Origin of the sequence: Lentzea jiangxiensis (assembly GCF_900104175.1) — a bacterium.
GTDB classification, from domain to species: domain Bacteria; phylum Actinomycetota; class Actinomycetes; order Mycobacteriales; family Pseudonocardiaceae; genus Lentzea; species Lentzea jiangxiensis.
Map to the genome: position 1 here is coordinate 1 of NZ_FNIX01000005.1, position 54,650 is coordinate 54,650.

The 54,650-nt window shown below is 70.3% G+C and carries 59 protein-coding genes (1 of these 59 running past the window's edge); 33 read left to right on the forward strand and 26 right to left on the reverse strand.

The annotated features are described in order from the left end of the window. Positions 1-288, forward strand: a 288-nt coding sequence (locus BLQ91_RS16695; RefSeq protein ID WP_176959789.1) for a transposase, incomplete at its 5' end; no start/stop codon positions are given. Between the two features lie 7 nt (positions 289-295). On the opposite strand, the gene BLQ91_RS16700 is transcribed toward BLQ91_RS16695, so the two are convergent. Then, positions 296-892, reverse strand: a complete 597-nt coding sequence (locus BLQ91_RS16700; protein WP_090097799.1) for a phosphoribosylanthranilate isomerase — start codon at positions 890-892, stop codon at positions 296-298. 108 nt (positions 893-1,000) lie between these two features. On the opposite strand from BLQ91_RS16700, the gene BLQ91_RS16705 reads away from it, so the two are divergent. Further along, the gene (locus BLQ91_RS16705) at positions 1,001-2,731 is read left to right on the forward strand and encodes an L-aspartate oxidase (protein ID WP_090097800.1); all 1,731 of its coding nucleotides are present in this window, start codon (positions 1,001-1,003) and stop codon (positions 2,729-2,731) included. 203 nt (positions 2,732-2,934) lie between these two features. Here BLQ91_RS16705 and BLQ91_RS16710 read toward each other — a convergent pair whose 3' ends face one another. Both BLQ91_RS16710 and BLQ91_RS16715 read right to left on the reverse strand, forming a co-directional pair. Further along, a complete protein-coding gene (locus BLQ91_RS16710; RefSeq protein ID WP_090097801.1) occupies positions 2,935-3,141 on the reverse strand; it encodes a hypothetical protein in 207 nt (68 codons plus the stop codon). A gap of 138 nt (positions 3,142-3,279) precedes the next feature. Beyond that, positions 3,280-4,104, reverse strand: coding sequence for a class II glutamine amidotransferase (locus tag BLQ91_RS16715; RefSeq protein WP_090097802.1), 825 nt, complete (start codon positions 4,102-4,104; stop codon positions 3,280-3,282). Between the two features lie 97 nt (positions 4,105-4,201). Between BLQ91_RS16715 and BLQ91_RS40325 the strand changes: the two genes are divergently transcribed. The 4 genes from BLQ91_RS40325 to BLQ91_RS16735 all read left to right on the forward strand — a co-directional run bounded on the left by BLQ91_RS40325 (position 4,202) and on the right by BLQ91_RS16735 (position 7,004). Then, the gene (locus tag BLQ91_RS40325; RefSeq protein WP_143022677.1) at positions 4,202-4,603 is read left to right on the forward strand and encodes a hypothetical protein; all 402 of its coding nucleotides are present in this window, start codon (positions 4,202-4,204) and stop codon (positions 4,601-4,603) included. Positions 4,604-4,999: 396 nt separating this feature from the next. Further along, on the forward strand, positions 5,000-5,203 hold the full coding sequence (locus tag BLQ91_RS16725; protein ID WP_090097804.1) for a hypothetical protein: 204 nt from the start codon (positions 5,000-5,002) through the stop codon (positions 5,201-5,203). Further along, a complete protein-coding gene (locus tag BLQ91_RS16730) occupies positions 5,203-6,015 on the forward strand; it encodes a hypothetical protein (RefSeq protein ID WP_090097805.1) in 813 nt (270 codons plus the stop codon). The genes BLQ91_RS16725 and BLQ91_RS16730 overlap by 1 nt, the downstream gene beginning before the upstream one ends. A gap of 500 nt (positions 6,016-6,515) precedes the next feature. Then, entirely contained in the window at positions 6,516-7,004 is a 489-nt protein-coding gene (locus BLQ91_RS16735; protein WP_143022678.1) for a helix-turn-helix domain-containing protein, read from the forward strand. A gap of 44 nt (positions 7,005-7,048) precedes the next feature. On the opposite strand, the gene BLQ91_RS42680 is transcribed toward BLQ91_RS16735, so the two are convergent. The 3 genes from BLQ91_RS42680 to BLQ91_RS16750 form a co-directional block, all read right to left on the reverse strand. Further along, on the reverse strand, positions 7,049-7,201 hold the full coding sequence (locus BLQ91_RS42680; RefSeq protein WP_245733532.1) for a hypothetical protein: 153 nt from the start codon (positions 7,199-7,201) through the stop codon (positions 7,049-7,051). Between the two features lie 155 nt (positions 7,202-7,356). After that, the gene (locus BLQ91_RS16745; protein WP_090098193.1) at positions 7,357-9,600 is read right to left on the reverse strand and encodes an ATP-binding protein; all 2,244 of its coding nucleotides are present in this window, start codon (positions 9,598-9,600) and stop codon (positions 7,357-7,359) included. 341 nt (positions 9,601-9,941) lie between these two features. Next, positions 9,942-10,505: an ester cyclase gene (locus BLQ91_RS16750; protein ID WP_090097807.1), complete on the reverse strand. Its 564-nt coding sequence runs from the start codon at positions 10,503-10,505 to the stop codon at positions 9,942-9,944. A gap of 138 nt (positions 10,506-10,643) precedes the next feature. On the opposite strand from BLQ91_RS16750, the gene BLQ91_RS16755 reads away from it, so the two are divergent. From BLQ91_RS16755 to BLQ91_RS16775, 5 genes are all read left to right on the forward strand, one after another. Next, positions 10,644-11,297 carry a TetR/AcrR family transcriptional regulator gene (locus BLQ91_RS16755; protein WP_090097808.1) on the forward strand — a complete coding sequence of 218 codons (654 nt, stop codon included), beginning with the start codon at positions 10,644-10,646 and terminating at the stop codon, positions 11,295-11,297. A 45-nt stretch (positions 11,298-11,342) separates the two neighbouring features. Beyond that, on the forward strand, positions 11,343-12,173 hold the full coding sequence (locus BLQ91_RS16760; RefSeq protein WP_245733534.1) for a phosphatase PAP2 family protein: 831 nt from the start codon (positions 11,343-11,345) through the stop codon (positions 12,171-12,173). Next, positions 12,152-13,120 (forward strand): class A beta-lactamase, encoded by a 969-nt coding sequence (gene bla / locus BLQ91_RS16765; protein ID WP_245733536.1) that lies wholly within the window; start codon positions 12,152-12,154, stop codon positions 13,118-13,120. Before BLQ91_RS16760 ends, bla begins: the two co-directional genes overlap by 22 nt. Before the next feature lie 126 nt (positions 13,121-13,246). Next, the gene (locus BLQ91_RS16770; RefSeq protein ID WP_090097810.1) at positions 13,247-14,941 is read left to right on the forward strand and encodes a cellulase family glycosylhydrolase; all 1,695 of its coding nucleotides are present in this window, start codon (positions 13,247-13,249) and stop codon (positions 14,939-14,941) included. A 27-nt stretch (positions 14,942-14,968) separates the two neighbouring features. Further along, on the forward strand, positions 14,969-15,847 hold the full coding sequence (locus BLQ91_RS16775; RefSeq protein ID WP_090097811.1) for an NAD-dependent protein deacetylase: 879 nt from the start codon (positions 14,969-14,971) through the stop codon (positions 15,845-15,847). Between the two features lie 97 nt (positions 15,848-15,944). Here BLQ91_RS16775 and BLQ91_RS16780 read toward each other — a convergent pair whose 3' ends face one another. Both BLQ91_RS16780 and BLQ91_RS16785 read right to left on the reverse strand, forming a co-directional pair. Beyond that, the gene (locus tag BLQ91_RS16780) at positions 15,945-16,304 is read right to left on the reverse strand and encodes an RNA-binding S4 domain-containing protein (protein WP_245733538.1); all 360 of its coding nucleotides are present in this window, start codon (positions 16,302-16,304) and stop codon (positions 15,945-15,947) included. Positions 16,305-16,311: 7 nt separating this feature from the next. Next, entirely contained in the window at positions 16,312-16,683 is a 372-nt protein-coding gene (locus BLQ91_RS16785; protein ID WP_176959790.1) for an STAS domain-containing protein, read from the reverse strand. A 234-nt stretch (positions 16,684-16,917) separates the two neighbouring features. Between BLQ91_RS16785 and BLQ91_RS16790 the strand changes: the two genes are divergently transcribed. The 4 genes from BLQ91_RS16790 (at position 16,918) to BLQ91_RS16805 (ending at position 21,918) form a co-directional block, all read left to right on the forward strand. Then, positions 16,918-18,585: a peroxidase family protein gene (locus BLQ91_RS16790; protein WP_245733541.1), complete on the forward strand. Its 1,668-nt coding sequence runs from the start codon at positions 16,918-16,920 to the stop codon at positions 18,583-18,585. Positions 18,586-18,644: 59 nt separating this feature from the next. Beyond that, positions 18,645-19,106 carry a DoxX family protein gene (locus tag BLQ91_RS16795; RefSeq protein ID WP_143022679.1) on the forward strand — a complete coding sequence of 154 codons (462 nt, stop codon included), beginning with the start codon at positions 18,645-18,647 and terminating at the stop codon, positions 19,104-19,106. A 57-nt stretch (positions 19,107-19,163) separates the two neighbouring features. Then, on the forward strand, positions 19,164-20,432 hold the full coding sequence (locus tag BLQ91_RS16800) for an MFS transporter (RefSeq protein WP_090097815.1): 1,269 nt from the start codon (positions 19,164-19,166) through the stop codon (positions 20,430-20,432). A gap of 73 nt (positions 20,433-20,505) precedes the next feature. Beyond that, a complete protein-coding gene (locus tag BLQ91_RS16805; protein WP_090097816.1) occupies positions 20,506-21,918 on the forward strand; it encodes a serine hydrolase in 1,413 nt (470 codons plus the stop codon). Positions 21,919-21,967: 49 nt separating this feature from the next. On the opposite strand, the gene BLQ91_RS16810 is transcribed toward BLQ91_RS16805, so the two are convergent. From BLQ91_RS16810 to BLQ91_RS16825, 4 genes are read right to left on the reverse strand one after another with little or no spacing between them, the layout of a single operon-like run. Then, positions 21,968-22,558, reverse strand: coding sequence for a nitrile hydratase subunit alpha (locus BLQ91_RS16810; protein ID WP_090097817.1), 591 nt, complete (start codon positions 22,556-22,558; stop codon positions 21,968-21,970). Beyond that, on the reverse strand, positions 22,551-22,817 hold the full coding sequence (locus tag BLQ91_RS43620) for an SH3-like domain-containing protein (RefSeq protein ID WP_090097818.1): 267 nt from the start codon (positions 22,815-22,817) through the stop codon (positions 22,551-22,553). The genes BLQ91_RS16810 and BLQ91_RS43620 overlap by 8 nt, the downstream gene beginning before the upstream one ends. Then, positions 22,810-23,061, reverse strand: coding sequence for an SH3-like domain-containing protein (locus BLQ91_RS43625; RefSeq protein WP_090097819.1), 252 nt, complete (start codon positions 23,059-23,061; stop codon positions 22,810-22,812). Before BLQ91_RS43625 ends, BLQ91_RS43620 begins: the two co-directional genes overlap by 8 nt. A 1-nt stretch (position 23,062) precedes the next feature. Further along, complete coding sequence (locus BLQ91_RS16825) at positions 23,063-23,983, reverse strand: epimerase (RefSeq protein WP_090097820.1); 921 nt, start codon at positions 23,981-23,983, stop codon at positions 23,063-23,065. A gap of 105 nt (positions 23,984-24,088) precedes the next feature. Here BLQ91_RS16825 and BLQ91_RS16830 point away from each other — a divergent pair, with 105 nt between their 5' ends. Then, entirely contained in the window at positions 24,089-24,571 is a 483-nt protein-coding gene (locus BLQ91_RS16830) for a hypothetical protein (RefSeq protein WP_090097821.1), read from the forward strand. Here the strand turns inward: BLQ91_RS16830 and BLQ91_RS16835 are convergent, their stop codons facing one another. The 3 genes from BLQ91_RS16835 to BLQ91_RS16845 all read right to left on the reverse strand — a co-directional run bounded on the left by BLQ91_RS16835 (position 24,572) and on the right by BLQ91_RS16845 (position 26,718). Beyond that, the gene (locus BLQ91_RS16835) at positions 24,572-24,964 is read right to left on the reverse strand and encodes a class I SAM-dependent methyltransferase (protein WP_218130293.1); all 393 of its coding nucleotides are present in this window, start codon (positions 24,962-24,964) and stop codon (positions 24,572-24,574) included. A gap of 132 nt (positions 24,965-25,096) precedes the next feature. Then, positions 25,097-25,504 carry a VOC family protein gene (locus BLQ91_RS16840; RefSeq protein WP_090097823.1) on the reverse strand — a complete coding sequence of 136 codons (408 nt, stop codon included), beginning with the start codon at positions 25,502-25,504 and terminating at the stop codon, positions 25,097-25,099. Between the two features lie 68 nt (positions 25,505-25,572). Beyond that, positions 25,573-26,718, reverse strand: a complete 1,146-nt coding sequence (locus BLQ91_RS16845; RefSeq protein WP_090097824.1) for an acyl-CoA dehydrogenase family protein — start codon at positions 26,716-26,718, stop codon at positions 25,573-25,575. 94 nt (positions 26,719-26,812) lie between these two features. On the opposite strand from BLQ91_RS16845, the gene BLQ91_RS16850 reads away from it, so the two are divergent. Then, positions 26,813-27,478 carry a winged helix-turn-helix transcriptional regulator gene (locus BLQ91_RS16850; RefSeq protein WP_218130294.1) on the forward strand — a complete coding sequence of 222 codons (666 nt, stop codon included), beginning with the start codon at positions 26,813-26,815 and terminating at the stop codon, positions 27,476-27,478. A 116-nt stretch (positions 27,479-27,594) separates the two neighbouring features. After that, complete coding sequence (locus tag BLQ91_RS16855) at positions 27,595-28,035, forward strand: hypothetical protein (protein WP_090098197.1); 441 nt, start codon at positions 27,595-27,597, stop codon at positions 28,033-28,035. A 309-nt stretch (positions 28,036-28,344) separates the two neighbouring features. Here BLQ91_RS16855 and BLQ91_RS16860 read toward each other — a convergent pair whose 3' ends face one another. Beyond that, entirely contained in the window at positions 28,345-28,722 is a 378-nt protein-coding gene (locus tag BLQ91_RS16860) for a PH domain-containing protein (RefSeq protein ID WP_090097825.1), read from the reverse strand. A gap of 44 nt (positions 28,723-28,766) precedes the next feature. Continuing rightward, complete coding sequence (locus BLQ91_RS16865; protein ID WP_090097826.1) at positions 28,767-29,276, reverse strand: DUF6886 family protein; 510 nt, start codon at positions 29,274-29,276, stop codon at positions 28,767-28,769. 18 nt (positions 29,277-29,294) lie between these two features. Between BLQ91_RS16865 and BLQ91_RS16870 the strand changes: the two genes are divergently transcribed. From BLQ91_RS16870 to BLQ91_RS16900, 7 genes are all read left to right on the forward strand, one after another. Continuing rightward, positions 29,295-30,326 carry a hypothetical protein gene (locus BLQ91_RS16870; RefSeq protein ID WP_143022680.1) on the forward strand — a complete coding sequence of 344 codons (1,032 nt, stop codon included), beginning with the start codon at positions 29,295-29,297 and terminating at the stop codon, positions 30,324-30,326. 478 nt (positions 30,327-30,804) lie between these two features. Further along, positions 30,805-31,782: an ABC transporter permease gene (locus tag BLQ91_RS16875; RefSeq protein WP_090097828.1), complete on the forward strand. Its 978-nt coding sequence runs from the start codon at positions 30,805-30,807 to the stop codon at positions 31,780-31,782. Between the two features lie 16 nt (positions 31,783-31,798). Beyond that, positions 31,799-32,776, forward strand: a complete 978-nt coding sequence (locus BLQ91_RS16880; RefSeq protein WP_218130295.1) for an ABC transporter permease — start codon at positions 31,799-31,801, stop codon at positions 32,774-32,776. After that, positions 32,776-34,905: an ABC transporter ATP-binding protein gene (locus BLQ91_RS16885; RefSeq protein WP_090097829.1), complete on the forward strand. Its 2,130-nt coding sequence runs from the start codon at positions 32,776-32,778 to the stop codon at positions 34,903-34,905. Before BLQ91_RS16880 ends, BLQ91_RS16885 begins: the two co-directional genes overlap by 1 nt. An 80-nt stretch (positions 34,906-34,985) precedes the next feature. Then, entirely contained in the window at positions 34,986-36,458 is a 1,473-nt protein-coding gene (locus tag BLQ91_RS16890) for an ABC transporter family substrate-binding protein (RefSeq protein ID WP_218130296.1), read from the forward strand. 307 nt (positions 36,459-36,765) lie between these two features. Continuing rightward, positions 36,766-37,653 carry a hypothetical protein gene (locus BLQ91_RS16895; protein ID WP_090097830.1) on the forward strand — a complete coding sequence of 296 codons (888 nt, stop codon included), beginning with the start codon at positions 36,766-36,768 and terminating at the stop codon, positions 37,651-37,653. Between the two features lie 43 nt (positions 37,654-37,696). Continuing rightward, positions 37,697-39,949 carry a caspase family protein gene (locus BLQ91_RS16900; RefSeq protein ID WP_090097831.1) on the forward strand — a complete coding sequence of 751 codons (2,253 nt, stop codon included), beginning with the start codon at positions 37,697-37,699 and terminating at the stop codon, positions 39,947-39,949. A 202-nt stretch (positions 39,950-40,151) separates the two neighbouring features. Here the strand turns inward: BLQ91_RS16900 and BLQ91_RS16905 are convergent, their stop codons facing one another. Beyond that, the gene (locus BLQ91_RS16905; protein WP_090097832.1) at positions 40,152-41,084 is read right to left on the reverse strand and encodes a DNA polymerase domain-containing protein; all 933 of its coding nucleotides are present in this window, start codon (positions 41,082-41,084) and stop codon (positions 40,152-40,154) included. Then, positions 41,074-42,018 carry a non-homologous end-joining DNA ligase gene (gene ligD / locus BLQ91_RS16910; protein WP_090097833.1) on the reverse strand — a complete coding sequence of 315 codons (945 nt, stop codon included), beginning with the start codon at positions 42,016-42,018 and terminating at the stop codon, positions 41,074-41,076. Before ligD ends, BLQ91_RS16905 begins: the two co-directional genes overlap by 11 nt. A 79-nt stretch (positions 42,019-42,097) precedes the next feature. Here ligD and BLQ91_RS16915 point away from each other — a divergent pair, with 79 nt between their 5' ends. Beyond that, positions 42,098-42,742, forward strand: a complete 645-nt coding sequence (locus BLQ91_RS16915; RefSeq protein WP_090097834.1) for a maleylpyruvate isomerase N-terminal domain-containing protein — start codon at positions 42,098-42,100, stop codon at positions 42,740-42,742. Between the two features lie 16 nt (positions 42,743-42,758). Here BLQ91_RS16915 and BLQ91_RS16920 read toward each other — a convergent pair whose 3' ends face one another. Then, positions 42,759-43,139 carry a DUF5997 family protein gene (locus BLQ91_RS16920; protein WP_090097835.1) on the reverse strand — a complete coding sequence of 127 codons (381 nt, stop codon included), beginning with the start codon at positions 43,137-43,139 and terminating at the stop codon, positions 42,759-42,761. A gap of 38 nt (positions 43,140-43,177) precedes the next feature. On the opposite strand from BLQ91_RS16920, the gene BLQ91_RS16925 reads away from it, so the two are divergent. Continuing rightward, entirely contained in the window at positions 43,178-43,903 is a 726-nt protein-coding gene (locus tag BLQ91_RS16925) for a LysR substrate-binding domain-containing protein (RefSeq protein WP_090097836.1), read from the forward strand. A 38-nt stretch (positions 43,904-43,941) separates the two neighbouring features. On the opposite strand, the gene BLQ91_RS16930 is transcribed toward BLQ91_RS16925, so the two are convergent. Further along, a complete protein-coding gene (locus tag BLQ91_RS16930; RefSeq protein ID WP_090098199.1) occupies positions 43,942-44,364 on the reverse strand; it encodes a YciI family protein in 423 nt (140 codons plus the stop codon). Between the two features lie 119 nt (positions 44,365-44,483). Between BLQ91_RS16930 and BLQ91_RS16935 the strand changes: the two genes are divergently transcribed. The 3 genes from BLQ91_RS16935 (at position 44,484) to BLQ91_RS16945 (ending at position 46,394) form a co-directional block, all read left to right on the forward strand. Continuing rightward, positions 44,484-44,876: a CoA-binding protein gene (locus tag BLQ91_RS16935; RefSeq protein ID WP_090097837.1), complete on the forward strand. Its 393-nt coding sequence runs from the start codon at positions 44,484-44,486 to the stop codon at positions 44,874-44,876. A gap of 81 nt (positions 44,877-44,957) precedes the next feature. Beyond that, positions 44,958-45,854, forward strand: coding sequence for a ParB/RepB/Spo0J family partition protein (locus BLQ91_RS16940; RefSeq protein WP_090097838.1), 897 nt, complete (start codon positions 44,958-44,960; stop codon positions 45,852-45,854). A 75-nt stretch (positions 45,855-45,929) separates the two neighbouring features. Continuing rightward, positions 45,930-46,394, forward strand: a complete 465-nt coding sequence (locus BLQ91_RS16945; RefSeq protein ID WP_090097839.1) for a DUF6346 domain-containing protein — start codon at positions 45,930-45,932, stop codon at positions 46,392-46,394. Between the two features lie 21 nt (positions 46,395-46,415). On the opposite strand, the gene BLQ91_RS16950 is transcribed toward BLQ91_RS16945, so the two are convergent. Then, complete coding sequence (locus BLQ91_RS16950) at positions 46,416-47,510, reverse strand: helix-turn-helix transcriptional regulator (protein ID WP_176959791.1); 1,095 nt, start codon at positions 47,508-47,510, stop codon at positions 46,416-46,418. A gap of 129 nt (positions 47,511-47,639) precedes the next feature. Between BLQ91_RS16950 and BLQ91_RS16955 the strand changes: the two genes are divergently transcribed. After that, on the forward strand, positions 47,640-48,221 hold the full coding sequence (locus BLQ91_RS16955; RefSeq protein WP_245733542.1) for an NUDIX domain-containing protein: 582 nt from the start codon (positions 47,640-47,642) through the stop codon (positions 48,219-48,221). 107 nt (positions 48,222-48,328) lie between these two features. Here BLQ91_RS16955 and BLQ91_RS41360 read toward each other — a convergent pair whose 3' ends face one another. Both BLQ91_RS41360 and BLQ91_RS16960 read right to left on the reverse strand, forming a co-directional pair. Continuing rightward, on the reverse strand, positions 48,329-48,487 hold the full coding sequence (locus tag BLQ91_RS41360) for a hypothetical protein (protein ID WP_176959792.1): 159 nt from the start codon (positions 48,485-48,487) through the stop codon (positions 48,329-48,331). Positions 48,488-48,548: 61 nt separating this feature from the next. Beyond that, positions 48,549-49,508, reverse strand: coding sequence for a hypothetical protein (locus tag BLQ91_RS16960; RefSeq protein ID WP_176959793.1), 960 nt, complete (start codon positions 49,506-49,508; stop codon positions 48,549-48,551). A gap of 239 nt (positions 49,509-49,747) precedes the next feature. Here BLQ91_RS16960 and BLQ91_RS16965 point away from each other — a divergent pair, with 239 nt between their 5' ends. Beyond that, positions 49,748-51,571 (forward strand): S8 family serine peptidase, encoded by a 1,824-nt coding sequence (locus BLQ91_RS16965; RefSeq protein ID WP_245733543.1) that lies wholly within the window; start codon positions 49,748-49,750, stop codon positions 51,569-51,571. Positions 51,572-51,635: 64 nt separating this feature from the next. Here BLQ91_RS16965 and BLQ91_RS16970 read toward each other — a convergent pair whose 3' ends face one another. Together BLQ91_RS16970 and BLQ91_RS16975 are read right to left on the reverse strand one after the other, a co-directional pair. Beyond that, positions 51,636-52,256, reverse strand: coding sequence for an L-threonylcarbamoyladenylate synthase (locus tag BLQ91_RS16970; protein ID WP_090097842.1), 621 nt, complete (start codon positions 52,254-52,256; stop codon positions 51,636-51,638). 19 nt (positions 52,257-52,275) lie between these two features. Continuing rightward, complete coding sequence (locus BLQ91_RS16975) at positions 52,276-53,457, reverse strand: zinc-dependent alcohol dehydrogenase (RefSeq protein WP_090097843.1); 1,182 nt, start codon at positions 53,455-53,457, stop codon at positions 52,276-52,278. 77 nt (positions 53,458-53,534) lie between these two features. On the opposite strand from BLQ91_RS16975, the gene BLQ91_RS16980 reads away from it, so the two are divergent. Next, positions 53,535-54,650: the 5' portion of a glutamate--tRNA ligase gene (locus BLQ91_RS16980; protein WP_090097844.1), read on the forward strand. 531 nt of this gene lie beyond the right edge of the window; the window shows 1,116 of its 1,647 coding nt (coding positions 1-1,116); the start codon lies at positions 53,535-53,537; its stop codon lies off the right edge, out of view.

Genomic DNA, 54,650 nt, shown 5'->3' on the forward strand with positions numbered 1-54,650 from the left:
AACTTCTCCCCGCACCGCCACCCCGACATCCGCAAGTGGGCCGCCGGCAACCAGATCGAGCTGGTGTTCCTGCCGACCTACGGATCCTGGCTGAACTGGATCGAGGCCGAGTTCGCCGCACTGCGCTACTTCGCCCTCAACGGCACCGACCATCGCAGCCACACCGAACAGAACACCGCGATCGCCGCCTACATCCGCTGGCGCAACGCCCGCGCCAAGCCCAAGACCGGCTTCGCCACCGACTCACCCATCCGCACCTGGACCCATTACCCGGCCAACGTTGCGTGACGCGCCACTAGCCTCGCGCGGCGGCGACGAACTCGCGCATCCGGCCGTGGTCCTTCACGCCCCGGCTCGACTCGATGCCGCTGGACACGTCGACGCCCCACGGCCGCGCGACGCCGATCGCGCCGGCGACGGTCTCCGGCGACAGCCCGCCCGCGAGCACCCAGTGCCCGGTGGGCGGGTTGTCGGCGAGCCGCGTGACGTCCCACTGCTCACCCGACCCCGCCACCGGCGAGTCGATCAGGAGCAGTTCCTCGCCGAACGCCCCGGTGCGCACGTCGGTGCCCGGACCCAGCGCCGTGGCTCTGACGAGCTGGAGCGGGAGGTCCGCCAGCTCGTCGAAAGCTTCCTTCGGATAGTCGCCGTGCAGCTGCAACGCGCGCACGCCTGTCTTCAGCGCCATCTCACCGGCTTCGGTGGCCGTGATCCCGCGCACGACGGCGACCGTCAGCACCTGCGGCGGCACGCCCGCGACCAGCTCGCGGGCGAGGCCGGCGTCGATCCGGCGGGGGCTGTCGGTGAGCACGAAGCCCACGGCGTCGGCCCCCGTGTCGACTGCCACGGTGACGTCGGACTCGGTGCGCAGACCGCAGAGCTTCACGAACACACCACCGATCCTAGTGAAGTGACGGCCGACGCATGTCGTGCTGCTAACAGTCACACACCTCGGCCCTGTCCGGTCCTCATAGTGGAAGTACGGGCAACGGAGGCCGTTATGACAATCCAAGAAGTCCAGACAGCCACCTCGGTACTGGTGATCGGCAGCGGCGGCGCCGGATTGCGCGCCGCGATCGAGCTCGCCGAACGCGGAGTCGACGTGATCGTCGTCGGCAAGCGGTCCAAGGCCGACGCGCACACCGCCCTCGCCGCCGGTGGGATCAACGCGGCGCTGGCGACGATGGACCCCGCCGACACCTGGCAGCAGCACGCCGCGGACACCGTCAAGGAGAGCTACCACCTCGCCAACCCGGAGATCGTCCGGGTCGTGGCGGAGCAGGCGCCGCGCGGCATCGAGGACCTCGAACGCTGGGGCATGCCGTTCGCGCGGGAGACCGACGGGCGCATCTCGCAGCGGTTCTTCGGCGCGCACACGTTCCGCCGCACGTCGTTCGCGGGCGACTACACCGGGCTGGAGATCCAGCGCACCCTCGTGAACCGCGCCGCGCAGCTCGGCATCCCCATCCACGACACCTGCTACATCACGCGGATCCTGGTGCGGGACAACGTGGTGTTCGGCGCCTACGGGTTCGACCTCGGCAACGGCACGCGGTACGTGTTCCACGCCGACGCCGTGATCCTCGCCGCGGGCGGGCACACCCGCATCTGGCGCCGCACGTCGAGCCGCCGCGACGAGAACACCGGCGACTCGTTCCGGCTGGCGCTGCTCGCGGGCGGCCGCATCCGCGACCCCGAGCTGGTGCAGTTCCACCCGTCCGGCCTGCTCGAACCGGAGAACGCGGCCGGCACGCTCGTCTCGGAGGCGGCGCGCGGTGAGGGCGGCATCCTCACGAACGCCGCGGGCGAGCGGTTCATGGCCCGGTACGACCCGCGGCGCATGGAACTGTCCACACGCGACCGAGTGGCGCTCGCCGCGTACACCGAGATCAAGGAGGGCCGCGGCACCCCGAACGGGGGCGTGTGGCTCGACGTGTCGCACCTGCCGCGCGAGCAGATCATGCGCCGCCTGCCGAGGGTGTACCAGACGCTGCTCGAACTGCAGATGAAGGACATCACCCGGGAGGCCGTGGAGATCGCGCCCACCGCGCACTACTCGATGGGCGGCGTGTGGGTGTCGCCGTCCGACCACTCGACGGGCGTCGACGGCCTGTACGCCATCGGTGAGGCGTCCAGCGGCCTGCACGGCGCGAACCGGCTCGGCGGCAACTCGCTCATCGAACTGCTGGTGTACGGCCGGATCGTCGGTGAGGCCGCGGCCTCGTACTCCGCTTCCCTGGACGCGCAACGACGGTCGCGCGACGCCGTGGACGAGGCGCGGTCCGAGGTCGACGACCTGCTCGCCGCGGACGGGCCGGAGAACGTCCGCGCCCTGCAACGGTCGCTGCGCGACACGATGACCGAGCACGCGGGTGTCGTGCGCGACGAAGCCGGTCTGCGCAAGGGACTCGCGGAGCTCGACGAGCTGGAGGAGCGCATCCGCCACGTCGGCGTGCACCCGGACCTGGCCGGTTTCGGGGACCTCGCGCACGCGTTCGACCTGAAGTCGTCGGCGATCTCCGCCCGCGCGACCCTGGAGTGCGCGCTGGAGCGGCGCGAGACCCGGGGCTGCCACAACCGGTCGGACTTCCCGGACCTCGACCCCGCGCAGCAGGTGAACCTCGTCTGGTCGGGTCCCGGCCGGGTCGAACGCGAGGAGATCCCACCGGTCCCGGCGGAGATCACGGCGTTGATGAGGGACGTCGACACGGCGGGCAAGCTGGTCGAGTGACGCGGTGAGGGGGCGGAGCTCCCGCCCCCTCCCTCCACGGCCGCGCACCTCCAGCACGTCGCGGATCACGCCGATCCGACCGGACAGCGCCCCGCTTCGTGACACCGCGGCTCCCGGACGCGAAGGGGGACGTGGGTGCGCGACGACAGGTGGCCCGAGTCGGTCGCGGGCTGGGAGCTGCACCGGGAGGACCGGCGCGAGCACTACCGCAAGCGCATGTCCAACGGGCTGACCGTGTTCGCCGCGTGGGACGGCGACCGGCGCAGGGGAACGGTCGGGGCGCGTGTCGAGCCGATCGGCATCGGCCGCACGCTCACGGCGGGCCACAGGGAGTTCCGCGACAGGAACGACCTCCTCACCGCCGCCCGGCTCGTCGTCGACGTGGCGGCGAACCTGCCGTCGTCGCGCATGGGCCGGGAGACGACAGCCGACCCGTTGCGCGCGGGGGAGGTGGCCGGGAACCCCGAGGCGGTGCCCGGCTCAGGAGACGTGCCCGAGGTCGAGCTGACGTCTGGGTGGTCCTGCGCCGGGCGTTCGCGAGCTGACCGTCACGGCTTGAACGGCAGCAGTTCCTCTTCCACGCCGGTCCTGACGACGACGCACGTCGACTCCGGCACCTCCTGCCAGGCCCCGACCAGGTCGCCCAGCGGTTCGGACACGACGAGCCGCGAGTCGTCCGCGAGGTCGTGCAGCGCGGGGTTGTCCGGGTACTGGCGGCGCAGCGTCGACACGTCGGTGCTGTGGAACAGCGTGCGCGACCTGCCTCGGCTCGAGTACCGGAACGCCCAGGTCGTCGACCCGTCGGTGACCGCGACCGTCATCTGGACCGGGTGCTCGACACCCGCGCGCCGGCCGACGTCCTCGACGAACTCGACCATGCGCGCCACCCCGGCGGGCGGGTCCTGCTCCAGCCCGAAGCTGAGCGCCAGGTAGAACATGACCTCCGAGTCGGTCGACCCCTCGACCAGCGGGAACAGCGCGGGGTCGACCGCCAGCACGAGCTCGCGCCGCACCAGCGGGAACTCCGAGATCAGGCCGTTGTGCATCCACAGCCAGCTGCCGTGGCGGAACGGGTGGCAGTTCGACCGCTGCACCGCGCCGCCCGTCGAGGCCCGCACGTGCGCGAAGACCCGGTCGGCCGTGATCTGCGCCGCCAGTTCGCGCAGGTTGCGGTCGTTCCACGCGGGCTCCGTGCTCAGGAAGAGCCCCGGCGTGCTCGCGCTGCCGTACCAGCCGATGCCGAACCCGTCGCCGTTCACGGCGGTCGCGCCGAGCCGGGCGTGCTTGGACTGCATGACGAGCGAGTTCTCCGGTGCGTAGAGCAGTTCCTCCAGCAACACCGGCGAACCGGAATACGCGAGCCACCGGCACATGACGGACCTCCTCGAACCCAGCGCTACACGGGAACACGTAGTAAACGCGGAACGAGAGGTTTGCGGCGACGCGCCCTCCTCGGGCAGCATGGCCGGGGTGACGGTCCCTCCCGGTCTACGGCCCCCGCCCTACGAACAGCCCCGGGGGAACTTCGAGACGATCGAGGTCCACGCCCCAGCCGCCCCAGTCGCCCCAAGCGCGCAGGCCGCGCCGCCGGCGGAACCCGCCGCGGAGCCCGAGGAGCGCTCGGACATCGCCGTGATCGGCCCGATCGCCGCTCTCGTGCTCGCCCTCACGATCTGCACGCTGATCCTGGAGCACCCCGCCGCGCGTGTCTCCGCGGCCGGTCTGGCCACGGTCGGGCTGGTCGTGGCCGTCGTGCTGATGCTGATGGGCAAGAAGCCGAAGCCGGGACGCCACGTGGCCCGGCACGCGATCGACCCCGAGGCGACGGAGCGGATCCCGCCGGGGTGGAGCGCCACCGACCGGCGCCGGTGACCGGAGGCTGGCACCTCCGGCCACCGCAGTACCTCCCGGCGCACGTCCGGAGTCACCAGGCCGCGGTTCGAGCAGGCACAGCGCTTTCGCACCGCGGCCAACACTATTCGTCCCGTGAGAACGCGCCAATTGGACGCGGTTGACCTGCGCGTCCGCCGCGTCCATGACAACTGCGTGGACGGCAGTGGACGGCAACGGACGGCAGTGGACGGTCCACGGCTGTCCAGGCGTCGTCCCCGAAAGTGACAACACGCCTGTTCAGGCTGGCAAGTGCCGGTTTTGCCGGTGCAGCATGGGAGAGCACGCTCCGCATTGGACCGATCACCACGAAGCGGCTGGCACCGCGGGTGACGGAGCTGGAGCGAGTTCCGGAGTCACCTGAAGTAGGGAATCCTCATGCAGTTCGAGTTCAACCTGCCCTTGTTGCGCAAGCTGATGGCGATTCCGCACGCTAACCCGCTGCTCGGCAACATCGCCCTGATCTGGGCCATGAGCGAACGCGGGCACAGCGCGAGTCTTGTGCTCGAGACCGTGGTGATCGTCAACGCGATCGTCGTCGGCCTGAGCGTCCTTTCCCAGTTCGGGGGGCACACGCGCTGATGTCCACCGCGACACCCGAGGCCGCCGCCGGTTTGGCGGCGGCTCTGCGGGCAGACGTGATTCGACGCTGGAACCTCGCCGGCAGACCCGGACCTGGCGAGCTCGCCGCGGCCAGCGGGCGTGCCGAGGAGTTGTTCCGGGACTTCCTGGACGGCCGGCAGGGGGTGAACCCGCACCTGCAGTGGCTCGCGATGAACGACGCGCTGTCCGCGCCTGGCGAGCACGACGCGAAGTTCAGAGAAGCGGTGTGGCGGTGGGTGCGGACGGTCAGCGGGCCGCCCACCCAGCCGTCGCTGCGGCCCCTGCGAGCGAAGCCTCCTGCCGAGTCGGAGACCTCGCTGCAAGGGGCGGACCCGCTCGTGCTGGCCAGACGGGTGAACTCGGCGCAGCAGTTCAACCACCAGCTGCGCCGGCTGATGATCCAGACCAGCACGTCGTTCACCGACATCGGCCGACGCAGTGAGAGCCTGCCGCGCAGCACCGCTCATCACCTGGTCAACCACGATCGATTACCGGCGCGGGCGGAGCAGGTCCGCGCGTTCGTCCAAGGTTGCGGGATCGACGAGAACGCACAGGACGAATGGGTGGCGGCATGGCAGGAGGCTCGCGTCCGGCTGTCCGGGGCCGCGCCCGCGCCCGTCCCGCTCCGTCGCCGCCGCCGAGACCGTGTCCTGTTCACCATCACCATCACGACGCCTCGTCGCGGCAGGGCGTGCACCGTCACAACGGCGCGTGCGGGCCGTGCGGCGTTGATGATGATGCTTTGTTTGATCACTGCTTTGTGGCCGCTGGCGGCTGGGGTGTGGGGATAGGCGCTTCGCAATTTGTTGCCGAGCCCACCAAATCATGTTCATCGGGCAGGAGCAGACCCTGTTCCCGCAGGGTCTGCTCCCGATGTCCCGTGCCGCGTCCGGATCCTTTGCAGAAGATGCAGGCCTGGCCGGGAGTTCGTGAAGCCGTGAGCGAATTCGCTCGGTGCGGCCCGGACGTTACACGCTTGCGTGGACGACTCGGGGCGGTTGAGCGGCGGGAGAGCGCTCACACGGCTTCTACCTGCGTTGTCCATCCGCATTCCGTACCGGATCGAGTGATGATCGCTTCGTTCTCGACAGGTGCCGAGCCCATGATCGATGTTCACGTGCGGCCGAGATCCCTCTCGCTTCGGGGGAACGTGGCATGGTGATTTCTTCGGGCGCGGTCGCACGTGTAGTGTCACGATCCACTCTCGTCAGCTGGTGGTATTCCCGTGCCGCTTCCGTGCAGGTGCGAGAGGTCGCGTTCGGATCCTTTGCAGAATGTGGAGCAATTCTTCATGGTTAGGAATTCGAGGGGTGCTGACGCGCACTCCGAGATCTGGCCGGACCCGGCCGGAATGCGCACCACCGCGGCGTTCGTCAACGGCCTGAGGACGGTGCGGACGCGGTCCGGCAAGTCCTTCACCGAACTGGCCGAGCGCAGCAAGGCACTCGGCTACCCGCAGTCGCGGAGCACCTTGCACAAGATGTGCCAGGAGGAGAAGGGGAAGCTGCCGTCCACCTTCGGGCGCGTCGAGCACTTCCTGCTGACCTGCGGGGTGCCCGCTGCGGAGATCGGGGCTTGGCGGAAGGCCTACCAGCGCCTGAGCGAGGCGCCGGACCTCGTCGCGGCGGAACCCATGCCGATCGGTGAGGTCGGTGACTTCGTGCAGGACTTCGCCGACTTCGACCGCTCGACCGGTGTTCGTCCGTCCCTCACCTGGCTCGCGGGTGCGTTCCTGGTGGGAACGGCCGCCGGTGGAGCTGTGGTGGCCTGGCTGGTCTGACGGGTGGTGGCCGTCCGTTCCCTCGCATGGACGGCCACCACGACTCACCTCAGGGTCGCCAGACCCGCCTTCGCGTACTTCTCGTCCAGGTCACCGCTGGGCGCCCCGCCCACGCCGATGCCCGCCACGGACGAGCCCTGGACCGGTGGAGTAGCCGGCGTGGCTGTGCCCTCCCGAGCGCATGGCGAACGGAACACGGCTCGTTCTCGGCTCCGGCCTGGGCACGGCCTGGTGCCACGGCATGAAACGGCTGCGCATCCGCTGGGAGCGCCGCGACGACGTCCACGAAGTCCTCGGCTTCGGCACCTGCATCATCTGCTACCGACACGTCCGACGATCGTGTTGGGGCCAGTCAGTCCCGACCGTCCCGATTGGTCTCGTCCAGTTCGTCGAGTTGCCGTTGGACGCGTTGGGCGTCGGTGTCGCGGCTTTGTTCCCGGTACAGCTCCAGTGCCTCCCGCCAGACCGCGCGGACCTGCTCGTGTCCCAGGGCGGCGTGGGGGTGGCCGAGGTTGTCGAGGGTGTCCGCGATCAGGTAGGTGTTGCCGAGAGCGCGGAACAGGGTGAGGGCCTGCTGGTAATGACCAAGGGCCTGGTGGTGGTCGCCGGTGCGGTGAGCGATGAACCCCAGGCTGTCCAGGACGGACGCCTCGACTTCGAGGTCGTGGTGGTGTCGCAGCAGCGTGAGGGCGGCGCCGCAGTGGTCGCGGGCGGTGTCGAAGTCGCCCAGACGCGCGGCGTACCAACCCACCGCGTTGAGCGCGATGGCTTCCCGCACCGGATGGTCGAGGGTGCGATGGAGGACGAGGGCGTGACGGGCGTGGTCGAGAGCCTGCCGGTCGTCCCCTCGTCGTTCCCAGGCGAGTGCGAGCATCTGGTGGGTGTGTGCCTGTTCGGGGAGATCGCGGTGGCGCACGGCTTGGTCGAGGGCGCGGTTGAGGTGTCCGGATGCCTCCTCGTGCAGTCCCAACAGCGAGCAGACGTTGCCGAGGAACCGGTGAGTGCGACTGCGGATGGTGGGATCGGACAGGTGTTCGGCGGCGTCCAGCGCCATCCGCCATGAGGCGAGCGCATCGCGCAGGTGTCCCCGCCGGCGGAAGAAGGTCTCCAGCGTCCAGGCGAGGTGCCAGACGACGTCGTGGCGTCCGAGGGCGATTGCGGTGCTTTGGGCGGCGAGGAGGGTGGCGTGTTCGGCCTCCAGCCAGGCCGTCGCGGCTGCGGCGTCGGGCAGCGGGTGCGGGTGGACGCCGGACGTGGGTGGGTCGGGCCGTACGGGCTGGCGGTGGGGAGCGAGGAGGCGGTCGGCGGTGCGGGCAGTGTGCAGATGGAAGTCCACCACCCGTACCAGGGCTGTCTCTCGTACGTGGGCGGGCAGGTCGTGGGCAGTGGTGGCGGCGTAGTCACGGACCAGGTCGTGCATCGCGTACCGGCCGTGCGGCTGTCGTTCAGTGAGAGATGCTTCTTCCAGAGCGGAGAGGGCCTTCCGTGCGCGGGCCGGAGACAGGCCGGTGAGGGAGACCACGGCCGGCAGGGTGGTGTCGGTGCCGGGAGCGATGCCCAGCAGCCCGAACACGGCGCGCTGCGTGTCAGTGAGTTGGCGTAGGGACCAGGACAGCACCTTGGGCAGGCTCGCTGCGGGGTCGGTGTCGTGGTCGAGCGTCTCAAGTCCCAGTTGACGCAGTTCGGCGGCGGTCTCAGCAAGGGAGACGGCGGGGCGGGTAGCGGCGTTGCGGGCGGTGATCGACAGGGCCAGCGGATAGCCTCCGCACAGTTCGATCAGGTCCTCGACGGCGTCGGATTCGGCGACGATGCGGTCGCTTCCGACGCGCGTGGCCAGCAGGGCGTGTGCCTCGTCCCGGGTGAGGACGCCCAGGGTGAGGTGGCGGGCGCCGTAACGGTCGACCAGGGAGGCAAGCCGGTGGCGTCCGGTGATCAGCACGGTGCAGGTGGGACTGCCAGGCAGCAGCGGAACGACCTGATCGGCGGTCGCCGCGTTGTCCAGCACGATCAGCATCCGCCTGCCCGCGACCAGGGTCCGGTACAACGCAGCCTGTGTGTCCGGGTCCGGTGGGATGCGTCCGGGATCGACGCCGAGAGCGTCGAGGAACCCGCGCACCGCCGTCGCCGGGGCCACTGGGTCACCAGCCGCGCTGAACCCCCGCAGATCCACGAACAACTGCCCGTCGGGGAAGCGGTGCAGGTTGCGGTGCGCCCAGGCCAACGCCAACCAGGTCTTGCCGATTCCTCCCGCCCCGCCGATCGCCGAGACCATCACCGTCGCAGCTGCGACGGGTGGTTCGGTGCAGATCGGTCCAGGTGGGGTGGTGCCCGCTCCGCTCGGTGCGGCGGTGATCAAAGCATGATCCAGCTCGATTAGGTCTGCTGCCCGCCCAGCGAACAGCCCCGGCGCGGCGGGCAGTTGCCGCGGTATCACCTGCGCCGGCGGAGAAGGTGCCGCGTGCAGGTGCACATCGCCGTGAATTGCGCCGGCTTGCACTACGCCGCCCGCATGACCTGATGTCGTGTTGTGCACTTCAAGTCCGTGTCGAGCGCGGGACGCGTCAGGCTCTTGGGACTGCTGCGGCTCGGGTGCCATCACCTCGAACACCTCCTCGGCCTGGTCGGCAAGTCGCAGCGTCGCACCGCGGTCACCGGATTCCGGCCAGCGCCGGCGAAGTTCACCCGACCGCTCGAACCCGCTCCAACAGTGGTCAACAGGCAAGCGCTCGGCCGTGGGCCGCATCGACTTGCGCTCGCCGTCCAGCAACAGCCCACGCAGATGCAACTCGTCCTTGCCCGCTATCACGCCGAGCGAACCCGTCGAACATCTCCGCGGCGAAGTTTTCGATCGCCAGGCGAAGCAGGGCCATCTCCTCCAGCCCTACCCGCCGAGAAGATCACACCCGCGACACATCCGACATCGCACCTGACAGAGCCCTACCGGTCGAGCTCCGGCGGGGTCGTGGCGGTCAGCCGCGGATCCGGCCGGCCTCCCGACATCGCGAGCACGCCCCGGAACACCCGCAGCAGCTTGCGCAGCCCGCTCGGCCTCCTCCGGTCGATCCCGCTGATCACCTGCTTCAGCACGGACAGCTGGTCGAAGTAGACCCGCTCGGTGACGAGGTTCTCGTTGTCGTCGAAGAGGAAGTACGCGGTCATCCGCGTGCGGTGCTTCCCGCCGGTCGCCGGGATCCCGCCCAGCGGCCCGAGGTGCGTGCCCGTCAGCCAGAACTCGACGATCACGGCGTCGACGCTGTGCCGGAACGAGATCAGCTCGTGGTTCTGGTCGGGGAACGCCACGCGCGTGTCGGTGTAGTACTGCCGAACGGCCTGGTCGCCGTCGTGGACGACCATCTGCGCGATGAGCTCGTAGTGCGGGTGCGGGAACGTCGACAGCGTGGCGTCCCAGTCGTGCGCCACTTCGTCGTGGAAGTGGTCCAGCACGAGTTTCTCGCGGGCGCGCAGGACTTCCTCGGAGGGCAGCACGAAGCGGGATGACATCAACACTCCTCAGTGGACTGTCCGGCCGTGGCCGAACGTGCGCCTGGTGCCGGGTTCGGGAAGGCACCAATACCCACGGTGTGGGTTAATTCGAAGGCTAAACCCACACCGTGGGCATCCGCAAGGCACAATGGCCGCGTGACCGAACCCCGCCGGGGCCGCCCCCGCACGCCCCTGCTGTCCCGCGAGTCGATCGTCACCGCGACGCTGCGGGTCATCGACGCGGACGGCGTGGCCGCGGTCGGCATGCGCTCGGTGGCGAGGGCGCTGGGGGTGGACGCGAAGAGCCTCTACAACCACGTCGACGGCAAGGACGGCCTGCTCGACGCCGTCGCCGAGCAGCTGCTGGGCGGCCTGGTCCTGCCGGAGCCCACCGGCGACCCCCGCCGCGACCTGCGCGCCATCGCCGGGGCCTTCCGGGACCGCGCGCTCGCCCACCCCGGCGCGGCGCCGCTCGTGCTGACCCGTCAGCTGTCGTCGCTGGAGGGCCTCGCCCCGGTCGACGCGGTGCTGGCGGTGCTGCTGGCCGCGGGGGCGTCCCCGGACGAGGCCGTGCACCTGCTGCGGATGCTGCTCGCGACGTTGATCGGCACGCTGCTGCGCGAGGTGTCGGCGGCTCCGGCGTTCGGGGGTGACGACGGGGCGCGGCACGAGGTCCTGCGGGGCTCGGGGCTGCCGGCGGTGGCCGCGACGGCGCCGCACCTCGCCGCGTTCGACCGCGAGGCCGAGTTCGAGTACACCGTCGACCTCGCGATCACGGCGGCGCTGGACCGGCTGGGCCGAGTCCGTTGATCTTCATCCAGCGCGTGGGGCCGAATGGCAGCACACTGGCGCAGCGTGAAGCATCGACGGTGGCCCGTGGTCGCGGCGGCGGGGCTCCTGTTCGCGGCGCTCGTGTACGTCCTCGCGGTGTTGACGAGGGCCGGTCAGACCATCGAGAACGCGGCCCTGCGCGGTGCCGACCAGGACGACGTGTCCGAGACGGACGCCGCCTGGCAGGCGCTCGGCCAGATCACCGTCTACTCGCTCGCCGCCGCGGCGGTGGTGATCACCCTGGTCGGTGTGCTCAGGAAGCGCTGGGACCTCGCGGTCGCGGCCGTCGGTGTGATCGTCGCGGGCCAGGTCGTCGTGCAGGCGCTCAAGCGGTTCGTCCTGCCGCGGCCCGCGCTCGTCGAGGTCACCGGCGACTACGCGCACAACAGCCTCCCCAGTGGACACACGACCATCGCGATGACGGTGCTGTTCGCGGCGGTCATCGTGGTGCCGTGGAAGTGGCGCGGCGTGATGCTGTTCTTCGTGCTGCCGTGGGCCACGGCGATCGGGCAGTACACGCTGACGGCGAAGTGGCACCGCCTCAGCGACACCCTCGCCGCCGACGGCATCGCGCTCGCCGTCGCCGCGCTCGCCGCCTGGTGGTTGCAGCGCAAGGGATCCCTGCGTCCCCACGCCGGGCCGCGCCGGGCCGGGCGGGTCGTGCTCGTGGTGTTCTGGTCCGTCGTCGCCGCCGGCACCTTCGCGCTGGGTGGCGTCCTCTGGGGGCTCTCGCTGGCCAGGGAGGGGTTGAACGCCGACGAGTGGGTGATCTACCTCGGCGCCGGGACGTTCGCGTCGGCGGGGTCTCTGATCGCCGCGCTCACGTACCTGGCGTGCTGGCGCCGGATCGCGTGAACAACCAGTTGATCTCCCGCGCGTCCTCTCCTGTGGAGAGGTTTCCGGAAGAAGGGGGCAGGACGTTGGGTGTCAACCGACGAGCGGTGCTGGCATTGGGTGCCGGAGCGGCGCTGGCCGTGGCCGTGCCGGCTCAGGCGCAGGCCTCGACGGTCACCGGCAGGCTGCGCGAACTCGAGCGGCAGCACAACGCGCGCCTGGGCGTGTTCGCGACGGACACCGGCACCGGCCGCACGGTGCTGCACCGCGCCGACGAGCTCTTCCCGATGTGCTCGACGTTCAAGACCATCGCCGCGGCGGCGATCCTGCGCCGTGACCGCGACGGGTCGTTGCTGCGCAAGGTGATCACCTACACGCAGTCCGATGTGGACAAGTCGGGGCACGCGCCGGTCACCGGGAGGCCGGAGAACCTGGCGAACGGCATGACCGTCGCGGCCCTGTGCGAGGCGACCATCACCCACAGCGACAACTGCGCCGCGAACCTGCTGCTCAGGGAGCTCGGCGGCCCCACGGCGATCACCCGCTTCAGCCGCTCTATCGGCGATCCGGTGACGCGCCTCGACCGCTGGGAGCCGGAGCTCAACTCGGCCGAGCCGGGCCGCGTCACCGACACGACGTCACCGCGCGCCATCGGGCAGAGCTACGCGCGCCTGACGCTGGGCCACGCCCTCAACCCCAACGACTCCGACCAGCTCACGAACTGGCTGCTGGCCAACACGACCGGTGGCAACCGCATCCGCGCGGGCCTGCCGTCGGCGTGGCGCTGGGGCGACAAGACCGGCACCGGCAAGTACGGCACGACCAACGACGCCGGCATCGCGTTCCCGCCCGGCCGCGCGCCGATCGTGATCGCCGTGCTGTCGACGCGCCAGGACGAGCCGACCGGCGGCGCCGACGAACCGCTGCTCGCCGAGACCGCCGAGCTCGTCGCGGCGACGCTCGGCTGATCGGGGCCGGGGAGGGGCCGTGCTCCTCCCCGGCGACCGCATTGCGCGAAGCGGACCTGTCCCGAGCCCGGTCCCATCCGCTACCGTTCAACGCGAATCTCGTTCACGTTCCCAGAGGCGGCGGCGATGCGGCGAGCGGTTCTCCTGGTGGTCCTCTTCCTGTCCTCCCTGCTCGTGACCCCGGCCAGAGCGGAGTTCGACGGCTCTGAGCTGCGGGTGTCCGGCGGGGTCTTCCGCGACGAGCACGGCCGCGAGGTGTTGCTGCGCGGCTTCAACGTCTCCGGCACGGCCAAGCTCGCCGAGTACCGCGGCCTCCCGTTCGCCTCCACGCACGACGCGCGGAAGTCGGCGCAGGCGATGAAGCAGCTGACCGGCGCCAACGCCGTGCGGTTCCTGCTCACGTGGGCCTGGATCGAACCGCAGCGCGGCCGGATCGACCACACCTACCTCGACGGGGTGACCGCGCAGCTCAGGGCGTTCACCGACCTCGGGATCCGCGTCTACCTCGACTTCCACCAGGACCTCTACTCGCGGCACCTGTTCGACCAGGACAGCTGGTACACCGGCGACGGCGCCCCGGCGTGGGCGGCGAGCGGGTACCCCAAGGAGTCGTGCGGCCTCTGCTTCCACTGGGGCCAGAACATGAAGAACAACAACGCCGTCACCGCCGCCACCCACGACTTCTGGCACAACCGCGACGGCGTGCAGGGCTCGTTCGTCAACGCCGCCGGCGAGGCACTCCGGCACGTCAGGGAGGCGATGCCCGCCGACGGGTTCAAGCTCGTCGTCGGCGTCGACCCGCTCAACGAGCCCTACGCCGGCAGGTACGACGCCGGGCAGACGTCGCAGACGTGGGAGCGCGACCTGCTGATGCCGTTCTACCAGCGCTTCCGCGCCAAGATGGACGAGGTGGGCTGGGCGGCCAAGCCCGCGTTCGTGGAGCCGCTGGTGTTCTGGAACCAGAACGTGGACTTCTTCGCCGAACCCGGCGGGCTCGCGCTCGTGCCGTCGCTGGGGGAGCGGTTCGTGTTCAACGCGCACTTCTACGACGGCAAGGCCCAGTCGGGCGTCCTGATGCCGGGCAAGGCGGCGGACGGCCAGTACACGCAGGCGTTCGGCACGATCCGCGACCGCGCGAGGGCACTCGGCACCACCGCGATCGTCTCCGAGTTCGGCCACCCGGTCTCGGGCTTCACCTCCGACAAGACGCCGTCCGTGCTCAAGGCCATCTACCAGGGCCTCGACTCCGCCGCGCCCGGTGCCCGCTGGTGGTCGGCGCCGCGCGGCAGCGTGCTCTCGGGCAGCCAGTGGCACTGGGACACCAACTACGGCCGCCACCGCGAGCTGATGAACGACAACCCGGACAAGGTCAAGACCGACGGCGACGCCATGAACGACGAGCACTTCTCGGTCGTGCGGCTCGACGCGGCCGGCACCCCCGTGCTCAACGTCGACCGCGCGATCGTCGACCGCGTCTACCCGCGGGCCGTCGCGGGCACCACGCTCGCGTTCACCTACGAGGACCGCGCGTACCAGAGCTGGCAGCAGATCCCGCTGGCGAACGTCCGGTCCCTGGTCGGCTCGGCGCCGTTCGCCGTGCTCGTCTGGGACTCGAACGGCGGCACCGCGCCGACGGAGCTGCACCTGCCGGAGTCGCTGCGTTCGCCCTTGGTGATCAGTTCGGCGCCGTCGGAGGTCCAGGGCGGCAGGCTGCTGCTGCGCGGAGGCTCCGGACGGCAGTTCGCGCTGGTCACGGCCCCCTCCGGCGGCAACGTCGCGGCGGCGCGGGCCGAGCTGGGGCAGTGGCTCACCAGCTGGTGACTTGGCGCTGTTCCGTAAGCTGGTGAAGTGCGAACAAGGCCCACTCTGACCTGGTCGAACCCGGGCCCGTCGCTGCCGCGCACCTCCACGCTGACCGAGGTCGTCCCGATCGTCGAGCGGGGCGGGGTGCTGGTGCTCAGCGGTGCGGGCCTCTCCACGGAGTCCGGCATCCCCGACTACCGCGGTGAGGGCGGGTCCCTGCGCAAGCACACCCCGATGACCTACGAGGAGTTCACCACCAGCGAGGCCGGCCGGCAGCGCTACTGGGCGCGCAGCCACGTCGGCTGGCGCACCATCGCCCGCGCGCACCCGAACGCGGGCCACCACGCCGTCGCGAGGCTGTCGAGCAAGCTGCGCGGCGTCATCACCCAGAACGTCGACGGCCTGCACCAGGCCGCGGGCTCCGCGGACGTCGTGGAGCTGCACGGCGGCCTCGACCGCGTGATCTGCCTCGGCTGCGGGCTGCTCTCGCCGCGCATCGACCTCGACCGCCGCCTGCGCGAGGCCAACCCGGACTTCCACGCGACGACGGACGAGATCAACCCCGACGGCGACGTCTTCCTGCCCGAGGAGACCGTCCGCGGCTTCCGGGTCGTCCCCTGCGAGGCGTGCGGCGGGGTGCTGAAGCCGGACGTCGTGTTCTTCGGCGAGAACGTGCCCCGCCCCCGCGTCGAGCAGTGCTATTCGCTGGTGGACGGCGCACGGTCGTTGCTCGTCCTCGGATCTTCGCTCACGGTCATGTCCGGCCTGAGGTTCGTGCGCCGCGCCGCCACCGCCGGAATCCCAGTCGTGATCATCAACCGCGGCGAGACGCGAGGCGATGCGCACGCGTCGCTGAGGGTCGACCTGCCTCTCGGGAAAACGCTCTCGGAACTGGCGGAAATCGTGGTGGGAGAGCAATGGTGACGTTCGCGGTCGACGACGTGACGCCCCTGCTCCAAGCGCTGCTGGACCACGAGGACGTGGCCCGCCTGGAGACGAAGAGGCTCTCGGAGCTCGACGGCTAGGACTGCTGCGAGCGGAACCTCTCGAGTTCACGCCGTTCGCGCTTCGTCGGACGCCCCGCACCCCGGTCGCGGCGGGCGATCGGGATCTCCGGCGGCGGCTTCGGGGTGCGGTCGATGAAGCAGGTGGCCGCGGCCTCCGCGCCGACCCGCTTCCCGATCACGCGGACGACCTCGACGACCTTGGTCCTGTCGCCGACGCGGGCACGCACCTGGTCGCCGGGCACCACGGTGGTGGAGGGCTTCGCGGGCTTGTCGTTGACGCGCACGTGGCCGCCCCGGCACGCCTGGGCGGCGTCCGGACGGGTCTTCGTCAGCCTGACCGCCCACAGCCAGCGGTCGATGCGCGTGGACTCCACCCCGCCATCATGACACTTCCGCGGGCACCGGCCCGGCAGGGGCGGTGCCCGCGGCCTGGGGTTCCACTGCGGACTTGAGGCCGAGCATCCTGGCCAGGCCCGACAGTTCGAGCACCCGCGCCACCTGCTCGGAGGCGGCGGAGATCCTCAGCCCGCCCGCCGTGGCCGAGGCGCGGGCGTGGCCGCGCACGAGGGCGCTGACCCCGCCGGAGTCGCAGAAGGTGACCGCGGACAGGTCCAGCACCACGTAGCGGTGGCCCTGGTCGAGCAGGCGGTCGAGCCGGGAGAGCAGTCGTTGCGCGCCGGAGCCGGCGAGTTCGCCGGACACGGTGAGCAGGGTGGAGGCAGGCGACGACTCGGTCACCGTGACTTCGAGCATTTCGGGGTGATACCCGCTCCTGGCCATCTGCAAACCTCGATCTGCAAGTTGCTATTCGTCGATCCTCAGGAATATTTCAGCGTTCCTCGTATCCGTCAGCTGAGCACATTTTGGTCGTCGGCAAAAGCTTCGACGTGTTTTTCGTCCGTCTGGAGACTGGCGGTGGGCAGGAACTTGTTGGGGAGAACAGGTTGCCGGCACAGGGGAAACACAGGGGGATACATGAAGAGGCACGTGCGCGACAGTTTCTTCGTCGTGGGCGAAGGTGTTCTGGAAATCGACGACAAAGGGGAGGCGATCACGCGTCAGCCCTCCACGGCGGAGGAGCTGCGCAGGTTCCGGTTCTCACGGCTGGGACCGAAGGGCCCGCGAACGGACGAGGAGACGCGGACCGCCCTCGCGACCGCGATGACCGCGAACGTCCCGCAGCCCGACTCGGTGGACCCGGTCGTCCCGGCGGGGTTCACCTACCTCGGCCAGTTCGTCGACCACGACCTGACGATGGACCGCACCGAGTCGCAGCTCGGGCAGGACGTGAACCTCGACGAGCTGACGCAGGGCCGGTCGCCGGCGCTCGACCTCGACTCGGTCTACGGCCGCGGCCCGCGCGACAAGGACGACCAGGTCTTCTACGCCCAGGACGGGGTGAAGCTCAAGGTCGGCACCACCACGCCGGTGCCGTTCCCGGACGAGGGCACGAACATCCCGTTCGAGGGCTTCGACCTGCCGCGCCGCGGCGGGACGGCCGGCACGGCGGCGGACCGGCGGCTGCCGCTGATCCCGGACGCCCGCAACGACGAGAACCTCGTGGTGGCGCAGACGCACCTCGCGTTCATCCGCTTCCACAACCGCGTGGTCGACGAGCTCGCTCTCACCGGTCTGTCCGGCGAACGGCTCTTCCGCGCCGCGAAGGAACTCGTGGTGCGGCACTACCAGTGGATGCTGCGGACCGACCACCTGCCGAGGATCATCGACCCGGCGATCGTGGAGGACGTCTTCACCAACGGCCGCAGGTTCTTCGAGGTGCCCGGAAAGCACTACCGCCGCGACAACTCGCCGACGATGCCGATCGAGTTCTCGGTCGCCTCGTACCGCTTCGGGCACAGCCAGGTCCGCGGCGCGTACGAGTGGAACCGCGTGTTCCGCACCAACGGCCCGCTCCAGCGGCCGGCGACGTTGTTCCAGCTCTTCACCTTCACCGGGGTGAGCGGCAACTTCGACCCGTCGTCGGCGCTGCCCGGCGACCTCGACGACGTGACGCGGGGCGACATCTTCACGTTGCCCAGCAACTGGATCGCGGACTTCCGCAGGCTCTACGACTTCACCGAGGCCGGCCGGGACGACCTGGCGGCGCCGGCGGAGTTCAACGGGGGCAACGTCACCAAGCGGATCGACACGCTGCTGGTCGACCCGCTGACGAAGCTGCCGGCCGGCACGTTCGGCGGCCGCGGCACGCAGTTCCGCGAGATCGAGCGCAACCTCGCGTTCCGCAACCTCACCAGGGCCTCGATGATGGAACTGGCCACGGGGCAGCAGATCGCCGAGCTCTTCGGGGTCGAGCCGCTGACGGCCGAGCAGATCCTCGTCGGCGACGGCGGCGCCGTCGTCGAAGGCCTGTCCGAGCAGCAGAGGGCGCAGCTCGTCGAGGCGACGCCGCTGTGGTTCTACGTCCTGCGGGAGGCCGAGGTCGGGGGCGGGCTCATGGGGCCGGTCGGAGGACGCCTCACCGCGGAGGTCTTCCACCGCGCGATGGAGGGCAGCCGGATCTCGATCGTGCGCTCGCCGTACTGGCGGCCCACGCTCGGACCGGACTCCAGCACGTTCCGCATGGTCGACCTGCTGCTGTTCGCCTTCGAGGGCAAGGCCGACCTGCTGAACCCGCTGGGTGACCCGATCGCCTGATCCCCTCCGCACGTCCCGTCCGGCCGGGTGGTGGCAGCCGGACAGGAGAGGGAGATCAGATGTCACGTTCAGGAACCACGCGCGGAGAAGGCACGCGGGATCGACTGACTCGACTTGCGCGGGAGTCCGGAGTTCCACTGCTGCGCATCGGACTCGGGGTCGTGTACCTCTGGTTCGGCGCGCTGAAGCTCTTCCCCGGTGGCAGTCCCGCCGAAGACCTCGTCGAACGCACGGTGTCCGCGCTGACGTTCGGGATCGTCGGCGGAGACCTCGCCAGGGTGGGCGCCGCGATCAGCGAGATCGGGATCGCGGTGGTGCTGCTGAGCTTCCGCGCGCCGCGGTGGTGCGCGGTGCTGCTGATCGGCCACGTCGTGCTGGTGTCGACACCGCTGGTGTTGTTCCCCGGCGAGATGTGGGCCGGTCCGCTGCGGGCGTCCTTCGAAGCCCAGTACATCCTGAAGAACCTGGTGACCGTCGCCGCCGCGGTGGTCATCGCCTCATCGCACCCGAGGGTGCGGTGACCGGGAGCCGCCGCGCCGCACAGGCGGGGCGGCTCCCGGCCTTGTAGGTTGCGGCACATGGGGGAATCACCGGCGCCCATGGCGCATCCTGCTTTTCGCTGGCTGCTCGCGGCACGGGTCACGACCGTCGCCGGCAACGCGATGGCACCGATCGCACTGGCCTTCGCCGTTCTCGACCTGACGTCGTCGGTCACCTCGCTCGGCGTCGTCGTCGCCGCGCGGTCGCTGACGAACGTCGTGTTCCTGCTGTGGGGCGGGGTGGTCGCGGACCGGCTGCCGCGCCAGTTCGTGCTCGCCGGGTCGTGCGCGGTCAGCTTCGCGAGCCAGGCCACGATCGCGGTGCTCGTGCTGACCGGCACGGCCTCGGTGACGTGGTTCGTGGTGCTCGCGGCGGTGAACGGCATGTCGAGCGCGTTCTCGCTGCCCGCCTCGTCGTCGCTCGTGCCGCAGACGGTGCCGGCCGAGGTCCGGCTGCGGGCGAACGCGCTGCTGCGGCTGGGCGTGCACTCCGCCACCATCGGCGGCGCGTCGCTCGGCGGCCTGCTGATCGCGTTCACCGGACCCGGCTGGGGGCTCGCCGTGGACGCGCTCTCGTTCGCGCTGGCCGGCGTGTTCTTCACGCTCGTGCGCGTGCCGGCCGCCGTCCGGGCCGAGCGCGAGCCGTCGGTGCTGTCCGAGCTGAAGGTCGGCTGGACGGAGTTCGTGTCACGCCAATGGGTGTGGGTCGTCGTCCTGGCCTTCACCTTCGTCAACGCCGCACTGGTCGGCGGGGTGATGGTGCTCGGCCCGGCGCTCGCCGACTCCACGTTCGGGCGCGGGACCTGGGGCCTCGTCCTCGCCGCGCAGACCGCGGGCATGGTGGCGGGCTCCTTCCTGGTCATGCGGATCGAGGTGCGCCGCCGCCTGCTGTTCGGCGTCTCGTGCGTGCCGGTGATGGCGGGCCTGCCGCTGGTCATGGTGCTGCACCCGGAGCCCTGGCTGCTGGTCGTCACCTCCTTCGTCTGCGGACTGGGCATCGAGCAGTTCGGGGTGGCGTGGGAGACGACGCTGCAGCACCACGTGCCGCAGGACCGCCTGGCCCGGGTCTACTCCTACGACATGCTCGGGTCGTTCGTGGCGATCCCGCTGGCCCAGCTCGCGATCGGTCCCGTCTCGCACGCGTTCGGCACCACCGCCGCACTGCTCGGGTGCGTGGCGGTCCACCTGGTCGCGTGCGCGGGGATGCTCGCGTCCCGGTCCGTGCGGACGGTGGTGAACGAGCCCGCTGCCCAGGCGGTTCGCCCAGCCGTGCAACGCGGGCGGCGCCGCGCGCGTACAAGATCGTGAACCGGGATCATGTGATCACCGGCGTACCGATAGGTTTCGAATGGTGTTGTATTCCACTCGGCTGGGGGAGTGAATGAGACTCAAGCGGATTACCGTGCTCTGCACGGCTTTCACGTTGCTCACTGCGGCCGTCGCGCCGGCGGCTTCGGCCACCGGCGACGTGAACGCGCTGGCGGAGCGCCTGCGCCAGGCGATCGTCGCGCAGAACTTCGAGGACGTCGTCGACCTGACGCCGCCGGACCTGTCCGCACCGGCCTCGGCCGCCCGGACGGCCGGTCAGCGGGAGAAGTACGACGCCTCACCGGCGGAGCTGATGAACCGCGCGCGGCTGCGGCCGGCGCAGGCGGGCAAGCCGTTGCACCAGACGCCGAACATGGACGCGGCGATCATCGAGCTCGACCCGTCCGGGCGGCCGAAGTCCGTGGCGAACGTGCTGCTCAGCCCACAGCACCCGAACGGCGTCGTCGTACCGGTGGCGAAGGCGGGCCTGTCCACCGACCAGGTGCGCTACCGCTGGTGGGACGACACCGAATGGGACGTCAACGGCGGCAAGGGCACCCGTGACGTGCTGCCGGGCCGGGAGAACGCGCCGATCGACTTCTCCTCGCCGTACCCGGCGTCGGTGCTGAAGCTGATGGTGGGCTTCGGCGTCCTGCGCCTGGCCGACCAGGGCCAGGTCGACCTCGACGCCGACTACGCGTACAACCCGAACCCGGTGAGCGCGGCCTGCGGCGGGGCCTCGGTCAAGACGGTCCGGCAGCACTTCGACGAGATGATCACGAAGTCGCAGAACGAGTCCACCTGCGCGCTGATCAAGCTGATCCACGACCGGAACGCCTGGGACGCGGTCAACGCCACGTTCGCGGACCTCGGCATGCCGACCCTCATGGTCACCGGCACCAACCCCGGCAACGGCGCGCGCTGGATCGGCTCGAACATGAGCGGCCTCGACACCGCGAAGCTCCTGCTGCTGGTCAACGGCGGCCCGGACGTCCTGTGGACGACCGGCGCGGGCAAGCGGGTCACCCGCGACGAGCTGTCCTACTCCTCGAGGAAGTTCTTCCAGGCGACGCTCGCGGGCCAGGGCCACAACGAGATGCTCTCCACGTCGAACTGGTGCGGGCGCGACTACCCGGTCCAGGGCATCCCGCAGAAGGTTCCGGCGCGCTGGATCAAGGCGGACGGCACCGTGACCGTCGGCGGCGCCGTGTACGACCGCGACGTCCGCCCGTGCAACGACGCCGCCGAGGTGACGTTCGCGCACAAGACCGGCTGGGTCGACACCACGGGCTCCGACGCGGGCATCGTGAAGTCGTTGCGCGGCAAGGGCAACCGCCAGTACGTCGTGGTCGTGTTCTGCAACCTCGGCACCGACTACGTCGACGCGGACCGCCCGGCGGACCCGCCCGGCGTGTTCCCGGTGCTGTACACGCAGAAGTACGCGCAGCTCGGCAAGGCGATCGACACCATCATGAAGGGCCTGTAAACCCAGGACGGGGCGCCGCGGTCGTGCAGGCCGCGGCGCCCCGCCCGCGTCACACCGCCGCGGTGCCGATCAACCCGTTGCGCGTCACCAGAGCGGCCAGCTCCGCCTCGCCCAGCCCGTCCGTCCCCTCGGGCCGGCGGGGCGGCACCATGTACCGCGACTCGGCGTTCGCGTCCCAGACCTCGATCTTCGTGGTCCCGGGCAGCGTCAGGCCGAACTGCTCCAGCACCTCCCGCGGGTGGCTCACCACCCTCGAGCGGTAGGCCGGGCTCTTGTACCAGGTGGGCGACGGCCCGAGCAGCGACAGCGGGTAGCAGCTGCAGAGCGTGCAGACGATGACGTTGTGCACGTCCTCGGTGTTCTCGACGACGTGCAGCCGTTGCACCTGCAGCCCGCCGCCCATCGACAACCCGAGCTCGGGCAGCGCCGCGTTCGCGTCCTGCAGCAGGCGGGCGCGGAAGCCGTCGTCGACCCAGGCCCGCGCCACCACCCGGAAGCCGTTGGCCGGGGAGGCCTTGTGCGCGAACGCCTCCAGCACCTGGTCCAGCTCGGTCGGGTCGAGCAGACCCTTCTCCTCGAGGACCGCTTCCAGTTCCCGGACGCGCGCGGCGATCGGGGAGTCGTCGTGGTCGTCACTCATCGCTGAGGTACTCCTCCCAAAGGGACAGCGTCACGTTGTGGTCGCCGTGCCCGAAAAGGTCGCGTGCGGAGAACCGCACCAGGTAGACCTGCTGCGGCACCTGAACCCCCTGCGCGCTCAGGTCCGCGAGCGGGTGCACGCCGTCGCTGCCGACGACGGTGCCGACGTGGCCGCGGGCGTAGTGTGGCAGCCGCGTGTGGTGGTCGGGGTCCACAGTGGACGTCCGGACGCGGTCGCCGGTGCGGTAGCGCTCAGACAACGCCCTTCTCCTCCAGGAGCGTCCGGATGGCGCGGAACCAGTTCTCGTAGTAGGACGACTCGTGCGACATCGTCCGTTCGACGGCGTCCCGGAACTCGTCCAGGTTGTAGACCTCCCGCCTGATCAGCGCCCGGTTCATGGCCATCACGTGGGCCTCCCAGTCGGCGTGGAAGGGCGGTTCGTCCAGTTCCTGCCGAACCGGGCCGAAGCCGTCCCGGCCGCCGACGTCGTTGATCCTCGGCATCTCACCTCCTGCGCTCGACCAGATTCTGCGCCGCCGCGCGCCAGTTCGGGAAGTGGAAGCCGAACCCGGCCTCGACGAGCCTGCCCGGGGTGACCCGGCGGCTCTTGAGCAGCAGCTCGGTGTCGCTGCGGAGCGCGAACGCCCCGATCCCGGCCATCAGCCTGGTCGCGGGCAGCCCCACCGGGACGCGCCAGGCCCTGCGCAGCTCGCGCATGAAGTCCCGGTGCGGCAACGGGTGCGGTGCCGCCAGGTTGACCGCGCCGGAGATCGGCTCGCTGATCAGCAGCGCGACCGCCCGCACGAAGTCGTCGTCGTGGATCCACGAGACGTACTGGCGCCCACCCGCCACCGGGCCGCCCAGGCCGAGCCGGGCGAGCCACGACAGGTGGTCGAACACGCCGCCGCGGTCCGGGCTCATCGCCATCGCGCTGCGCAGCGCGACCTTGCGGGTGGCCGGCGTGTCGGCCTCGTCGAGCTCGGCCTCCCAGCGCTTGGCGATCTCGACGCTGTAGGTCCAGTACCCCGGCACGTCCTCCTCGCGGCCGCCGAGGATCCCCGACCTCTCGTCGTTGGCCGCGTCGAACCGGTGCGCGTAGATCGTCGCCGTGCTCATCTGCAACCACACCCGTGGCGGGTTGTCGGCCCGTGCGATGGCTTCACCGACGACGCGTGCCGAGTCGACCCGCGAGCGCATCATCTGCCGGAGGTTCTCGGCGTTGTAGCGGCAGCTCACGCTGCGTCCGGCCAGGTTGACGACGACGTCGGCGCCGTCGACCTCGCGGGCCCACGCCCCGAGCGTGCGCCCGTCCCACCGCACGCCGCTGCTGCGGCTGATGACCACCACCTCGTGGCCCGCCGCCCCCAGCGCGCGGCTCAGCACGCCGCCGACCTGCCCGGTGCCACCTGGAATCACGATCTTCATCTGGCCCCCTTCGCGCCCGAAGCTAGCCGCCGTTCGCTGAGAGCCGGCTCAGCTGAGCGCCGGGACCGGGGTAACGCGGCGGCGGCGGGACCGCGATGGAGGGATGTGCGCCCCACCCTCCTCGCCGTCGCCGCGTTCCTACTGGCCGCCTGCACCTCCACCCCGCAGGCCGCGCCGACGCGGGCACCGGAGACCCCCACCACCGTCGAGCAGCCCGCCGGCACCGGCCCGAACTGCGCGAACGCCAACTCGTCCGTGGTGGGCAAGGCGCTCGGCCTGAGGCTGCAGGGCCAGCGCGAGAGCGTCGAGAAGGCCGTCACGACCTGCACGTACGTCGGTTCGGGCATGCCGGTCGAGGTGAGGTTCACGACGAACGCGACGGCCGCGACGTTCGCGAAGGGCAGGCCCGAGAAGGCCAAGGCCGTCGAGGGCCTGTTCGACGAGGCCTACGAGACGACGGCCGGCGGCGCGGAGACCGCCCAGCACACCGTGGCCGCGCGCAAGGGCAGGACGCAGATCGAGGTGATGTCGCCCGCGGGCGTCGAGCCGTCGAAGAAGCTGATCACCGACCTGTTCGGCCGAATCTGATCAGACGCGGCTGCGCACGGGTTCGTCGTAGAACGAGAGCACGCGGCCACCGGGCGCGAGCCACGGCCGCACCAGCTCGTGCGCCCGGTCCGGATCGCGGTGGAACAGCCCGACCCGCACCGCGAACACCAGGTCGAACCGCCGGTCGCCGAGGTTCACGTCCTCGAGCGACGCGATGAGGAACTCCGCCTTGCCCGAGGCCACGTAGGCGGCGTTGCGGCGGGTCGCGGCCTCCACCATCTTCGTGGAGCGGTCGATCGCCGTGAGCGTGCCGGTGGACAGCAACCGGCACACCATCGCGGCGGCCACGCCCTGCCCGCAGCCGATCTCCAGCACCCGGTCGCCGGGCCGGATCGCGAGTTGGCCGACCACTTCCCGCAGACGCTCGCTCATGGTCCACATGATGCGTCAGGGCGGCGGGCGGGGCCACCACGGCGGGACCGCGGTCCCGGTCCAGCCGCAGGCCGGCCGGGAAAGCCCACCACCCGGCCCGGCGGGCGGGACCGAGGCCCCGCCCGGTCCGCGTCACCCCAGCCCGCCGAGGTTCACCATCCAGTTCACGCCGAACCTGTCCACGAGGTCGCCGTACTCGTCGCCCCACATCTGCTTCTCCAGGGGCGTCCCGACCTCCCCGCCCTCCGCGAGGGCGGTGAAGTACTCCCGCAGCTTCTCCTCGTCGCCCGACAGCGACACCGTGATCCGCGAGCCCGCCCGGTACTGCATGCCGGGCGGCGTGTCGGAGGCCATGATCGTGTAGCCGGCCTCGGTCTCCAGCTGGGCGTGCATGATCTGGTCGGCCTGCGGCGTGTCCTGCATGCCGAACTCACCGAACGTGCTCATCTTCAGCTCGCCGCCGAAGACCGACTGGTAGAACTCCATCGCCTGGCGGGCCTGGCCGTCGAAGCTGATGTACGGGTTGAGGCGAGTGGCCACCGGAATCGCTCCTTCGCGAGAGATGGGACCGCATACTCGCAAACCCCTGGCACGCCTACAACTCGTACCTATTCCGTGACGCCGGGGTCACCCTGGGCGACCTTGCCCGCGTACACGAGGGTGGCTTCCGGGGTGAGCGGGTGGAACGTTCCGGCGCGCACGTCGCGGTAGGCGCGTTCCAGGGGTGAGCGCTTGAAGAACGACCGTCCACCGAGGACCTCCATCGCGGTGTTCACGACCTCGACGGCCTCCAGGACGGCATACCGCTTGGCCAGCATCACGGTCGTGACGGCCTCGGCGCCGGCCGTGTAGTCGTCGCCCAGCTCCTCGATCGAGCCCATCAGCGACCACCACGCGGTGCGCAGCTTGTAGTCCATCAGCCCGATCTGGCGCACCGCGTTCTTCGACGTCGACCGCACGGCCACGTCCCGCGCGCCCGCCGCGATGCCGTAGTAGGTCGCGCCGCACACCGGTGCGAAGTGGACCACCGCGGCGGACAGGGGTGCGCCGAACTCGCCGTACGGGCGGCGGGCCGCGATCTTGCCGGCCGGGATGAACACGTCCTCCAGCACGACGTCGTGGCTGGCCGTGCCGCGCATGCCGAGCGTGTCCCACGTTTCCTCGATGCGCACGCCTTCGGCGCTGAGGGGTGCGCTGAAGTGCAGCACCTCCTCACCGAGCACGGCGCACGTGGCCACGACGTCCGCGCGCGGTGACTGGCTGCAGAACGACTTGCGGCCGGAGACCAGGAACCCGCCGTCCACCGGGGTGGCCGTGGTCGTGGGCCAGAGCCAGTCCGACCCGCCGCTGGTGGCGATGACCAGGCCTTCCGAGGCCACGCGCCGCAGCACGCCCTCCGCGTCCGGCGCGCCCTTGCGTCTGCGGTAGCACTGCATCAGCGTCAGGTACAGGTGCATGGTGACGGCCAGGGCGGTGGCGCCGTCGTGCCGGGCGAGCTCGGCCTGGGCGTAGCAGACCTGGCGCATCGTGGCGCCCAGCCCGCCCAGTTCCTCCGGTACGGCCAACGCCAGGTAGCCCTCCTCGCGCATGGCCTCGTACGCCTCGCTCACGAACGTCGCGTCGCGGTCGTGCTCGGAGGCGTGCCGGGCCGCGATCGCGCCGATGCGGGCGGCCATGCCGGCGAACGCGGCGTCGCCGTCCCTGGTGACGGTCGGGAACGTGCTGGTCACGGGTGGTGTCTCAAGAGTTGTCATAGGACGAACGTAAGAACGCGCGAGGCCCGCGGGTAGTTCTGGAAGTGAACCGGGAGGTGGTAACGAAACCACCTCCGCGGCGGAGACTCCCACTGTGAGGACCTATGCGCAGTACTGCCCGATCGTCCGCGCCGTCGAGGTGCTGGGCGACCGGTGGACGTTGCTGATCGTGCGGGACATGCTCGTCGGTGCCTCGCGCTTCAACGAGATCTCCCGCGGCCTGCCGGGCCTGTCGAGGGCGCTGCTGTCGCGGCGGCTGCGGCAGCTCGTGACCGCCGGCCTGGTGCGGCGCACCGGCGACGGCTACGCGCTCACGCAGGCGGGGGAGGCGCTGCGGCCGCTGGTGTTCAGCCTCGCCGACTGGGGTGCCCGGTACGCGTTCGGCGACCCGCGCGCCGACGAGCTCGACCCCGAGGTGCTGATGTGGTGGATGCACGGCCGCATCGACACCGGCACGCTGAGCAAGCGCGTGACCGTCGAGATCCGCGTCACCGACCTGCGCCGGACGTTCTGGCTCGTCCTCGAACCCGGTGACGCCTCGGTCTGCTACACCCACCCCGGCCTGGAGGTCGACGCCGTGCTGGCGTCCGACATCGCCACGCTCTACCGGATGTGGGAGGGCGAGTTCGAACTGCTCGACGCGGTGCGCGCGGGCACGATCGAGCTGACGGGCTCGCGCTGGGTGGTGCGCGGCCTGCCGCGGTGGCTCGAGCTCAGCCCCGTCGCGGAGCACGTCCGGGCGGCGAAGGTCGACGCCTAGCGCGCTGACCAGCGAGAACGAGAAACTCCCGAACTCTCTGGGTCGTCGTGTCGATCCGGGCCGGTGCCCGTTCGACGCATCAGTGGAAGGACACGACAGCCCAGGAGGAACCCGACATGACCGCGACCGTCACCACCACCAACACCGCCCGCGTCCGCAGGTCCGCGTTCGCCCGCCACCTCACGCTCGTGACCCGCGTGGTGACCGGCCTGCTGTTCACCGTGACCGGCCTGAACGGGTTCCTGAACTTCATGCCCGCACCCGATCCCGGCACGATGGCGCCGGCCGGGGTCGCGTTCACGACCGCGCTCCACGCCACCGGGTACGTGCTGCAGCTGTCCTCGGGCGTCCAGGTCGTCGCGGGCGCCCTGCTGCTCGCCGGGCGGTTCGTCCCGCTGGCGCTCGCGGTCCTCGCTCCGCTGGTGGTCAACATCTTCCTGATCCACCTCTTCCTGGAACCCGCCGGCACGGGCATCGCGCTGTTCGTCGTCGCCGCCGAGATCGGCCTCGCGTGGGCCTACCGCGACAAGTTCCGCCCGATGCTGCGGGCCCGCTAGGAGCGGCGACCACAATCCCCCGGAGGCCATCGGCCGCCGGAGGATTTCTCGTTGCGGGACAGGATTTTCCGGCCTTCGGATGTCGATTCGGCGCGTGCTCGTTCGACGCAGGTGTGAGGGGGAAGTCCTGCGAAGGGAACGGAAATGTCCACCACCCGCTGCGCCGCCGCCGTCCTGCGAGTGCTGACGCGCGGCCGGGTCGTGCCCGTTCTCCTGACCGTGCTGGACGTCCTGCTCGACACCGGTCACGTCGTCACCGCGATCGCCGTCGGCCTGGCCGAGCTCGCCGCCGCGATCGGCGCGCAGGTCCTACCGGGACACGAAGGCGGCCAGCAGCGCCTGCACCTCGTAGACGTCGACGCCCTTGCCGAACTGCTTGGCGATCGGCACGTCGTGGCTGGAGACCCAGATCTTGAGCTCCGCGTCGAGGTCGAAGTGGCCGGCCGTCTCGACTGAGAACTGCGTGATCGCCTTGTAGGGCACCGAGTGGTATTCGACCTTCTTGCCCGTCACGCCCTGCTTGTCGACCAGGATCAGCCTCCGGTCGGTGAACAGGAACGAGTCGCGCACCAACTGGTACGCCGCGTGGATCTGCTCCCCGTGCGCCAGCAGACGGCCGAACTCCTTCGCGGCGTCCCGCGGGTCGAGCTTCGACGCGTTCCCCATCATTCCGCTGAGAAGTCCCATGCCTCCACGTTTACCAGGGTTCGCGGCACACGCATCGGCGACGATCATCCCGCCGGCCGCGGCCGGGCGTTGCGCAACCGGATGCCGCTGTGCTCCAGCGGACCCGCCACGACGTCGTCCCAGAACGGCCAGAGGTTCGCGAGCACGCGCAGTTCGACCCCGGCCTCCTCGTGCAGCGCGAACAGGTCGCCGACGCGTTCGGCGGGGCCGAGCGGCACCACCGGCTCGGTCGCCACCACCGCGAAACCCGCTCCCGCACCGCTCTCGCCGAACGGCCGGAACGGCGCCGCGTCGAACCGGTAGGCGTACAGCTCCACGGTCCGCATCCGGTCGAGCCACCCGTACTCGACGGCGTGCACCCTGGTCGGGCCGGCGGCGTCCCACGCCAGCACCCGCGGGCACTGCCGCGGGAACCAGTAGTCGGGGGAGCGCGCGGCGTCCACCGCCCACACGTACTCGCCGGGCTGCCGCGCGGTCGCCGCGAGGTGCGGGACGAAGCGGGTGATCGTCGGATCTTCCGAGAAGTGCAGCACCTGACCTGGTTCCGGCCTCATGTGGTCATACTGGCCCGCATGCGGAGGCTGACGCTCGCTGTTCTGCTGGTCCTCGCCGGCTGCTCCTCCGGCGGCGAGCCGGACGCGACCGGGTTCACCGCCGTGGACCTCCCGGCGACCCCGGAAGCGTTGGCGGCGCACGGGGACATGCTGGCCATCGGCACGCGCACGCCGGACCACCCGGAGCTCGTCCTGAGGTCCGCCGACGGGACGCTGGCCAACTCCCGGCTGACCCCGGCGACCCCGTACGGCGAGGAAGCGCACTGGTACGGCGTCACCTCCGACGGCACCACGATCACCGGCGTCGGCGGTGAACGCGGTGGCGCGCACGGCAACGTCCGCTGGAGCACCTGGACCGGCGACGCCCGCGTCATCGACGAGGAACCGCAGGCCTTCAGCACGTTCGGCGGCTACGGCGCCGGCGAGCTGATCGGCCCGGTCCGCACCGCGCGGGGACCGTTGATCATCGGCACGTGGCAGAGCGCCAAGGCGGGCCTCGACATCGCGGCCTGGACCTACGCCGCCGGCACCTGGACCCGGCAGCCCTCCGCCGGCACCGTCCTGGAGAGCTCGCAGGAGCTGCTGCGGTTCCCGCTGTCGGTCACCCCGGACGGCGACGGCGCGCTGGTCGTCGGCTGGCAGATCGCGAAGGGCCAGGTGAGCGCGGCGGTCTGGCGGTTCGACGGCACGACCTGGACCACCGCCACCCTGCCCGGCGGTGACGCCGCGCTGGCCGCCCGCTGCTGGGACGGCACGTGCCACGTCGTGGGCCGCGCCGGGGGCAGGCTCGCCTGGTGGTCGGGCCCGCAGTGGAAGAAGCTCGCGACTCCGGACGTCCCCGTGGGCGACGACCAGACCCTCGCCGCGCCGGTTCCGGTCAACGGCACGCCGACGCTGTTCGTCGACCACGGCGGGGTCAAGCTCGTGTCCGAAAAGGACGAACGCCCGGCGGAGGGGCCGTCGGGCGCGGTGGTGGCCGCGGAGAAGGTCGGCGACCAGGTCTTCGTGATCGCGGGCGGCCGTCTGTGGCGCCTCGGTCAGGTCTCCTGAGCCATCCGGCCCCGCCCAGCTGTGACGCGGTTCACGCCGTTCGGTCCAGCCCGCGGTGGGCCGCTCGGGCGTCTTCCCTGCTCCGTGACGGTCCAGTCACCGTGCCGGTACGAAGCGCTTCACAGCGTGATGACCGGTTTGCGATCACATTGCGCTGCTTGTCCCACGTCTTCCGGTCATTGCATTCACCCGGATGCGTCACATCGATCCGTGGTGAGACAGAACTTCACCGTGAATACAGCGATCCGGCCGCACAATGGTCACGCTTGAGCACACAATTCGCGGGAGTCAACTGTTGATGTGGCTGTTCCACCGGCTTTTCCCCCACGCATGGGTGACTATGGCCCGGTCAGCGGGCCTCCGCCGCAATGGCGGGGGCGGGCAGCGGTCCGTCACATCGGCGGTTAACCTCTTGCAACTCGTCCACTGCAATCCAGTGAGCCGACGTCGCAACCACCGGGGAGAGGACTGAACACGGGTGGCCGGATTTCTGTTGCGGCGGTTGGTCAACTACGTGGTGCTCGCCCTCGTGGCGACGTTCCTCGCGTTCACGTTGGCCTCCGCCACCTTTGACCCGATCGGGGTGTTGCAACAACGCAACCCACCGCCCCCGGCGGCCTCGATCGAGGCGAAGAAGAGGGACCTCCACCTCGACCAGCCGATCCCGCAGCGGTTCGTCACCTGGATGGGCGGGGTCGTCCAGGGCGACTTCGGTCGCACGATCACCGACCGCCCCATCACCGACGAGCTCGGCCGGCGCATCGGCGTGAGCCTGAGGCTGTTCCTGCTCGGCATCACGATCGGCATCCTCTTCGGCGTGCTGCTCGGCGTGGTGAGCGCGATCCGGCAGTACAAGTTCAGCGACTACTTCGCGACCTTGTTCAGCTTCATACTGCTGTCCACGCCGGTGTTCGTGCTGGGCACGCTGCTGAAGATGGGCGCGCAGGGGATCAACGACTCGATCGGCTCGAACGTGCTGATCTTCGTCGGCGAGACGACACCGGGCTTCCAGGGCAACTGGTTCGAGCACCTCGGCGACCGGCTGCAGCACCTCGTCATCCCGACGCTCGCGATCGCGCTCGGCCAGATCGCCTACTACAGCCGCTACCAGCGCTCGTCGATGCTCGACGTGCTCGGCAGCGACTTCCTGCGCACCGCCCAGGCCAAGGGCCTGACGCGCCGCAAGGCGTTGTTCAAGCACGGCCTGCGCACCGCGCTCATCCCGATGGCGACCCTGTTCGCGTTCGGGTTCGGCCTGCTCGTCGTCGGTGGCACGTTCACCGAGCGGATCTTCGGCTGGTTCGGCATGGGTGACTGGCTCGTCACCGGCATCTCGGCTCAGGACACGAACATCACCGCCACGGTGACGCTCTTCGTCGCGGTGTGCGTGCTGTTCTCCGGCTGGCTCGCCGACGTGCTGTACGCCGCGCTCGACCCCCGAATCCGCGTGAACTAGGCAAGGTGACGACGACGTGACCGTGATCCTCAACGAGGGCGACTCGGCGGGAACCACCGGCGCCGCCTCCGGCAGCCCCGTCGACGCGGCGCCCGATCCGGGCAAGGCGATGACGCGCGGCAGGCTCGTGCTCATCCGCTTCGCGCGCAACAAGCTGGCGCTGGTCGGCCTGGCGATCATCGTCGGGATGTACCTGATGGCGTTCGTCGGCCCGCTGCTGTCGAAGTGGACCTACGACCAGCAGGACTACTCGGCGTTCCTCGAGCCCCCCTACGCCGACCACATCTTCGGCACCGACAAGATCGGCACCGACATGTTCGCGCTCACCATGCGCGGACTGCAGAAGTCGTTGATCATCGGCTTGCTCGTGGCGCTGATCTCGACCACCGTCGCGGCGATCGTCGGCGCGGCGGCGGGCTACTTCCTCGGCGTCGCCGACAAGACGCTCATGTGGGTCGTCGACCTGCTGCTGGTGCTGCCGTCGTTCCTGATCATCGCGATCCTGAGCCCCTGGTTCCGCGGCAAGTCGTGGTTCCTGCTGGTGCTCATGCTCGCGGCGTTCCAATGGATGATCACCGCCCGCATCGTGCGCGGCATGACGCTGACGCTGAAGGAGCGCGAGTTCGTCAAGGCGGCCAAGTTCATGGGCCAGCCCGCGCGCAAGATCATCGCCAAGCACATCGTGCCGAACATGGCCTCGCTGCTCATCATCGACGCGACCATCAACGTCGGGTCCGCCGTGCTCGCCGAGACGGGCCTGAGCTACTTCGGGTTCGGCGTCCAGTCGCCCGACGTCTCGCTCGGCACGCTGATCGGCGGCAACGCCGAGTCCGCGACGACCTTCCCGTGGCTGTTCCTGTTCCCGGCGGGCTTCCTCGTCGTGTTCGTGCTGGCGGTGAACTGGGTGGGCGACGGGCTCCGCGACGCGCTCGACCCCACCTCCACGCGCGTGCGCCGCAAGGAGAAGAAGAACACCAAGGAGAAGGCCGCCTGATGACCACCTCGGAGCTCCAGTTCGACACGCCTTCCGACCGTGTCGTCGAGGGACCGGTTCTGCAGGTCGAAGACCTCCACGTGTCCTTCCCCAGCGAGGCCGGCCGCGTCCAGGCCGTGCGGGGCCTGAGCTACTCGGTCTCGCCCGGCGAGGTCCTCGGCATCGTGGGCGAGTCCGGCTCGGGCAAGTCCGTGTCGTCGCTCGCGGTCATGGGCCTGCTGCCGTCCTCGGCGCGCATCACCGGCTCCATCAGGTTCCAGGGCCGCGAGCTCATCGGCCAGAGCGACACCGAGCTGTCGAAGATCCGCGGCCGCCGCATCTCGATGGTGTTCCAGGACCCGCTGTCCGCGCTGACGCCGGTCTACACCGTCGGCGACCAGATCGCCGAGGCGATCCTGATCCACAAGAGGGGCTCGGTGTCCAAGGCCGCCGCGGCCAAGCGGGCGGTCGAGCTGCTCGACCTCGTCGGCATCCCGAACGCCGCCGAGCGCGCCAAGGCGTTCCCGCACGAGTTCTCGGGCGGCATGCGGCAGCGCGCGGTGATCGCGATGGCGATCGCCAACGACCCGGACCTGATCATCGCCGACGAGCCGACCACCGCGCTCGACGTGACGGTGCAGGCGCAGGTGCTGCAGCTGCTCGAGACCGCGCAGGAGGTCACCGGCGCGGGCATCGTGATCATCACCCACGACCTCGGCGTCGTCGCCGGGTTCGCGGACCGGCTGATGGTCATGTACGCGGGCCGCGCCGTCGAGACCGGCCTGGTCGACGACATCTACCAGCAGCCGCGCATGCCCTACACGCTCGGTCTGCTCGGCTCGATCCCGCGCCTCGACGTCAGCGAGAAGCAGGCGCTGGTGCCGATCAAGGGCCAGCCGCCGTCGCTTACGGACCTGCCCCCCGGCTGCCCGTTCGCGCCGCGCTGCCCGATGGTCGTCGACGCCTGCCACACCGCCGAGCCACCGCTCTTCGACGTGGACGGCTCGGCCGAGCACCGCGCCGCGTGCATCCGCACCAACGAGATCGCCGCGACCGACGCCGAGGGCGCCGAGGCCGCGGTCGAGATCTTCGGCGCCGAGGTGGCGGACGACCCCGAGGTCGCGAAGATCCCGCGCGAGCAGCGCGAGACCGTGCTCGAGCTCGACCACCTCGTCAAGGAGTACGCCGTCAACAAGGGCGTGGTGTTCAAGCGCCGCGTCGGCACGGTGCACGCCGTCGCGGGCATCTCGTTCGACATCCGCGAGGGCGAGACCCTCGGCCTCGTCGGCGAGTCGGGCTGCGGCAAGACCACGACGCTGATGGAGATCCTCAACCTCCAGAAGCCCATGAGCGGCGAGATCTCCGTGCTCGGCACGAAGTCGTCCGAAGTGGACGGCAAGCGCCGCTTCGCGATCCGCCGCGACATGTCGGTGGTGTTCCAGGACCCGATGGCGTCGCTCGACCCGCGCCTGACGATCCACGACTGCATCGCCGAGCCGATGCAGGTCCACGGCTACTCCAAGAGCGAGATCAACCGGCGCGTGCCGGAGCTGATGCGGCTCGTCGGCCTGCGCCCCGAGCAGCTCTCGCGCTACCCCGGCGAGTTCTCCGGTGGTCAGCGCCAGCGCATCGGCATCGCGCGGGCGCTCGCCCTCGAACCGAAGCTCGTCGTGCTCGACGAGCCGGTGTCGGCCCTGGACGTCTCCATCCAGGCGGGTGTCATCAACCTGCTGGAGGAGCTCAAGGCCAAGCTGGGCCTGGCCTACCTGTTCGTGGCGCACGACCTGTCGGTGGTGCGGCACATCGCGGACCGGGTGGCCGTCATGTACCTCGGGAAGATCATCGAGATCGGCGAGGTGGACTCGGTGTTCGAACAGCCGCGCCACCCGTACACGCAGGCACTGCTGTCGGCGATCCCGATCCCCGATCCCGTCAAGGAACGCCAGCGCGAGCGGATCATCCTCACCGGCGACCTGCCGAGCCCGGCGAACCCGCCGTCCGGCTGCCGGTTCCGCACCCGGTGCTTCCTGCACGCGTCGCTGCCGCCCGAGAAGCAGCGCACGTGCATCGAGGTGGAACCACCGCGCGAGGTCCAGGCCCCCGACCACGAGGCCGCCTGCCACTTCGCCCAAGTCCGTGAGGTCCTCTGATGCATCCGTCGCAGCAGAGGACCTACGAAGGAACAGTGTCCCCGGCAACTGGTGTCCGGGCACGAGGGAGGTTCACGACAGTGAGTCGACGTACCACGGTGGGAGTGTCCGCGCTGGCCGCGGTCGTCCTCACGCTTACCGCGTGTGGGGGGCCCAGCAACAACAACGGCAACTCCGGCCTCAAGGGCGCGGACAACGCGATCGGCCAGGCGGACATCAACCCGCAGGACGCGTCGAAGGTCAAGGACGGCGGCGAGTTCCGCTGGCCGGTCGACCAGTTGCCGGACAACTGGAACTACAACCAGCTCGACGGCACCAACGCCGACGGCCGCCGCATGATCGACACGATGATGCCGAACCTGTGGAAGCAGAAGGCCGACGCGACCTTCGAGATCAACAAGGACTACCTCGAGGACGCGAAGCTCGCCTCCACCGAGCCGCAGGTCCTCGAGTTCAAGATCAACCCGAAGGCCAAGTGGTCCGACGGCACCGCGCTGTCGTGGCAGGACTTCGAGGCCATGTGGAAGTCGCTGAGCGGCACCGACAAGGCCTTCGAGGTCGCCGGCACCACCGGCTACGAGGACATCGAGAAGGTCGAGAAGGGCGCGACCGACCAAGAGGTCAAGGTCACCTTCAAGAAGAAGTTCGCCGAGTACAAGGGCATGTTCTCGCCCCTGTACCCGAAGTCCATGTCCTCGGTCGCCGAGGAGTTCAACAAGGGCTGGGCGGACGCTCCGAAGGTCACCGCGGGTCCGTTCAAGGTCGGCACGATCGACCGCACCGCGAAGCTCGTGACGGTCGTGCAGGACCCCGCCTGGTGGGGTGAGAAGCCCAAGCTGGAGAAGATCACCTTCCGCCAGGTCGACCGCCCCGCGCTCGCGGACGCGCTCGCCAACGGCCAGATCGACTTCTTCGACATCGGCTCGAGCGTCGACAACTTCACGCGCGCCAAGTCCATGCAGGGTGTGACGATCCGCCAGGCGATCACGCCGGACTACTCGCACATCACCTTCAACGGTGCGGACTCCTCGATCCTCAAGGACCCGAAGCTCCGCGTCGCCCTGATGAAGGGCATCGACACCAAGGTCATCAGCAAGGCCCTGCTCGGCCAGATGCTGAAGGGTGACGCGCAGGTCACCGGCAACCACTTCTTCCTGCTGGGTTCCGCGGGCTACAAGGACAACTCGGCCGTCGCCGCGTTCGACAAGGAAGCCGCGAAGAAGCAGCTCGACGAGCTGGGCTGGAAGCTCGAGGGCGAGACCCGCAAGAAGGACGGCAAGGAGCTGCTGGTCCGGTACGTCATGCCGTCGCCGAACCCCATCTCCGACCAGATCGCGAAGCTGACGCAGTCGCAGCTCAAGGAGATCGGCGCCAAGGTCGAGATCCAGGCCGTGCCGTCGACCGACTTCTTCAAGCAGTACGTGAACGTCGGCAACTTCGACATGACCGGCTTCCGCTGGCTGGCCTCGGCCACGCCGGTCTCGGACAGCAAGGGCATCTACTACCTGGACCCGGCCAGCACCAACCAGAACTACGGCCGCATCGGTTCCTAAGAGGTCAACAAGCTGCTCGAGCAGGCCGTCGGCGAGCTCGACGACACCAAGCGCCTCGAGATCGCCAACGAGGCCGACAAGAAGATCTGGGAGCTGGGCCACCAGCTGCCGCTCTACCAGCTGCCCGGCGCGGTCGCGGTGAAGAGCAACGTCGCCAACTTCGGCGCCGTCGCGTACGCGAACCGTCCGTACGACTACATCCACATGGGCTTCACCGAGTGATGTAGCTCCTCCGGCAGTTCCGCAACGGCCCGGCAGGCTTCACGCCTGCCGGGCCGTTCCGCGTCTCGGTTACGATGGCCGGGCGATGACCTCCCAGACCTCCCAGCCCGTTCGCGCACTCCGCCACGGTGCTCTCGCGACCGCTGTCGTGCTGTTCGTGTGCCTCGTGGTCGCCGTGCTCTCGTGGCTGTCCTATTCGGAGGATCGCGCGCTCCTGTCGTCCCTCACCGCCCGCGAGGTCGGCGAGGTCGTGTCCTTTTCGGACGGTGCGGTCGAGGTGCGCTGGCCGTCCGAGACCGCCCGGGTCGCCCACGAGAACGGTCACCGGATCGTCGGGAGGCAGACGCAGGTGGCGTTCGACCCGGCGAACCCCTCCCGCGCGGTGGTCCCCGGCGCGGACGTGCTGGTGGAGACCGACAGGGCGCTGGGCGGCGTGACGTTCGCCGTCGCGGTGGTGCTGCTGGTGCTGTTCGCGGGCGCGGTGCGGGTCGTGCTGTCGGCGCGGGCCGCTCGTGCCAGGCCCGTCACCGCGTCGGTGCGGCGGATCCGGCTGCGGTCGGGCCTGATGGTGCGGTCGTGGCTGGAGATCGACGGGCCGGTCGAACGCTGGCTGCCCGTCTACTACGACCCGGTGCTCGTGACGCTGCCGTCGCCGGTGTCGGTGGAGCTGCGCGGCGGCCGGGTCGCCGTGGCCGGCGGGGTGACGCTCTACCCGTCCGGCCGCCCGGTGACGAAGCACCCGCGCGGCCGCCGTCTCGACAACCCCGCGCGGCCCGACCCGGAGACGCGGGCGCCGCGCGGCCTGCTCGCGCAGCTGCGCGTCGACGCCGTGTTCATCGTGCCCGCGCCGTTCGTCGGCCTGTTCTGGGCGTACGTCGACGGCAGCGGGTTCCTCGGCTGGATCACCGCGACGGTGGTCGCCGCCGCGCTGGGCCTGTGGTGGGCGGCGTTCCGGGGTTCCGACCCGTCGTAATGTTCCACCCCTGACGAGCGACCTCCTCCTATAGGAGGCCGTTATGACAGATGTCACACTGCGCGTCCACGAAGACGGCGCCGACGACGAGCGCATCGAGCAGCTCACCGCCTTCCTGCGGTCGGAGCTCCAGGACTTCGCACCCGTTCCCGGAGCCGCCGACGAGGCTCCCGAGGGTTCCAAGGCCGTCGACTGGAACGAGCTCGGCACGCTGCTCACCACCGTCTCCCAGTCCACGGTCCTGGCGGCGCTGATCAACGCGGTGTCGTCGTGGCTCGGCCAGCGCCGCGAACGTTCGGTGACCGTGGAGGCCGACGGCGACGCGCTGGAGCTCACCGGCGCGCCCACCGAGGAGGAGCTGGCGCGCCGCTCCGCGTGGCTCGGCCGCCACCTGCACCGCTACGCGCTGATCATCGCGAGCTACGAGTTCGCCGACCCGGGCCTGTCCTCGCTGCGCGCGCCCGCCCACGACGCCGCACGCCTGGGCGAGGTGCTGGCCGACCCGAGCGTGGGCGGCTTCCACGTGCGCACCCTGATCAACTCCACGGCCTCGGAGATCACCGAGGCCGTGGACGACTTCTTCGCCGACCGCGAGCCCGACGACCTGCTGGTCCTGCACTTCTCCGGCCACGGCGTGAAGGACGAGGCCGGCGAGCTGCACTTCGCCACCTCCAGCACCAAGCTCGCCCGCCTGGCGGGCACCGCCGTGGCCGCGGACTTCGTGGCCCGCCGCATGAACCGCTCCCGTTCCCGCCGCATCGTGCTCCTGCTGGACTGCTGCTACTCCGGCGCGTTCGGCCGTGGCATGGTCGCCAGGGCGGGCGGAGCGGTGAGCCTCGAAGAACACTTCGGAGGCCGCGGCCGAGCCGTCATCACCGCCTCGTCGTCCATGGAGTACGCCTTCGAGGGCGCCACCGTCGCAGACACCTCCGAGGGCGAACCGTCCGTGTTCACCGCGGCCCTGGTCGAGGGCCTGGAGTCCGGTGACGCCGACCGCGACAACGACGGCCACGTGGGCCTCGACGAGCTCTACGAGTACGTCTACGACCGCGTCCGCCGCGTGACCCCGCACCAGACCCCGGGCAAGTGGATGCTCGACGTCCGCGGCGACCTGCGCATAGCCCGCCGCGCCCGCCCGGTCTCGGTCCCCGCCGCCCTCCCCGCCGAACTGCAGGACGCCCTCGACCACGCACTGCCGGGCGTGCGCGCGGGTGCCGTGCCGGAACTGCGGCGGATGCTCTCGGTGGCGCACGAGGGCCGCGTGCTGGCCGCGCGCCTGGCGCTGCGGCGGCTGACGGAGGACGACAGCCGGATGGTGGCGGCCGCCGCGGCCGAGGCACTGGGGGAGAAGCCGCGGAAACCCGCGGCACCCCGCCCGCCGTCCGAGAAGCCGAGGCCGGTCGCACCTTCGCCCGTGCCGCCTCTGCCCGTCGCGTCACCACCGCCCTCCCGCACCAGCACACCGGAACCGGTCGCCGCACGGGAAGCGCCCGCCGCTCCTGCTGCCGGACAGCTTCTCGCCGTGCTGCCGCGCCTCGGTGCGGGCCTCGCCCTGGTGCTGCTGGTCATCGGCCTGGCGGTGGTGCCAGGAGGCGTCCTCGGCACCCTGGCCGACTCCAGCCCGCACACCTTCGTGTTCGCCGCGGTGTGGCCGTGGGCGCTGGTCGCGGCGGTGTTCGCGATGACGTGCCGCGACCACCCGTGGCTACCCGGCGCCGCCCTCGGCCTGCTGGCCGGCGCGACCGGACTGCTCGGCGGCACCGAGGCCTCCACGTCGATCGCCTTCGGCCTGGCCGCGGTGGTGCCGGCCGTCGCCTGCGCCGCGTCGCCGTGGTGGCTCGGGGTCGCCGGGGGCGGGCTCGGTGCGGTCGGCGTCTACGTGGTGGCGACGTCGGCATCGGATCTCGTGTCGATCAACGGCGACGCCGTGGACGTGGCCCTCGTCGTGCTGGCGGTGGCTCTGACGTGTCTCGCGGTGTTCCGCCTGTGGCGCGACCGGGCGTGGCCGGGAGGTGTCGCGCCGGGGCTTTTGCTCCTGGACGCGCTGTTGATGCTGTCGGCCGAGGTGCCGTCGTACATCACGCACGCAAGCCTGGCGGGACTGGTGGTGGTTCCGCTGGTCGTGGTCCTGACGGGTGGGGTGGCCAGGTTCGCCGCGTGTGCTGCTGTAGCGGCTGGGCTGGTGGTGCGGGCCAACGACTTCGTGTCCGCTTCGGAGCCGACGTTCGTCAGCGTGGCGCACGTGACGCTGCCTCTGGCGGCGGCGGTGATCGCCTACTTCGCGCGTGGCCGCTGAGTGAGGTGCTGGCTGGGCGGGGGCTGTCGTGGGTCGGCGTCGCGCGCACAGCTCGGGTGGAGCAGAAGGTAGGCGTCGCGCACACGGCCACCGCTGCGCGCACGGCGGGCATCGCGCGCACGGCCGCCATCGCGCGCACGGCCGCCATTACGCGTGGTCATGCACCCCGGCGCAGCCCCACCCGCGCGACGCCGAGCCACCCCTACTCCTGCCCCTCGCGCTCCCGCTTCCGCCGCTTCCCCTCGTGCATGGCCACGACCCGGGCCACCGGAATCGTGTGCCCCTCAGCGATCAGATCCGCGGGCAACCGCTGCGCCCCGGGCATCAGCTCACGCCAGGGATCTTCCTCGAACCGGGACCGGACGGTGAAATCAGCAGGCGTGACGTCCCGCAACGACTCCCAAGGCACCGGGAACGAGATGGGCAGCCCTTCACGCAACCGCGGGCTGTAAGCGGCCACCACGGTGGCACCCCAGGCGCGCGTCGAGTCGAGGAACACCTTCCCGCCCCGCTCGGCACGGATGTAAGCCGTGGTCGCGAGGTCCGGGTCCAGCTTCTCCGCCCGGGCAGCCACCGCACGGGTCGCGGCGGCCACGTCGTCGGGGGAGTGCTCCTCCAGCGGCACGAAGATGTGCACGCCCTTGGCGCCGCTGGTCTTCACCAGGCCCTCCAGCCCGGCGGCCGCCAACGCCTCCCGGATCAGCAGGGCCGACGACACCACGACGTCGAAGCCGGCGCCTTCGGGCGGGTCCACGTCGAGCACCATGTGGGTCTGGTGGTGGTCGTCGCCGAAGTGGTCGCCGAGGTAGAGCGGCACGTGGTACTCGACGGCGCGCTGGTTCGCGAACCACATCAGGGTTTGCTCGTCGTCGCACACGGCGTAGCGGATCTTGCGGTGCGACGCCTCCGCCCAGACCTCGACGGTCCGCACGTAGGCCGGCGTGTACTTGGGGACGTTCTTCTGCATGAACGGGTCCTGCCCGCGCAGGACCCGCCACACCGACAGCTGCCGGCCGGCGAGCACCGGCACGAACCTGTCGGCGACGAAGTCCAGGTACTCCACCAGGTCGCCCTTGAGCAGGTCGCCGAAGAGCGGCTGGTCGAGCGACGAGAACTTCAGGGGGCTAGTGCTCATCGGGAACCTCGAGTTCGTCGCGGGCGGCCCACTCCAGCAGCGGCTCGATCGACCACGCCGCGTCGTCGATGCCGGCGTGCAGGTCGCCGAGCTCGGCGAAGCGCTTCGGCACGGTGGCGATCGTGAAGTCGCGCGGGTCGACGTCCGGGATCTCGTCCCAGCGGATCGGCGTCGACACCGTCGCCTCGGGGTGGCCGCGCACCGAGTACGCGCTCGCGATCGTGCGGTCACGCGTGTTCTGGTTGTAGTCCACGAACACCAGCGCCGGGTCGCGGTCCTTGCGCCACCACGTGGTCTCCACGTCGTCCGGCGCGCGGCGTTCGACCTCGTGCGCGAACGCCAGCGCGGCCTTGCGCACGTCCTGGAAACCGAAGTCCGGCTTGATCCGCACGTAGACGTGCAGGCCCTTCGACCCGGACGTCTTCGGGAACCCGACGGCCCCCAGCTCCGCCAGCACCTCCCGCACGACGCCCGCGACCCTGCGCACGCGGTCGAACGTGCACGTGGGTCCGGGGTCGAGGTCGATGCGCCACTCGTCGGGCTTCTCCGTGTCCGCCGCGCGCGAGTTCCACGGGTGGAACTCCACAGTGGACATCTGCACGGCCCAGATCACGTCGGCGAGGTGCGTGACGCGGAGCTCGTCGGCGTGGCGGTTGTAGCGCGGGAAGTGCACGCGCACGGTCCGCACCCACGGCGGGGCGCCGTTCGGGAGCCTCTTCTGGTGCACCTTCTCGCCCGTGACGCCCTCGGGGAAGCGGTGCAGCATGCACGGCCGTTCCCTCAGGGCGCGGACGATGCCGTCGCCGACGGACAGGTAGTAGTTCGCGAGGTCCAGCTTCGTCTCGCCGCGAGCGGGGAAGTAGACGCGGTCGGGGTTGGAGATCCGCACGACGCGGTCCTCCACCTCGAGCTCCACAGCCGGGGACTTGCCCATGCCCCCAACCTAACCGTTGCGAGGCGTTTCCTCAGCGCAAACGGCGCTTGCACCGGTCGGGCGTGGGTAGTTTGCCGGTGTGGATCTCTTTTCGCGAGCGCTGGGGGCGCTCCTCGCAGCGGTGCGCGACCTCGGCGACGACGACTTCGCCCGCCCGTCCGGGTGCGACGGCTGGCTGGTGCGCGACCTGGTGTGCCACCTCGTGATCGACGCCCAGGACGTGCTGATCACGCTGGTGACGCCCACCGCGGACCCCGTGACGCACGACGAGGTGACGTATTGGGAGGTCGCTCACGAACCCGCTGCCGACGACCCGCTGGCCGCGCTGACCGTGCGGCTCGCCGCCGCGTACGGCGAGCCGTGGATGCTGAAGCACCACGTCGACGACGTGGGACAGGCGGCGTTGCGCGCGGCCGGCCTCGCCGACCCGACGCTCAAGGTGAGCACCCGGGACATGGTGCTCTGCACGGCCGGCTACCTGAACGCCTACGTCTGGGAGTGGACGCTGCACCACCTCGACCTGGTCGCGCACCTGCCGCACGTTCCCGGACCGCCCGCCGAGGCGCTCGCCAGGTGCCGCGAGGTGCTCGAACACCTCGCCGGGGCGTTCCCCGCGACGTGGTCCGACGTGGACGTGCTGCTGGTGGGAACGGGCCGGCGCGCCGCGACCGCCGCGGAACGCGCCGAACTGGGGGAGCGGCGGATCCCGTACGTGCTCGGCTAGTGGGGCAGGCGGTCGGTCAGCTCTCCTGCTCCTCGAGACGCGCCTTCTCCGCGAGGCGGGCCTCCTCGGCCTTGAACTCCTTGTAGGTGGCGCGCTCGCGCACCAGCCACTCCGGGTTCTCGTCCTTGAGCGCGTTGATCTGGTCGGTGGTCAGCGCCTCGGTGATGCCCGCGCGCACGAGGCCCGACGTCGAGATGCCCAGCTTCTGCGCGATGAGCTGTTTGGGGTGCGGGCCGTTGCGGCGCAGGTCCACCAGCCACTGCGGCGGGTTCGCCTGCAGTTCGTTCAGCTCGTCGCGCGACACGACACCCGCCTGGAACTCCCCGGGCGTCGCCTCGAGGTACACGCCGAGCTTCTTGGCGGCGGTGGCGGGCTTCATGGTCTGCTGCGACTTCATGCGGAAAGGGTAACGGGCTCGTCCGGTAGCCTCAGCACGTGACCGGATCGTTCACGCTCGCGTACGTCCCAGGCGTGACGCCGGGCAAGTGGGCACGGGTCTGGCAGGACCGCCTGCCGGAGACCGAGCTGACCCTCGTCCAGGTGACCGCCGCCGAGGCCGCGGGCAGGGTGCGGGCGGGCGAGGCCGACGCCGCGCTGCTCAGGCTCCCCGGCGACCGGGTGGACCTGCACGCGATCCCGCTCTACACCGAGACGACCGTCGTCGTGTTCCCGAAGGACCACGAGTTCGCGGCCGCCGACGAGCTGTCTCTTGTGGACCTCGCGGAGCACGTGCTGTGGCAGCCGCTCGACGACACGCTCGAGTGGGACGCGGTGCCCGGGCAGGCGCCGGTGGAACGACCGGAGACCACCGCTGTCGCGGTCGAGGTCGTCGCGGCGGGCGTGGGGCTGCTGGTCGTGCCGCAGTCGCTGGCGCGCCTGCACCACCGCAAGGACCTGAAGCACGTGCCGCTGACGGACGCGCCGCAGTCCCGCGTCGCGCTGTCGTTCCCGATCCGCGACGAGAACCCCGAGCTGGTCGAGCACCTGATCGGCATCGTGCGCGGCCGCACGGTCAACAGCACCCGCGGACCGGCGCCGGAGCCCGCCGGCAAGCAGAAGCAGGCTCCCCGGCAGCCGGCCGGGCAGCAGCGGCGGGGTGCCGCGCCCGCGCCCAAGCAGAAGCAGCAGGCCAAGCGCGGGAAACCCCGCCGGGGCCGCTGAGCCGGGACCAGCGGGGTCCGGAGCCGCTTGGTCCGGACCTACTGGTTCTGGGCGGAGATCTGCTCGCGCAGGCGGTCCTCCTGGGCCTTGAGCTCCGGCGTGAGCGCCTCGCCGAACGCCTCCTCGCCGTGGACCTGGCGGATCTCGACCTCTCCGTTGACGAACGGGGCCTTCTTGAGCCACTCGACGGCGTCCTGCAGGCTCGGCAGCTCCCAGATCCAGAAGCCCGCGATCAGCTCCTTGCTCTCGGTGAACGGCCCGTCGACGACCGTCGTCGCCCCCTTGCCGTCGAACGCGACCCGCGCGCCCTTCGAACTGGGGTAGAGGCCGTCGCCCGCGAGCATCACGCCGGCCTTGACGAGCTCCTCGTTGAAGTCGCCCATCGCGGCGAGCTCCTCGGTCGTCGGCATCACGCCGGCCTCGGTCTCCGGGGTGGCCTTGACGATGACCATGAACCGCATCTCGATCTCCTCTGCCTGGTGCGTCCGGTGCGTTTCCACCCACACGTCGATCGGCGGCCCGGCCGTTTCGACCGGCTGACCGGATATGTGACCGGAGTCACAGGGTTAGTGTGGGAGGTATGCGCGAAGACGTCGACTGGATCCTCGAGAACTGCCAGGTCTGGGCCATCGTGGGGCTCTCGGACAACCCGTCCCGCGCCGCCCACGGCGTGGCCCGCTTCCTGCAGCAACGCGGCAAGAAGATCGTGCCGGTGCACCCGTCGGCCGAGACCGTGCACGGCGAGCAGGGCTACGCGTCCCTGGCCGAGATCCCGTTCGAGGTCGACGTGGTGGACGTGTTCCGCCGCTCGCAGGACGCCGGCCAGTTCGCCGACGAGGCCGTTTCCATCGGCGCGAAGGCCGTCTGGTTCCAGCTCGGCGTGGTGGACGACGAGGCGTACGAGCGCACCCGCGCCGCGGGGTTGCGCATGGTGATGGACGTTTGTCCCGCGATCGAGTGGCGCTCCCGTTGAACAACTGGCTAACCTGCCCGGGTAGTTCTCGGGCACCTGGGGGTTCCGAGGGCCGAATCAGCCTGGGGGGCTTGGTTTCGCATGCTCGTCGACATCACGGCGCTGCGACCCGCGGACTCGCCGCGGACTCGTGGCCACAACGATGACTTCATCCGTTCGCTGGCGTCGTCCGGCGCCCACCTGCCACCGATAGTGGTGCACCGCTCGACGATGAAGGTCGTCGACGGAACCCACCGCCTGAAGGCCGCCGTCCTGCGCGGCTGCCGCTCCGTCGAGGTCGAGTACGTCGACGGCCCCGTGGAGGACCTGTTCGGGCTCTCCGTGTCGCTGAACCTGGCGACGCTCTCCACCGCCGACCGCGAGGCCGCCGCCCGGCGCCTGCTGCGCTCGCACCCGCAGTGGTCGGACCGCGCGATCGCCGCCGTCACCGGCCTGGCCGCCAAGTCGGTCGGCGTCCTGCGCCGGGCCGTCGGTGGCCAGGCCGCCGTCCGGGTGGGCAGGGACGGCAAGTCGCGGCCCGTGAACTCCGCCGCCGGTCGCCGCCTGGCCGGGCGGCTCGTCGCCGAACGGCCCGACGCGTCGTTGCGGGACATCGCCCGTGCGGCCGGGGTGTCGCCGGGAACCGTGCGTGACGTCCGGCGGCGGTTGAGCGCCGGGCTGGATCCCGTGCCGGAGCGGATGCGGGCCGCCGAACGGGCCGAGGCGGTGCTGCCCGCGGGACGGACCGAGGTCCGGGATCCCGGGGCCACCCTGCCGATCCTGCGCCGGGACCCCTCGCTGCGCTTCAACGAGCACGGGCGGCTGGTGCTGCGGTGGCTGGAGGCGCACGCGGTGTCGTCGGGGGAGTGGGCCGCCGTGGTGTCCGGGGTGCCCTCGCACTGCCGGGAGCTGGTGGCGGACATGGCCCGCGGGTGCGCCGAGGCGTGGGTGGAGATGGCGGAGGCGCTGGAGCAGGAAGGGCGGCGGACCGCGGTCTAATTAGGACACCGGTGGCGTCGCCGTCGGCCGATCACCCTGTACGGCTCACCCCGTGGAGAAGGAAGCACTGGGCTCATGAAGGTTCTGCACCGCGTGTTCGCCTTTCTGCTCGTCCCGTTCCTCGGCTACCTGCTCGGCGCCACGATCTTCAACTTCTTCTGGGACAAGGCCGCACCCGGCGACCTGTCGAACGCCACGCTGGTCGCGGTGGCCAGGTCCTGCGAACGCCAGGGGCCCGTGGCCCTGCGGGGCTTCGGCTTCTACCACGAGTGCCGGGTCGAGCTGCGGGCCAAGAGCGGCACGACGAGCACGTCGACCGTGACGGGCTGGCTCGGCCCGTCGGACATCGGCGAGGAGTACGCCGCCCACACCCAGCGGCGGTCGCAGGTGCAGCCGGACGAACGACCTCAGGTCTTCCTCGGCTGGTTGTGCACGTTCGTTTTCGCGATCCTGTTCCTACTCGCGTGGGCGAAGATCGCCGTTCCCGCCTTCCCGGAACGGCACCAGAGGCTGCCCGAGCGGCCCGAGCCGACGGCGTAGGCGCGAGCCGGACCTGCGCGCCTAGGCGAAGAGGATCTCGCTGATCTCGCCGGCGACCTCGCGCCCCGCCGCGGGACGCAAGCGGGACAACAACCTGCTGAACGCCGTCAGGTCGATGTGGACGGTGGCGGACCGCACCTGCCGGATGTCGTCCAGCAGTTCGACGACCAGCGAGCAGGCGTGGTCCACATCGCCCGCCTCGGCGTGGGCCAGGGCGCGGCGCAGGCCGAAGCGGGTCCGGGCGCGCAGGGCGTCGGGCGCGATCAGCGGCATGTGGGCGTCGAGGATGGCCGCCGCTTCGGCGTGCCGGCCCAGGTCGTGGAACGACCAGGCGCGGGCGATGGCCACCTGGTCGACGAGGCTGGTTGTGCCGTAGGGCGATTCGCTGACGGTTCGCTGCAGTTCCGCTGCCCGGTCCAGGGCTTCCTGGCAGCGGTCGGCGACTCCGGCGAGGGCGAATCCCTGGGCTTCGCGCTGGGCTGCGACCGCTTTCACGGCGGTGGAACGGGATTTGGCCGCTTTGCGCGCGTAGCGGACGGTGGCGTGGGCGTCGCCCCGGTAGAGGGCGAATTCCGAGGCCCGTACGTAGGCGTAGGTCTCCAGTTCCGAGTCGCCGCCTTTGTGCGCGTAGTGCACGGCGAGTTTTGTGAGTTCCGCCGCGGAGGCGTCGTCGCCGCGTTCCTGTTCCATCCAGCCCGCGTATTCCGCGTACTTCGCCGCCAGCAGCCACAGGCCCCGGCCGAGGGCCGGGTCGTCGGCGGAGCGGGCGAGGGCGCTCAGGGCCTCCACCTGGGGACGCAGGCTCGCCAGGACCAGCTCGGGGCTCAGGCGGTGGCCGAGGGCGCGGTGGTGGTCGAACATCGAGTCGAAGGTCAGCAAGGTGCTGTGGTCGCTCTGGACCGGCCGGGCCGGGGCGTCGGCCAGTTCGATCAGACGGCCGCCGGCCTCGAGGGCCGCGTCGAACAGCTTCGCCATTTCGGGATTCGGGTGAACATGGCCGCGTTCGATCTTGCTGAGGTGTCCCTTGCTGTACGGTACGAGGCCGGTCATCTGGCTCAGTGAGTACCCGCGCTCGTTGCGCAGGCGGCGAACCTCCTGGGCGAACGTGGGCGACAACGGCTTCACCCCCTCCGCCCGAAGTGTGGGGGCCGTCAAACACCCGAATGCGCAATGTCCATTTTTTGGCCGTTGATTGACGATCAACTGGGAGCAATCGGAGCGGTTGCCGGTGGTTCCATGTGAGTCATGGTGATGACGCGGTCCGACGAGGCGGCTGGTGTGGTGATGGTCTGGCAGCGCTTGGCGACCAACGTGGTCCACCGGTCGCAGTGGTTCGAGGTTCGCTCCGACAGCGTCGTCAGACCCGACGGCGGGCACGGCACGTACACGCACGTGGTGGCGCCGGGATCGGTCACGGTCCTCGCGATCCAGGACGACGACCACGTCGTGCTGACCCGCCAGTGGATCTACACGCACGGCGGCACCGAGTGGCGCCTGCCCGGGGGCGCGGTCGACGAGGCGGACGACGACCCGCTGGCCGCGGCACGGCGCGAGCTCGCCGAGGAGACCGGCCTGCGCGCGGCCAAGTGGGAGCGGCTCGGGCAGATCCACGGGGCCGACAGCCTCAGCAACCACGTCGACCACATCTTCCTGGCCACGGACCTCACGCAGGGGGAGCCGTCGCTGGAGCCCGGCGAGGCCGACCTGCGGGTGCGGACGATGCCGTTCTGCCACGCTCTCGACCTGGTCCGGCAGGGCATGCTCCCGCACGCCGGCAGTGCGCACGCGCTGCTCGTGATGGCGCTGCGCCGCACTGCTCAGAAATAGCGTTTCCGGGGTTTCCTCGTTGTGCAGGAAACAGGAAACCCGTTCTCATTCGACTGGCGGAAAGCCACTCTTGGTGCATCGGCGGGAACATCAGCCCGATAAGCCAGTCAGAATGAGGAGGTGAATTTCTCGATGAGAATGATCTGCTCACTCGCCACCGTCGTGAAAGTTGCCACGATCTGCCTTTTCGTGGGATTCATGGCCGGCAGTGTCTTCATCGCGGCGGTGATCTGACTCGACATCGGACTGCGGTTCTCCCTGGCCATCGGAGGGAGGTGTCAGCCGTGGAACCGCACTTCTGCACCGAGATGATCTGACCGTCTCCGGCTATCCGCGTGGCGTCCACTGCACGCCGTAGCCGCGGCCCTGACGAGGGTGTGGGAACTGCACGTCGATCTCACCGATCTCGTCCAGCGGCAGCGTGTGCGGCCAAGGCGTCAGGTCATCGGTGTCGCGCGCGAGGGCTTCCTCGACGCGCCACACCGATGCCGGGAGCTCGCCCCGGTCGAAGCGCACGCGCAACCGGAACGACTCGCACATCCGCTCCGGCCAGAACACGTAGGTCGGACGCATGGACTGTCCTCGTGGCACCCGCACCTCGAGTGCGAACTGGTGCGTTTGTCCCGCGTTGAGGGGTCGGGGCAACCGCAGCTTCATCAGGAAACGCCGTGGGGACGGACGTTCGTGGCCGATCAGCTCCACCCCGTGCAAGACCTCCACGTCCAGGTCACCTGGAGCGCCGTCGGGCGTGGGAGAGGGGATCGTGATCGACCACGCGATCTCGTTGACACCATCGGTGTCCGCCACGACGGTCCGGCGCTCGGTGCACGCGGGCGTCGGGCCGTCCAGCTTCAACAGCGCGTCGAACTCCTTGACGTGCCACAGTTCCGACGGCGTCAGGTGCGTCGTCGAAGGGGCCGGCTGCAGCGCCACCTCCACCAGGCGCTGCAGCCCGGCATCCATCCTCCTGCGCACCGTGCGCGCGCCGCGGTCCTGTTGCCGCGCAAGCCATTCGATGCGTTCGTTGAGGAACCGGAACTGCGCTTCGTCGTGCAGTCCGAGAGGTGCCAGAACGGCGTTGCGGACCTCGGCCGGAAAACCGCGCACCGCGTTCACGACCCAGTCGCGCAATCTCGTCCGCACGGCTTCCGCGCCGTCGGTCTCGACGATGCCGCACACCTGGCGCAGCGCCGGTCCGACGTGGAAGTCGACGCCGGGGGTCTGCACACCGCGCCCCCGGCACAGGGTGCGCAGTTCTTCCATGAGCTGGTCAGGTGAGACAGGCATCCGTCCTCCGCGCGGAAATGCTTTGCCGGGCATGTCGGGCTTACCTGATCGGACGTTACTCCGGGTGCGCCATCCGGGTGAACGCGAATTCCGGCGGCCGAAAGGATTCTCGCAGCCGTCCCGCTAGATGATCACCGCCGAACGACTGATGTCCTGACCAGCTGTTTCGCGGTAACGTGCTGGTCACGGGCAGTGACTTCCTCCGGTCACCGCCATCCCTGCCGATGGAGGTTGTATTCGTGCTGCGCACAATCTTGTCAGTCGTGTCGGCGTTAGCGCTGATCAGCGGCGTTCCCGCCGTGGCGGCCCCCGCTGAGAGCGCTTACCTGCTGCAGTTCCGCGCCACCCTGTCCGACGCCCAGCGCCACCAGCTCGAAGGCCTCGGCGTGCGGCTCGGCGCGTTCGTCCAGGACGGCACCTACCTCGCCCGCATGACGACCACCGCTCGCGTCGCCCGGTTGAGCTACGTGCGGGAGGTGAAGCCGTTCCAGGCCCAGCCGCGGATCACGGCCCTGGGCGGCTCGTCGGACTACCTGATCACGCTGGTCGAGCCGGACGAGCGCGACCAGAGGGCCGTCGCCGACAGGGTGAAGTCGCTGGGCGGCAAGGTGAACTCCATCTCCGCCAGCCGCGAGCACCTCATGGCGACGCTCGACGCGGGCCAGGCCGCGGAGCTCGCGAAGCTCCCCGCCGTGATCGCGATCGACCCCGTGTCGGCGCCGCAGACCGACATGGCGATCTCGCGGGAGTCCTCCGGTGCCGACCACGTCGAGAGCGTGGGCGGCTACCGGGGCAAGGGCGTGCGGGGCGAGGTGATGGACGGTGGCCTGCGCACCACTCACCAGGAGTTCCGCGCGCGGCCGCCGCTGATGCACACCGGCAACTCCACCAGCACCTCGCACGGCACGTCGACGTACGGGCAGATCTTCGCGTCCGGCGTCTCGGCCGCGCACCGCGGCCTGCTGCCCGAGGCGCAGGGCATCTTCGCGATCTACGGCTCCGGTGACCGCTACGCCCACACCCGGCAGCTCGTCGACCCGGCCGGCCAGTACCGCGCGGTGTTCCAGAGCAACAGCTGGGGCGACGCGCTGACCACGTCGTACAACTCGATCTCGCAGCAGATGGACCGGATCGTGTTCGACCACGACATCCTGGTCTGCCAGTCGCAGAGCAACGCGGGCACCCGCAGCTCGCGCCCGCAGGCGTGGGCGAAGAACGTGCTGTCGGTCGGCGGCCACTACCACTACAACACCGCCTCGCGGACCGATGACAGGTGGAACGGCGGAGCGTCGATCGGCCCCGCCGCCGACGGCCGCATCAAGCCGGAGCTGTCGAACTTCTACGACCGCATCGACACCACGACGTCCACCAGCGACACCGCCTACACCACGTCGTTCGGCGGCACCTCCGGCGCCACGCCGATCACCTGCGGCAACGCCGGTCTGCTGTTCCAGATGTGGGCCGACGGCGTGTTCGACGGCGGCCCCGGCAAGGGCCGCGACGTCTTCGCCGCGCGCCCCCACGCCGCGACCGCCAAGGCGCTGCTGATCAACACCGCGGACCAGCACGCGTTCACCGGCACCACGCACGACCAGACCCGCACGCACCAGGGCTGGGGCACCGCGTCCGTCCGCAACCTGCACGACCGCGCCAAGGCGGGCGGCTGGAAGCTGCCGGTGCTCGTGAACGAGACCGACCTCGTCACCACCGGCCAGACGCGCAAGTACACGGTGACGTCCAACGGCCAGACGCCGCTGCGCGCCACGCTCGCCTACACCGACCCGGCCGGCTCGCCGACCGCCGCCAAGGCGACCGTCAACGACCTGACGCTCAAGGTCACCGCCCCGAACGGCACCGTCTACTGGGGCAACAACGGCCTGCTGGCCGGCAACTGGTCCACGCCCGGCGGCTCCGCGAACACCGTCGACACCGTGGAGAACGTGCTGGTCCAGACGGCCGCGGCGGGCACGTGGACCGTCGAGGTCATCGCGACCGCGGTCAACGTGGACGGTCACGTGGAGACGGCGGCGACGGACGCGGACTACGCGCTCGTCGTGTCGTAGTCGCGGCTCCGTCCACAGGGAACGGTGGCGGCCGAGGCCGCCACCGTCCTCTCGCACGACCCCGCTACTCGAAGCGGTCCGGGTCGCCCGCGCCGTAGCGGATGATCTCGGCCTCACCGCTCGAGAAGTCCACCACCGTGGTGGGCGTGGTGCCGCACTCCCCGGAGTCGATCACCGCGTCCACCACGTGGTCGAGCCGTTCCTTGATCTCCCAGCCCTGCACGAGCGGCTCCGCCTCGTCGGGCAGCAGCAGGGTGGACGTGAGCAGCGGCTCGCCCATCGCCTCGAGCAGAGCCCGCGTCACGGCGTGGTCGGGGATGCGCGCGCCCACCGTCTTCTTCTTCGGGTGCATCATGCGGCGCGGCACCTCCTTCGTCGCGGGCAGGATGAACGTGTAGTTGCCGGGCGTGGAGGCCTTGACCGCGCGGAACACGGCGTTGTCCACCACCACGAACTGGCCGAGCTGCGCGAAGTTCTCGCACATCAGCGTGAAGTGGTGCTTGTCGTCGAGCTTGCGGATCTCCCGGATGCGGTCGATGCCGTCCTTGTTGCCCAGGCGGCAGCCGAGCGCGTAGCAGGAGTCCGTCGGGTACGCGATCAGGCCGTCCTCCCGCAGGATCCGCACGGCCTGGTCGATGGCGCGCTTCTGCGGGTTGACCGGGTGGACGTCCAGGTACTTGGCCATGCGGGGCAGGATATGCCGATCAAGGTTTGAGCAGCACTTTGACCATGCCGTCGTTCTTCTTCTGGAAGGTCTCGTACGCCTTCGGGGCGTCTTCGAGCGGCAGGCGGTGCGTCGCGAAGTCGTCCACGCCCAGCGGATCTTCGTCGGTGAGCAGGGGCAGGATCTCCGGCACCCAGCGCCACACGTTGGCCTGGCCCATGCGCAGCTGGATCTGCTTGTCGAACATGGTCAGCATCGGCATCGGGTCCGCCATGCCGCCGTAGACGCCCACGATCGAGATCGTGCCGCCGCGGCGCACCATGTCGATCGCGCTGTAGAGGGCCCTGAGGCGGTCGATGCCGGCCTCCTTCATGAACCGCTGCGCCACCGCGTCCGGCAGCAGGCCCGTGAGCTGCTGCGCCATCTTGGCCGCGGGCGCGCCGTGGGCCTCCATGCCGACCGCGTCGATCACGGCGTCGGGTCCGCGGCCCTTCGTGAGGTCCCGGACGACCTCGGTGAGGCGCTTGCCGGCGCCGCGCAGGTCGACCGTCTCGATGCCGCGGGCCTTCGCGCGGGCGAGGCGCTCGGGGACGAGGTCGATGCCGATGACGCGCGCGTCGCGGTGCCGCGCGACCCGGCAGGCCATGTCGCCGATCGGGCCGAGACCGAGGACGGCGACCGTCGACCCGGGGCGGACGTCCGCGTACTCGACCGCCTGCCACGCCGTGGGCAGCACGTCGCTGAGGTAGACGAACCTGTCGTCCGGCGGGCCCTCGGGCACCTTGATCGGCAGCGTGTTGCCGAACGGGACCCGCAGGTACTCCGCCTGCCCGCCGGGGACCTGGCCGTAGAGCTTCGTGTAGCCGAACAGGGCGGCTCCCGAGCCGTGCTCGCGCACCTGCGTCGTCTCGCACTGGCTCTGCAGGCCGTCCGTGCACATCGCGCACGTGTTGCAGGAGACGTTGAACGGGATGACCACCCGGTCGCCGGGCTTGACGTCGGTGACCTGCGGCCCGACCTCCTCGACGATGCCCATCGGCTCGTGACCGAGGATGTCGCCCTCGGTCAGGAACGGGCCGAGGACCTCGTAGAGGTGCAGGTCGGACCCGCAGATGCCGCTGGACGTGATCTTCACGATGACGTCCTCGGGCTCCTTGAGGATCGGGTCGGGCACGCTGTCGACCCGGACGTCTCGTTTGCCGTGCCAAGTGACTGCCTTCATGCCCAGTGGCTTTCCCCGGCCGTCGGCATTGATAACCTGGGAGGACTTCCTTTCCCCGGTTTTGGAGACCCTCAGCGATGCTCGACCGTGCCGTCGTCGACGCCCTGTTCCCCTCGGACCTGCCCGAGCCGTCCCACTGGGAGGAGCAGTACCCGCCCCGCGGCCTGGGCGACGACGCGAAGGTCACCCGCCTCGGCCCGTCGCCGACCGGCTTCCTGCACATCGGCGGCCTGTACGTCGGCATGATCGACCGCGACGTCGCGTCCCACTCCGGTGGCTCGTACATCGTGCGCGTCGAGGACACCGACCAGGCGCGTGAGGTCGAGGGCGCCGTCGAGCAGTTCACCAGGGCGTTCGCCTACTTCGGCATCGAGCCCGACGAGGCCGACGCCGTCGGCTCGTACGGCCCGTACCACCAGTCGCAGCGCGAGCAGATCTACCTGACGTACGTGCGCGAGCTGCTCCGCCAGGACAAGGCGTACCTCTGCTTCGCGACGAAGGAAGAGCTCGCGGACATCACCGCCCGCCAGCAGGCCACGAAGCTCCCCACCGGCTACTACGGCCGCTGGGCGATCTGGCGCGACAAGACGGCCGAGGACGTCGCCGAGGCGCTCGAGGCGGGCCGTCCGTACGTCGTCCGCTTCCGCTCGCCGGGCAAGGCGGGGGAGCGCACGAAGTTCGTCGACGCGATCCGCGGCCAGCTGGAGCACGAGGCCAACCGCAACGACGTCGTCATCCTCAAGGCGTCCGACCAGTCGCCGCGCCTGCCCACGTACCACTTCGCGCACGCCGTCGACGACCACCTGATGCGCGTGAACCTGGTGATCCGCGGCGAGGAGTGGATCTCCTCGGTGCCGACCCACCTGCAGCTCTTCGACGCCCTGGGCTTCGAGCGCGTCGAGTACGCCCACATCGCGCCGCTGATGAAGCAGCAGGGCGGCTCCCGCCGCAAGCTCTCGAAGCGCAAGGACCCCGAGGCCTCCGTCGAGTTCTTCATCGAGGCGGGCTTCCCGGCCGAGGCCGTGCGGTACTACATGCGCGGCCTGGTGAACGCCCGCCTGGCCGAGCTCCCGCTGGCCGAGGCCCTGCAGGCCCCGATCTCGCTCGCCGAGTGCGGCGTGGCCGGCCCCCTGGTCGACCTCGTGAAGCTCGACGACATCTGCGCCGACCACGTGGCCACCCTCTCCGGCGAG

Excerpts from the sequence above, each read along its gene's own strand:
- BLQ91_RS16705 (WP_090097800.1), top strand. The coding sequence starts at position 1,001 with ATGACAATCCAAGAAGTCCAGACAGCCACCTCGGTACTGGTGATCGGC.
- BLQ91_RS16710 (WP_090097801.1), bottom strand. The coding sequence starts at position 3,141 with ATGCGCGACGACGGCAGGTTCGCCGCCACGTCGACGACGAGCCGGGCG.
- BLQ91_RS16715 (WP_090097802.1), bottom strand. The coding sequence starts at position 4,104 with ATGTGCCGGTGGCTCGCGTATTCCGGTTCGCCGGTGTTGCTGGAGGAA.
- BLQ91_RS16725 (WP_090097804.1), top strand. The coding sequence starts at position 5,000 with ATGCAGTTCGAGTTCAACCTGCCCTTGTTGCGCAAGCTGATGGCGATT.
- BLQ91_RS16730 (WP_090097805.1), top strand. The coding sequence starts at position 5,203 with ATGTCCACCGCGACACCCGAGGCCGCCGCCGGTTTGGCGGCGGCTCTG.
- BLQ91_RS16735 (WP_143022678.1), top strand. The coding sequence starts at position 6,516 with ATGGTTAGGAATTCGAGGGGTGCTGACGCGCACTCCGAGATCTGGCCG.
- BLQ91_RS16745 (WP_090098193.1), bottom strand. The coding sequence starts at position 9,600 with ATGGCACCCGAGCCGCAGCAGTCCCAAGAGCCTGACGCGTCCCGCGCT.
- BLQ91_RS16750 (WP_090097807.1), bottom strand. The coding sequence starts at position 10,505 with ATGTCATCCCGCTTCGTGCTGCCCTCCGAGGAAGTCCTGCGCGCCCGC.
- BLQ91_RS16770 (WP_090097810.1), top strand. The coding sequence starts at position 13,247 with ATGCGGCGAGCGGTTCTCCTGGTGGTCCTCTTCCTGTCCTCCCTGCTC.
- BLQ91_RS16785 (WP_176959790.1), bottom strand. The coding sequence starts at position 16,683 with ATGCTCGAAGTCACGGTGACCGAGTCGTCGCCTGCCTCCACCCTGCTC.
- BLQ91_RS16795 (WP_143022679.1), top strand. The coding sequence starts at position 18,645 with ATGTCACGTTCAGGAACCACGCGCGGAGAAGGCACGCGGGATCGACTG.
- BLQ91_RS16800 (WP_090097815.1), top strand. The coding sequence starts at position 19,164 with ATGGGGGAATCACCGGCGCCCATGGCGCATCCTGCTTTTCGCTGGCTG.
- BLQ91_RS16805 (WP_090097816.1), top strand. The coding sequence starts at position 20,506 with ATGAGACTCAAGCGGATTACCGTGCTCTGCACGGCTTTCACGTTGCTC.
- BLQ91_RS16810 (WP_090097817.1), bottom strand. The coding sequence starts at position 22,558 with ATGAGTGACGACCACGACGACTCCCCGATCGCCGCGCGCGTCCGGGAA.
- BLQ91_RS43625 (WP_090097819.1), bottom strand. The coding sequence starts at position 23,061 with ATGCCGAGGATCAACGACGTCGGCGGCCGGGACGGCTTCGGCCCGGTT.
- BLQ91_RS16825 (WP_090097820.1), bottom strand. The coding sequence starts at position 23,983 with ATGAAGATCGTGATTCCAGGTGGCACCGGGCAGGTCGGCGGCGTGCTG.
- BLQ91_RS16835 (WP_218130293.1), bottom strand. The coding sequence starts at position 24,964 with ATGAGCGAGCGTCTGCGGGAAGTGGTCGGCCAACTCGCGATCCGGCCC.
- BLQ91_RS16845 (WP_090097824.1), bottom strand. The coding sequence starts at position 26,718 with ATGACAACTCTTGAGACACCACCCGTGACCAGCACGTTCCCGACCGTC.
- BLQ91_RS16855 (WP_090098197.1), top strand. The coding sequence starts at position 27,595 with ATGACCGCGACCGTCACCACCACCAACACCGCCCGCGTCCGCAGGTCC.
- BLQ91_RS16860 (WP_090097825.1), bottom strand. The coding sequence starts at position 28,722 with ATGGGACTTCTCAGCGGAATGATGGGGAACGCGTCGAAGCTCGACCCG.
- BLQ91_RS16865 (WP_090097826.1), bottom strand. The coding sequence starts at position 29,276 with ATGAGGCCGGAACCAGGTCAGGTGCTGCACTTCTCGGAAGATCCGACG.
- BLQ91_RS16870 (WP_143022680.1), top strand. The coding sequence starts at position 29,295 with ATGCGGAGGCTGACGCTCGCTGTTCTGCTGGTCCTCGCCGGCTGCTCC.
- BLQ91_RS16885 (WP_090097829.1), top strand. The coding sequence starts at position 32,776 with ATGACCACCTCGGAGCTCCAGTTCGACACGCCTTCCGACCGTGTCGTC.
- BLQ91_RS16895 (WP_090097830.1), top strand. The coding sequence starts at position 36,766 with ATGACCTCCCAGACCTCCCAGCCCGTTCGCGCACTCCGCCACGGTGCT.
- BLQ91_RS16900 (WP_090097831.1), top strand. The coding sequence starts at position 37,697 with ATGACAGATGTCACACTGCGCGTCCACGAAGACGGCGCCGACGACGAG.
- BLQ91_RS16905 (WP_090097832.1), bottom strand. The coding sequence starts at position 41,084 with ATGAGCACTAGCCCCCTGAAGTTCTCGTCGCTCGACCAGCCGCTCTTC.
- ligD (WP_090097833.1), bottom strand. The coding sequence starts at position 42,018 with ATGGGCAAGTCCCCGGCTGTGGAGCTCGAGGTGGAGGACCGCGTCGTG.
- BLQ91_RS16920 (WP_090097835.1), bottom strand. The coding sequence starts at position 43,139 with ATGAAGTCGCAGCAGACCATGAAGCCCGCCACCGCCGCCAAGAAGCTC.
- BLQ91_RS16930 (WP_090098199.1), bottom strand. The coding sequence starts at position 44,364 with ATGCGGTTCATGGTCATCGTCAAGGCCACCCCGGAGACCGAGGCCGGC.
- BLQ91_RS16935 (WP_090097837.1), top strand. The coding sequence starts at position 44,484 with ATGCGCGAAGACGTCGACTGGATCCTCGAGAACTGCCAGGTCTGGGCC.
- BLQ91_RS16940 (WP_090097838.1), top strand. The coding sequence starts at position 44,958 with ATGCTCGTCGACATCACGGCGCTGCGACCCGCGGACTCGCCGCGGACT.
- BLQ91_RS16945 (WP_090097839.1), top strand. The coding sequence starts at position 45,930 with ATGAAGGTTCTGCACCGCGTGTTCGCCTTTCTGCTCGTCCCGTTCCTC.
- BLQ91_RS16955 (WP_245733542.1), top strand. The coding sequence starts at position 47,640 with ATGGTGATGACGCGGTCCGACGAGGCGGCTGGTGTGGTGATGGTCTGG.
- BLQ91_RS41360 (WP_176959792.1), bottom strand. The coding sequence starts at position 48,487 with ATGGCCAGGGAGAACCGCAGTCCGATGTCGAGTCAGATCACCGCCGCG.
- BLQ91_RS16960 (WP_176959793.1), bottom strand. The coding sequence starts at position 49,508 with ATGCCTGTCTCACCTGACCAGCTCATGGAAGAACTGCGCACCCTGTGC.
- BLQ91_RS16970 (WP_090097842.1), bottom strand. The coding sequence starts at position 52,256 with ATGGCCAAGTACCTGGACGTCCACCCGGTCAACCCGCAGAAGCGCGCC.
- BLQ91_RS16975 (WP_090097843.1), bottom strand. The coding sequence starts at position 53,457 with ATGAAGGCAGTCACTTGGCACGGCAAACGAGACGTCCGGGTCGACAGC.